The sequence below is a fragment of the Bacillus sp. RSS_NA_20 genome, assembly GCF_020165915.1.
In the GTDB taxonomy this organism is placed as follows: Bacteria; Bacillota; Bacilli; order Bacillales; family Bacillaceae; genus Bacillus; species Bacillus altitudinis.
Map to the genome: position 1 here is coordinate 2533137 of NZ_JAIUKW010000005.1, position 57671 is coordinate 2590807.

The following is a 57671-nucleotide window of genomic DNA, read 5'->3' on the forward strand; positions in this document are numbered from 1 at the left end:
TTCGAATGGGGCTTAATTACAGACATTACCCCGCCAGATCTAGAAACGCGTATTGCGATCTTACGTAAAAAAGCAAAAGCAGAAGGTTTAGACATTCCGAATGAAGTCATGCTTTATATTGCCAATCAAATCGACAGCAACATTCGGGAACTGGAAGGTGCTTTGATTCGTGTTGTTGCTTACTCTTCTTTAATCAATAAAGACATCAATGCAGATCTAGCAGCTGAGGCGCTAAAGGACATCATTCCATCGTCGAAGCCAAGGGTCATTACAATTAAAGATATTCAAAGAATTGTAGGGCAGCAATTTAATATTCGTTTAGAGGATTTCAAAGCGAAGAAACGTACGAAGTCAGTTGCTTATCCAAGACAAATTGCCATGTATCTCTCTAGAGAAATGACCGACTCCTCTCTGCCTAAAATAGGAGAAGAATTTGGAGGTCGTGATCATACGACTGTCATTCATGCTCATGAGAAGATTTCGAAATTAATGGTTGAGGATGAACAGCTTCAGCAGCACGTCAAAGAAATAAAAGAACAATTAAAATAACCTAGCTGATATAATAAGTACGGGAAAATGTGAATAACTAGAGTATAGTCATACACAGTCTGTCCACATGTGGATAGGCTGTCTTTCCTTTCTTTCTACTGACTTATCCACATATTCACAAGCCCTACTAGTACTTCTACGATTTTTATTAAATAAATATATATATGTCATTAAGAAAAATTAGGAGGACCACTATGAAATTCACGATTCAAAAAGATCGTCTTGTTGAAAGTGTCCAAGATGTATTAAAGGCCGTATCCTCTAGAACAACGATTCCTATTTTGACAGGGATTAAAATTGTTGCATCTGATGAAGGGGTTTCTCTCACAGGGAGCGATTCTGATATCTCAATCGAATCTTTTATTCCTCAAAGAGATGGAGATTTAGAAGTCATTACAATTGATCGACCGGGAAGTATTGTGCTGCAAGCCCGCTTCTTTAGCGAAATCGTTAAGAAACTGCCTATGTCTACTGTCGAAATTGAGGTAGAACAAAATCATCTGACCATCATCCGCTCTGGTTCAGCAGAATTTAATTTAAACGGCTTAGATGCTGAAGAATATCCGCATCTGCCACAAATTGAAGAGCATCATGCTTTTCAAATTCCAACAGATTTGCTTAAAAACCTTATCCGTCAAACGGTTTTCGCAGTGTCCACCTCAGAAACACGACCTATCTTGACAGGTGTAAACTGGAAGGTTGAAAAAGGTGAATTAATATGCACAGCAACGGATAGCCATCGTCTTGCTTTAAGAAAAGCGAAGTTGGATATTAACGAGGAAAGCTCGTACAATGTGGTCATTCCAGGAAAGAGTTTAACAGAGCTAAGTAAAATTCTTGATGATGGACAAGATCTTGTGAGCATCGTCATTACGGAGACACAGGTTCTCTTTAAAGCACAGAACGTGCTATTCTTCTCAAGATTGCTGGATGGTAATTACCCAGATACAGCTCGCCTCATTCCGCAAGAAAGTAAAACGGATGTAGTGGTGAATACGAAAGAATTCCTTCAAGCGATTGATCGCGCGTCACTTTTAGCAAGAGAAGGGCGTAACAACGTTGTGAAGCTTTCTGCTGATCCTGCGCAAAGCCTTGAAATCTCTTCTAATTCGCCTGAAATCGGTAAAGTAGTTGAAACGGTGCAAGCAGATGACATTAAAGGGGAGGATCTCAAAATCTCTTTCAGCCCGAAATATATGCTTGATGCTTTAAAAGTATTAGAGGGAACAGAGATTCATGTCAGTTTCACTGGCGCAATGAGACCATTCCTATTACGCACGCCAAATGATGATTCCATTTTGCAATTGATTCTTCCAGTTAGAACGTATTAATTTGGTCTAAAATGGCTGCTGTGTGAGCGCACAGCAGCTTTTTTCCTCGTTTCCTCAGCTTTCTTTCATCCCAGTTCGCTTTCCCCCTTTCCTTCTTGTCTTGTTTTTTAGTACAATTAGATATTAGTGATATTGAAAGAGGTCGATACAATGCCTAATCTGATAACGATTGAAACAGAAATGATTACATTAGGGCAGTTTTTGAAATTAGCCGAAGTCATTCAATCTGGTGGAATGGCAAAGTGGTTTTTAAGTGAACATGAGGTGTTCATCAATCAAGAGCCAGATAATAGACGGGGACGCAAATTATACCCAGGTGATGTTGTCGAGATAGAAGGTCACGGCACATTTCAAGTTGTGAATTAGAAACGGGTGACAATACATGTACATTCAAAGTCTGGCGTTAACTTCATACCGAAACTATGAACACACCGAGCTTCAATTCGACAATAAGGTGAATGTGATGATTGGTGAGAACGCCCAAGGTAAAACGAACCTGATGGAAGCGATCTATGTATTGTCGATGGCAAAGTCTCATCGTACGTCAAATGATAAAGAACTTATCCGATGGGACGAAGACTATGCTAAAATAGAAGGTAGAGTCATCAAAAAAAATGGTCCACTCCCCATGCAGCTCGTGATCTCAAAAAAAGGAAAAAAGGGTAAGGTCAATCACATTGAACAACAGAAACTCAGTCATTATGTTGGTGCCTTGAACACCATCATGTTTGCACCAGAGGATCTCAGCCTTGTGAAAGGTAGCCCGCAAATCCGCAGAAGATTCCTCGACATGGAGATTGGACAAGTGTCTGCTGTCTACTTGCATGATTTATCGCTCTATCAAAAAATCCTCACTCAGCGAAATCATTACTTGAAACAATTGCAAACAAGAAAGCAAACGGATCAAGCGATGCTGGAGATTTTAACAGAGCAGTTGATTGATGCGGCAGCGAAGGTTGTCAAAAGACGACTGACTTTTACGAAACAGCTCGAAAAATGGGCGCAGCCGCTGCATTTTGGGATTTCAAGAGAGCTGGAAACGCTCACGCTCCAATACCAGACGGCCATAGAGGTATCAGAAGCGTCAGACTTGTCGAAAATAAAAAATAGCTATGAAGAATCGTTTCAGAAACTAAGAGACAGAGAAATAGACCGAGGGGTGACGCTATGGGGGCCTCACAGAGATGATCTTCTTTTCTTTGTGAATGGTCGGGATGTTCAGACATATGGCTCTCAAGGGCAGCAAAGAACAACAGCTCTTTCACTAAAGCTGGCAGAAATTGATCTGATTCATGAAGAAATCGGTGAATACCCAATTCTTCTACTCGATGATGTTTTATCTGAACTTGATGATTACAGACAGTCTCATTTGCTCCATACCATTCAGGGACGTGTACAGACCTTCGTCACCACAACAAGTGTTGAAGGCATCGATCACGCCACCTTGAAAGAAGCGGAAATTTTCAGAGTAGCCAGTGGAAAAGTAATTGACTGATAAATGAGGTGTGGGTCTTGTATATTCATTTAGGTGATGATTGTGTTGTTTCTACACGAGAGATTGTCGCAATTGTTGATTACAAAATGAGGTCATCTTCTGTTGTAGAGGAATTTCTTCAAAAACAAGAAGAACAAATCATTTCGTTGTCACAAGGGACACCCAAATCCATCGTCGTCACAACTAAATCTGTTTATTACTCTCCTCTTTCCTCAAGCACGCTCAAAAAACGTGCTTCATTTGTGATTGAAATTGAAGTCTAAAAGCTCAATTCATATAAATATATCGTTTAAGAAAAGTGTAGGTGAATGTACGTGGCAATGGAACAGCAACATAATAGTTATGATGAAAATCAGATACAGGTGCTCGAAGGACTAGAAGCGGTTAGAAAACGTCCAGGAATGTACATTGGGTCAACCAGTGCAAAAGGACTTCACCATCTTGTATGGGAAATTGTCGACAACAGTATTGATGAGGCTTTAGCTGGTTATTGTACAGACATTACAGTGCAAATTGAAAAAGATAATAGCATCACAGTGAAAGATAACGGCCGCGGAATTCCTGTTGGGATTCATGAGAAAATGGGACGTCCTGCTGTAGAAGTGATTATGACGGTTCTTCACGCTGGTGGTAAATTTGACGGCAGCGGTTATAAAGTATCTGGCGGTTTGCATGGCGTAGGGGCATCTGTTGTTAATGCGTTATCTACGACCTTAGACGTGACTGTATACCGTGATGGGAAAATTCATTATCAACAATTCAAACGCGGTGTTCCAGTTGGAGATTTAGAGATCATTGGTGAAACAGATGTTACAGGAACAACCACTCATTTTGTGCCAGATCCAGAAATTTTTACTGAAACCATTGAATTTGATTACGACACACTTGCTAACCGTGTACGTGAGTTAGCTTTCTTAACAAAAGGCGTCAACATCATCATTGAAGACTTACGCGAAGGTAAAGAGCGAAGAAACGAATACTGCTATGAAGGCGGTATTAAGAGCTATGTAGAACATTTGAATCGCTCGAAGGAAGTCGTTCATGAAGAACCAGTTTACATCGAGGGTGAAAAAGACGGAATCACCGTTGAAGTTGCACTGCAATACAACGATTCCTATACAAGCAATATTTATTCTTTCGCCAACAACATCAACACATATGAAGGCGGAACACACGAAGCAGGCTTTAAAACCGGTCTGACGCGTGTGATCAATGATTATGCTCGTAAAAATGGCGTATTCAAAGATGGTGACTCGAATTTGAGCGGTGAAGATGTACGAGAAGGCTTAACAGCCATTATCTCTATCAAACATCCAGACCCTCAATTCGAAGGACAAACGAAGACAAAGCTCGGTAACTCAGAAGCAAGAACCATTACCGACTCCCTCTTCTCCGAAGCACTTGAGAAATTCCTTCTAGAGAACCCTGATGCTGCAAAGAAAATTGTGGAGAAAGGTGTGATGGCAGCTCGTGCAAGAATGGCTGCCAAAAAGGCACGTGAGCTGACAAGACGTAAAAGCGCACTGGAAGTCTCCAGCTTACCGGGGAAACTGGCGGATTGCTCTTCTAAAGACCCTTCCATCTCTGAGCTTTATATCGTAGAGGGAGATTCTGCGGGCGGATCTGCTAAGCAAGGTCGTGATCGACATTTCCAAGCGATCTTACCGTTAAGAGGGAAGATCCTAAACGTTGAAAAAGCACGACTAGATAAAATTTTATCTAACAACGAGGTTCGTTCAATGATTACAGCGCTAGGGACTGGAATCGGAGAAGACTTCACTTTAGAGAAAGCACGTTATCACAAAATTGTGATCATGACTGATGCTGATGTTGATGGAGCGCATATTCGGACGCTACTCCTAACATTCTTCTATCGCTACATGCGTGAAATCATTGAAAACGGTTATGTGTATATTGCACAGCCGCCTTTATATAAAGTGCAGCAAGGAAAGCGTGTTGAATACGTGTATAACGATAAACAGCTAGATGAACTGTTAAAAACACTGCCTCAAACACCGAAACCTGGACTTCAGCGTTATAAAGGTCTTGGAGAGATGAATGCTACTCAGCTTTGGGAAACAACAATGGATCCTGATGCGAGAACACTTCTTCAAGTGACACTTGAGGATGCAATCGATGCTGATGAGACTTTTGAAATGCTAATGGGAGATAAAGTAGAGCCGAGACGTAACTTTATCGAAGAAAATGCACAATACGTAAAAAATCTTGATATTTAGATAGGTATCCCCCCTTGAGAGCAACCTTATTTCTTGTTTGGAATAAGGTTGTTTTTCAAGAAACAGGGGCGTGAAACGAATGTCCTGGTTTTCTGCGTTTCGTTGATTTTCTAGTAAATAAATGTGTATAAAGGCAAGATTATTGATATAATGGAGAATAGTCTTGTGAAGATAAATACATATTTACTCCCACATAATTTATTTCATGTGATACGTAAAGGGAGGTTCTTATAGTGAGTGAACAACATACACCAAATGTACGCGAAGTGAATATTAGCCATGAAATGCGTACGTCCTTTTTAGATTATGCAATGAGTGTTATTGTTTCGCGTGCATTACCAGATGTGCGAGACGGATTGAAGCCCGTGCATCGAAGAATTTTGTATGCGATGAATGACCTAGGTATGACAAGTGATAAACCATTTAAGAAATCTGCACGTATCGTTGGGGAAGTTATCGGTAAGTACCACCCTCACGGTGATAGCGCTGTATATGAAGCGATGGTTCGGATGGCGCAAGATTTCAACTATCGTAATATGCTGGTTGAAGGGCACGGGAACTTTGGTTCTGTCGATGGAGACGGTGCAGCAGCCATGCGTTATACCGAGGCACGTCTTTCTAAAATTTCGATGGAGATCCTGCGTGATATCACAAAGGACACCATTGATTATCAAGATAACTACGATGGCAGTGAAAGAGAGCCAGTCGTTATGCCTGCTAGGTTCCCGAACTTATTAGTGAACGGGGCAACTGGAATCGCTGTAGGGATGGCAACGAATATCCCGCCTCACCAACTAGGTGAAGTGATTGATGGGGTATTGGCAATTAGTCAAAATCCTGAAATGACGACACAGGAACTAATGGACATCATTCCAGGTCCAGACTTCCCAACTGCTGGACAAATCATTGGCCGAAGCGGTATTCGTAAAGCGTATGAAACAGGACGCGGCTCTATTACATTACGTGCAAAGTCAAATATCGAAGAAACATCTAGTGGTAAGCAGCGCATTATCATTAACGAGATTCCTTACCAGGTTAATAAAGCTCGTTTGATCGAAAAAATCGCTGATCTTGTCCGTGATAAAAAGATTGATGGCATTACAGATCTTCGTGATGAATCTGACCGTAATGGAATGAGAATTGTCATTGAACTACGAAGAGACGCAAACGTCCATGTTCTATTAAACAATCTTTATAAACAAACGACACTTCAAACGTCCTTCGGTATTAACTTGCTTGCACTTGTTGATGGACAGCCGAAAGTGTTGTCTCTCAAACAATGTCTTGAATATTACCTTGAGCATCAGAAAGTGATCATTCGTCGAAGAACGGCGTATGAATTGCGTAAAGCGGAAGCAAGAGCTCATATTTTAGAAGGCTTAAGAATTGCGCTTGATCACTTAGATGAGGTCATTGCCTTAATTAGAGGCTCTCAAACTGCTGAAATTGCAAGAAATGGTTTGATGGAAAACTATAGCTTGTCTGAAAAACAAGCACAGGCCATTCTCGATATGCGACTCCAGCGTTTGACTGGTTTAGAAAGAGAGAAAATAGAAGATGAATACAAAGGGCTTGTTGAATTGATTGCTGAATTGAAAGCCATTCTAGCAGACAATGAGAAAGTTCTAGAAATCATTAGAGAAGAATTAACAGAAATCAAAGAACGCTTCAATGATACGCGCCGCACAGAAATTGTGACAGCGGGTATAGAAACAATCGAAGACGAAGATTTGATTCCTGTTGAAAATATTGTGATCACACTGACTCATAATGGTTATATTAAGCGCCTGCCTGCATCAACATACCGCAGTCAAAAAAGAGGCGGTAAAGGTGTACAAGGAATGGGAACCAACGAAGATGATTTCGTTGAACAGCTGATCTCAACATCTACGCACGATACGATTCTCTTCTTCTCTAATAAAGGGAAGGTCTATCGAGCGAAGGGCTATGAGATCCCTGAATTCGGACGAACAGCGAAAGGGATTCCGATTATTAACCTTCTTGAAGTAGAAAAGGGAGAGTGGATAAACGCCATTATTCCAGTCAGCGAATTTGATGAAGATTCGTATCTCTTCTTTACAACAAGACACGGTGTATCAAAACGAACGTCATTGTCTCAATTTGCAAACATCCGTAACAACGGTTTGATTGCACTCAGCCTGCGTGATGAAGATGAATTGATGGCTGTTCGTTTAACCAATGGTGAAAAACAAATCATCATCGGAACGAAAAAAGGAATGCTCATTCGTTTCGACGAGACAGATGTTCGTGAAATGGGACGTACAGCAGCTGGAGTTAAAGGGATCACACTTTCTGAGGATGACATCGTCGTTGGAATGGAAATCCTTGAGCCAGATGCAAATGTATTGATCGTAACTGAAAAAGGTTATGGTAAATTAACGCCTGAAAAAGAATATCGTGTCCAAAGCCGTGGTGGTAAAGGTCTGAAAACGTGCAAGATCACTGACAACAACGGTCCGCTTGTTGCAGTGAAGGCGACTAACGCTGAAGCTGAAGAAGACTTGATGATTATCACAGGCAGTGGTGTCATCATCCGTATGGCTGTTTCAGATATCTCCACAACAGGCCGAGTCACTCAAGGTGTCCGCCTGATCCGTCTAGGTGATGATGAACATGTCGCTACAGTGGCATTAGTAGAACAATCACCAGAAGACGATGAAGAGAATAGTGAAGAAAACGTAGAAAATGTAGAGTCAGATCAAGAGCAATCTGAGTAAAAATAAAGCCGGTTTTTCACCGGCTCTATTTTTTTTTGAAAAAACATGATTTTTTTTGAAGTTTATAATGCTTTTTTCATAGATATGTGTTAATCTTTCAAAGGAGCAAAAAGAGGCTCTATTTTTTATCTCTTTCATAACAAAAACTTCTTAAAAAAATAAAATGTTTTTCAAGAAAAATGTTGACTATTGATAGAGATATATGATATATTTAAGTGGTCGCTTTGAGAGAGTGACAAACAAGTTCTTTGAAAACTAAACAAGACAAAACGTACCTGTTAATTCGAGTTTTTATAAAAAAATCCTATGATACATCATAGGTAGTCAGTCAAACTGGCGAAAAGCAAAACTTCGGTTTTGTACTTTTTCGGAGAGTTTGATCCTGGCTCAGGACGAACGCTGGCGGCGTGCCTAATACATGCAAGTCGAGCGGACAGAAGGGAGCTTGCTCCCGGATGTTAGCGGCGGACGGGTGAGTAACACGTGGGTAACCTGCCTGTAAGACTGGGATAACTCCGGGAAACCGGAGCTAATACCGGATAGTTCCTTGAACCGCATGGTTCAAGGATGAAAGACGGTTTCGGCTGTCACTTACAGATGGACCCGCGGCGCATTAGCTAGTTGGTGAGGTAACGGCTCACCAAGGCGACGATGCGTAGCCGACCTGAGAGGGTGATCGGCCACACTGGGACTGAGACACGGCCCAGACTCCTACGGGAGGCAGCAGTAGGGAATCTTCCGCAATGGACGAAAGTCTGACGGAGCAACGCCGCGTGAGTGATGAAGGTTTTCGGATCGTAAAGCTCTGTTGTTAGGGAAGAACAAGTGCAAGAGTAACTGCTTGCACCTTGACGGTACCTAACCAGAAAGCCACGGCTAACTACGTGCCAGCAGCCGCGGTAATACGTAGGTGGCAAGCGTTGTCCGGAATTATTGGGCGTAAAGGGCTCGCAGGCGGTTTCTTAAGTCTGATGTGAAAGCCCCCGGCTCAACCGGGGAGGGTCATTGGAAACTGGGAAACTTGAGTGCAGAAGAGGAGAGTGGAATTCCACGTGTAGCGGTGAAATGCGTAGAGATGTGGAGGAACACCAGTGGCGAAGGCGACTCTCTGGTCTGTAACTGACGCTGAGGAGCGAAAGCGTGGGGAGCGAACAGGATTAGATACCCTGGTAGTCCACGCCGTAAACGATGAGTGCTAAGTGTTAGGGGGTTTCCGCCCCTTAGTGCTGCAGCTAACGCATTAAGCACTCCGCCTGGGGAGTACGGTCGCAAGACTGAAACTCAAAGGAATTGACGGGGGCCCGCACAAGCGGTGGAGCATGTGGTTTAATTCGAAGCAACGCGAAGAACCTTACCAGGTCTTGACATCCTCTGACAACCCTAGAGATAGGGCTTTCCCTTCGGGGACAGAGTGACAGGTGGTGCATGGTTGTCGTCAGCTCGTGTCGTGAGATGTTGGGTTAAGTCCCGCAACGAGCGCAACCCTTGATCTTAGTTGCCAGCATTCAGTTGGGCACTCTAAGGTGACTGCCGGTGACAAACCGGAGGAAGGTGGGGATGACGTCAAATCATCATGCCCCTTATGACCTGGGCTACACACGTGCTACAATGGACAGAACAAAGGGCTGCGAGACCGCAAGGTTTAGCCAATCCCACAAATCTGTTCTCAGTTCGGATCGCAGTCTGCAACTCGACTGCGTGAAGCTGGAATCGCTAGTAATCGCGGATCAGCATGCCGCGGTGAATACGTTCCCGGGCCTTGTACACACCGCCCGTCACACCACGAGAGTTTGCAACACCCGAAGTCGGTGAGGTAACCTTTATGGAGCCAGCCGCCGAAGGTGGGGCAGATGATTGGGGTGAAGTCGTAACAAGGTAGCCGTATCGGAAGGTGCGGCTGGATCACCTCCTTTCTAAGGATATATGGAGCAGCGTGCGTTTTTCGTCTTGTTTAGTTTTGAAGGAACTTGCAAAAGATCCTACAACATCATATCTTCGATATGAAAGATGGGCCTGTAGCTCAGCTGGTTAGAGCGCACGCCTGATAAGCGTGAGGTCGGTGGTTCGAGTCCACTCAGGCCCACCATCTTCTATTAAATCGGGGCCTTAGCTCAGCTGGGAGAGCGCCTGCCTTGCACGCAGGAGGTCAGCGGTTCGATCCCGCTAGGCTCCACCAACGTGTTCTTTGAAAACTAGATAACAATAAGTAATACATTCACATTGAATGCAATGCAAAGTTCATCACACATAGTGATTCTTTCTAAAGTAAGAAATGGTTAAGTTAGAAAGGGCGCACGGTGGATGCCTTGGCACTAGGAGCCGATGAAGGACGGGACGAACACCGATATGCTTCGGGGAGCTGTAAGCAAGCTTTGATCCGGAGATTTCCGAATGGGGAAACCCACTGCTCGTAATGGAGTAGTATCCATACTTGAATACATAGAGTATGAGAAGGCATACCCGGGGAACTGAAACATCTAAGTACCCGGAGGAAGAGAAAGCAAATGCGATTCCCTGAGTAGCGGCGAGCGAAACGGGAACAGCCCAAACCAAGAGGCTTGCCTCTTGGGGTTGTAGGACACTCTATACGGAGTTACAAAGGAACGATATAAGCGAAGAGGTCTGGAAAGGCCCGCCAAAGAAGGTAACAGCCCTGTAACTGAAATGTTGTTCTCTCCAGAGTGGATCCTGAGTACGGCGGAACACGTGAAATTCCGTCGGAATCCGGGAGGACCATCTCCCAAGGCTAAATACTCCCTAGTGACCGATAGTGAACCAGTACCGTGAGGGAAAGGTGAAAAGCACCCCGGAAGGGGAGTGAAATAGATCCTGAAACCGTGTGCCTACAAGTAGTCAGAGCCCGTTAACGGGTGATGGCGTGCCTTTTGTAGAATGAACCGGCGAGTTACGATCCCGTGCAAGGTTAAGCAGAAGATGCGGAGCCGCAGCGAAAGCGAGTCTGAATAGGGCGCATGAGTACGTGGTCGTAGACCCGAAACCAGGTGATCTACCCATGTCCAGGGTGAAGTTCAGGTAACACTGAATGGAGGCCCGAACCCACGCACGTTGAAAAGTGCGGGGATGAGGTGTGGGTAGGGGTGAAATGCCAATCGAACCTGGAGATAGCTGGTTCTCTCCGAAATAGCTTTAGGGCTAGCCTCAAGGTAAGAGTCTCGGAGGTAGAGCACTGATTGGACTAGGGGCCCCTACCGGGTTACCGAATTCAGTCAAACTCCGAATGCCGATGACTTATCCTTGGGAGTCAGACTGCGAGTGATAAGATCCGTAGTCGAAAGGGAAACAGCCCAGACCGCCAGCTAAGGTCCCAAAGTATACGTTAAGTGGAAAAGGATGTGGAGTTGCTTAGACAACCAGGATGTTGGCTTAGAAGCAGCCACCATTTAAAGAGTGCGTAATAGCTCACTGGTCGAGTGACTCTGCGCCGAAAATGTACCGGGGCTAAACGTATCACCGAAGCTGCGGACTGTTCTTACGAACAGTGGTAGGAGAGCGTTCTAAGTGCAGTGAAGTCAGACCGGAAGGACTGGTGGAGCGCTTAGAAGTGAGAATGCCGGTATGAGTAGCGAAAGACGGGTGAGAATCCCGTCCACCGAATGCCTAAGGTTTCCTGAGGAAGGCTCGTCCGCTCAGGGTTAGTCGGGACCTAAGCCGAGGCCGAAAGGCGTAGGCGATGGACAACAGGTTGATATTCCTGTACCACCTCCTCACCATTTGAGCAATGGGGGGACGCAGGAGGATAGGGTAAGCGCGGTATTGGATATCCGCGTCCAAGCAGTTAGGCTGGGAAATAGGCAAATCCGTTTCCCGTGAAGGCTGAGCTGTGATGGCGAGCGAAATTTAGTAGCGAAGTTCCTGATTCCACACTGCCAAGAAAAGCCTCTAGCGAGGTGAGAGGTGCCCGTACCGCAAACCGACACAGGTAGGCGAGGAGAGAATCCTAAGGTGATCGAGAGAACTCTCGTTAAGGAACTCGGCAAAATGACCCCGTAACTTCGGGAGAAGGGGTGCTTCTTAGGGTGTTAAAGCCCCGAGAAGCCGCAGTGAATAGGCCCAGGCGACTGTTTAGCAAAAACACAGGTCTCTGCGAAGCCGTAAGGCGAAGTATAGGGGCTGACGCCTGCCCGGTGCTGGAAGGTTAAGAGGAGCGCTTAGCGTAAGCGAAGGTGCGAATTGAAGCCCCAGTAAACGGCGGCCGTAACTATAACGGTCCTAAGGTAGCGAAATTCCTTGTCGGGTAAGTTCCGACCCGCACGAAAGGCGCAACGATCTGGGCACTGTCTCAACGAGAGACTCGGTGAAATTATAGTACCTGTGAAGATGCAGGTTACCCGCGACAGGACGGAAAGACCCCGTGGAGCTTTACTGCAGCCTGATATTGAATGTTGGTACAGCTTGTACAGGATAGGTAGGAGCCTTGGAAACCGGAGCGCTAGCTTCGGTGGAGGCATCGGTGGGATACTACCCTGGCTGTATTGACCTTCTAACCCGCTGCCCTTATCGGGCAGGGAGACAGTGTCAGGTGGGCAGTTTGACTGGGGCGGTCGCCTCCTAAAATGTAACGGAGGCGCCCAAAGGTTCCCTCAGAATGGTTGGAAATCATTCGCAGAGTGTAAAGGCACAAGGGAGCTTGACTGCGAGACCTACAAGTCGAGCAGGGACGAAAGTCGGGCTTAGTGATCCGGTGGTTCCGCATGGAAGGGCCATCGCTCAACGGATAAAAGCTACCCCGGGGATAACAGGCTTATCTCCCCCAAGAGTCCACATCGACGGGGAGGTTTGGCACCTCGATGTCGGCTCATCGCATCCTGGGGCTGTAGTCGGTCCCAAGGGTTGGGCTGTTCGCCCATTAAAGCGGTACGCGAGCTGGGTTCAGAACGTCGTGAGACAGTTCGGTCCCTATCCGTCGCGGGCGCAGGAAATTTGAGAGGAGCTGTCCTTAGTACGAGAGGACCGGGATGGACGCACCGCTGGTGTACCAGTTGTTCTGCCAAGGGCATCGCTGGGTAGCTATGTGCGGACGGGATAAGTGCTGAAAGCATCTAAGCATGAAGCCCCCCTCAAGATGAGATTTCCCATTCCGCAAGGAAGTAAGATCCCTGAAAGATGATCAGGTTGATAGGTCTGAGGTGGAAGCGTGGTGACACGTGGAGCTGACAGATACTAATAGATCGAGGACTTAACCTATATTCTAATGTGAAAAATGAACATTGTTATCTAGTTTTGAGAGAACATTCTCTCCATCAGGTTTGGTGGCGATAGCGAAGAGGTCACACCCGTTCCCATACCGAACACGGAAGTTAAGCTCTTCAGCGCCGATGGTAGTTGGGGGTTTCCCCCTGTGAGAGTAGGACGCCGCCAAGCCTTTCAAAGGATCAGTTCCAGTCGGAACTGGTCTTTTTTGTGTTTTCTTCTAGCAGCATCATGATATAAGCCGGAAACTTGTCCTCTGCAATCTCCATATAACGTTCAATCATGACATAATCATCACTAATGTATTGAGATAAAAGCTCGTACCACCATTCTGTTTCGTAGCGGGCAATCATACTGAGATTATACATTAACAAGTAATGGCTGATGATCTCAGGAATCCCTAAAAAGGCATCTCGCGTTGATGGAATGAACCATTGATTCATTTCTAAATCATAATGAAGATGAGTAGCAAGAGCAGGGTTTTCTTCTGAAAATACATCAAATGTTAGTTTTTTAGCTTCTCGTTGCTTAAGCTTCCAAGTTGTATGGAACTCAAAATATTCAATAAAACGTTCGGCAGACATGTTATAGAGCAAGGGAATATGATCTTGAATCAACATGCCATTTGCTTGTTCTATTTTCACTAAAGTCGCGGGTTGTTTTTGAAACTCCAGAATATGACCCATTTCAGGTATTTTTGAAAGGAGATTGATCATCGTAAATCGTTCATCTTCAAGACCATTTAAATGAAATAAGTGCTTTAATACATGCATACATAATCCGTTTCGCTGAATCTTGACTTCATCCTCACTAAAACGATAATGTTGCTTCTTTCTTTTTCTTGAGGTGACACCATGAGCTAAGACAGAGGTTTGAGAAGGATAGTCGGGATCCACTGTCAGCAAACATGCCTTTAACAGCTGTGCCATTCCATAAAACAATAAAATCGGTTTTAGTTCAAGCGGAGCTGATGCGGCTTGGTCATAAAATGTATGACCGTGCTTTAAAAAGTAAATAAATCGTTCACAGTTTTTATAGGCTTGCTGGTTTGCCTCCTGAATGTTCCGTTTCTCGTACTGTTGAAATAGAAACTTTTGGGAAGTTTCAAGTGAGTAAAAACGTTTTAAATCCTTCCATCCTGAACTTTTCATCTTCTTCCTCAACTCTCTTTATATTTTCTAAAAATTGCAACTGTTTGTTGCTTCCTTGACATGCTGTTTCCTAGTTGATAATCTACATATAATATTTTGCCGAAAAGAGGGGGATTTACTAATGTGGGAAAGTAAATTTTCAAAAGAAGGTTTGACGTTTGACGATGTGTTGCTTGTTCCAGCAAAGTCTGAGGTGCTTCCGCGTGATGTCAATTTATCAGTTGAGTTAACAAGCACTTTAAAGCTGAACATTCCAATTATTAGTGCAGGAATGGATACTGTGACGGAATCACAAATGGCGATTGCAATGGCACGTCAAGGTGGTCTTGGAATCATCCATAAGAACATGTCTATTGAGCAGCAAGCTGAACAAGTGGACAAAGTAAAACGTTCAGAGCGTGGTGTTATTACAAATCCATTTTTCTTAACACCGGATCATCAAGTATTCGATGCAGAACATTTAATGGGTAAATATCGTATTTCTGGTGTACCGATTGTTAATAACGAACAAGATCAAAAGCTTGTTGGGATTATTACGAACCGTGACCTTCGTTTTATTTCGGATTATTCAATGAAGATTAGCGACGTGATGACAAAAGAGGAACTTGTGACAGCTTCTGTTGGAACAACATTAGAAGAAGCTGAAAAAATCCTTCAGCAATATAAAATTGAAAAATTACCTCTTTTAGATGACGAAGGAACATTAAAAGGTCTCATCACCATCAAAGATATTGAAAAAGTGATTGAATTCCCTAACTCCTCTAAAGATGCACATGGCCGTTTAATTGTTGGTGCCGCTGTAGGTGTCACTGGCGATACAATGACTCGTGTGAAAAAATTAGTAGAAGCCAATGTTGATGTGATCGTCATTGATACAGCACACGGTCATTCTCAAGGTGTTCTAGACACTGTATCGAAAATCCGTGAAACGTATCCTTCTCTTAACATCATTGCTGGTAACGTTGCAACAGCTGAAGCAACAAAAGCATTGTTTGAAGCTGGAGCAGATATTGTAAAAGTGGGTATTGGACCAGGATCGATTTGTACAACACGTGTTGTTGCAGGGGTCGGTGTACCACAAATCACAGCGATTTATGACTGTGCAACAGAAGCAAGAAAACATGGTAAATCTATTATTGCAGATGGTGGAATTAAATATTCAGGTGATATCGTGAAAGCATTAGCTTCTGGTGGACATGCTGTTATGCTGGGAAGCCTTCTTGCTGGTACATCTGAAAGCCCAGGAGAAACAGAAATTTTCCAAGGTAGACGTTTCAAAGTATATCGTGGTATGGGTTCTGTTGCTGCAATGGAAAAAGGAAGTAAAGATCGTTACTTCCAAGAAGATAATAAAAAATTCGTTCCAGAAGGTATCGAAGGACGTACACCGTATAAAGGACCAGTTGTTGACACTGTTTACCAACTTGTTGGCGGTATTCGCTCTGGTATGGGCTACTGTGGAACACAGGACTTACGTACTCTTAGAGAAGAAGCACAATTCATTCGCATGACAGGTGCAGGTCTTCGTGAGAGCCATCCACATGATGTACAAATTACAAAAGAATCACCAAACTACACAATTTCTTGATAAATTGTGACAATCAAATTACATTTGACAGGGTCTATGACTCTGTCTATTTTTTTTGTCTTTATTGTGATAAAATTTATACTGTTGTGTCGAAATAAGCCCTTGTGGATTAAATATATATGAAAAACGTCGAAAAAAGATGAATACGGAGGTATGACGATTGAACAGCAAGATGTTGAAACAGCTTATGGTCTCTATCCTTGCATTGGCATTGATTGTTACTGCATTTACCCCAATGTCCAAAGCAAAAGCGGCTGAAGATCCATTCAATGTGAATGCGAAAGCAGCCATCCTTATTGAAGCTTCTACAGGTAAAATTCTTTATAGTAAAAACGCAGAACAAAGACTGCCTATTGCAAGTATGGCAAAGATGATGACAGAGTATCTATTACTAGAGGCAATTGCTGAAGGCAAAGTGAAATGGGATCAAACATATACGCCAGATGATTACGTGTACGAAATTTCTCAGGACCGCAGTTTATCCAATGTTCCATTGAGGAAAGATGGTTCGTATACTGTCAAAGAACTTTATCAAGCAACGGCTATTTATTCAGCAAATGCAGCAGCAATTGGTCTAGCAGAGGTAATCGCTGGATCAGAATCAAAGTTTGTTGAAAAAATGAATGCAAAAGCAAAAGAACTTGGTTTAACCAATTACAAATTCGTGAATGCAACTGGATTAGAAAATAAAGACTTACATGGCAAACAGCCAAAAGGTACGGGACCTGATGAAGAAAGCGAAGTTTCCGCAAAGGATATGGCTTTGCTTGCACAGCATCTCATCAAAGATCATCCAGAAATTCTTGAAACAGCAAGCATCGCGAAAACAAAGTTCAGAGAAGGCACAGATGACGAAATGGACATGCCAAACTGGAACTTTATGCTTAAAGGACTTGTGAAAGAATATGAAGGCGTAGACGGTCTGAAAACGGGCTCTACTGATTCAGCTGGTTCTAGCTTCACAGGTACAGCAAAACGTGGTGACATGCGTGTGATCGCAGTTGTCCTGAATGCTAAAGGAAATCTTCATACAGCTCGATTTGATGTGGCGAAAAAATTGTTCGATTATGCCTTTAAAAACTTCACGATGAAAGAAATGTACAAAAAAGGCCAACAAATCAAGGGACATGAAAACATCGAAGTCGATAAAGGGAAAGATAAAGAAGTACCCGTCGTGACGAAAGAAGCTTTCTCTGTACCGGTTAAAAATGGTGACGAGAAGAGCTATAAAGCGAAAGTAAATATTGATAAAAAGAACCTAGAAGCTCCTATTAAAAAAGGAACGAAGGTTGGCATGCTGACGACTTCTTATTCTGGTGATGAGAAGGACTACGGCTATTTGAGTAAAGACCAATCAGGTGTTGAGCTTGTGACGAAAACAGGTGATGAAAAAGCAAACTGGTTCATCCTTGCAATGCGTGGTGTAGGTGGATTCTTCGCTGGCATTTGGGGCGGAATCGTCGACACAGTAAAAGGTTGGTTCTAATAAAAAAACTGCTCTCTATATGTGAGAGCAGTTTTTTTATCGTTAAAAGAAAAGAGATTGTTTGTGGTTTTGAGGTGTAGACAAGGCCTGCTGAAAAATACCACATAACTTTTCCATACCTTCCGTCAGTGCCTTTTCATTCACATAAGAAAAGCTAAGGCGTATATAATTCTGCTTCGGCTCCCCAGGATAGCAGACAGAGCCAGGCAGGAAGGTGATTTGCTGCTTCCGTGCCTCATGTAATAGGGCACGTGTATCGACCCAGGAAGGAAAGCTAAGCCACAAATTGAGCCCGCCCTGTGGGATTTGCCACGTGACGTCCTTTGGCGCATGCTTTGTCAACACATCCATCATCAAATCGCGTCTCACCTTCAAGGCAGTTCTTAATTTTTTCGTATGATCGATCATTTTCTTGGAAGTGAGAAACGGTAAGATCGCCTTTTGGGTGAGAAGCGGGCTCCCTAAATCATTATTGGCTTTTGCAGCTAATAAACGGTTAAATATAGAGCCTGACGCTGTAATAATTCCAATTCTGCATCCTGGAGCCAGTGTCTTGCTTAATCCTCGTAAATAAATGACGTGTCCATCGTGATCTAGGCTTTTAATGGGTGCCGGCGGCTTCTTTTCAAAATAAAGCTCACGATAAGGATCATCCTCTACAATGAGACAATCAATGCTTTGTGCCAGTAAAAGCAGCTGTTTTCTTCGTTTCATCGACATACTAGCACCTGTAGGACTGTGAAAAGTAGGAATGGTATAGATGAGCTTTGGTTTATATTTATCACAAATGCTTTGAAGCTGTTTCATGTTCATTCCTTCATGATCGACAGGAACCGTAATAATTCGTGCCCCCCTCCCCATAAAGACATCAATTGCGCCTGGATAAGTGGGCGCCTCCATGACAACTACATCATCCGGCCCGATAAATGTACGTGCTACTAAATCAAGCCCTTGCTGAGAACCGCTAGTGACAAGGATATTTTCAGGAGTAGAAGGAACATCTAATTTTTCTAGAAATGATTGAATGACCTGACGAAGCTGAAGGTCACCTTGTATTTCACCGTATTTTGACATGATTTGAGGATGCCGGGCTAGGACATGCTGCATTTCTTTTTCTAAATACCGGTTAGGTAAAAGACCAGGATCAATCATAGAGGAAGAAAGATTAATGGCTTCTTCGACATAGTGATACTGAGCGAATTGAGACCTTGGTAAATAATCAGGGATCGATAACTGCCAATCGAAAGAAGTAGATGACTGAACCGGGATGTCGGTTTGCTCATGCTGCTCATTCACAAACGTACCTTTCCCTTGTACAGTCGTTAAAAATCCGTCGTCCTTAAGCCGTGTATAGGCTTTTGCCGCTGTGACAAGACTTACATTTAGCTGTTTCGCTAGATCACGTACAGTCGGCAGCTTATCGCCTTGCTGAAGCAGACCTGATTGAATGTGATCAACGATGGAAAAATAAATCTGATTTGAAAGAGATGTATCTGAATGTCGATGGATATCAATATGCATGAAAATCCTCCAATGGGTGTGGAATTGTTATAGATGGTTTCGAATTGTTATAGATGCATTATAACATGTTAATAACACTTAAAAGAGGGAATGATGCCTTTTTAACTATGAAACCTTGATATATAAGGGTTTCTTCTTTTTTATGAGCTAATTGAATTGTTATACTATTCTCTTTATTGTTATACTCTATCGCTTGTATGATAAAGGTGTTGAATCAATCGAATAGACAAATGGGAGGAAACAATTGTGAGCAATAAGGGAACTGAACGAGTAAAACGTGGAATGGCAGAAATGCAAAAAGGTGGCGTCATTATGGATGTCGTCAATGCTGAGCAGGCAAAAATCGCAGAAGAAGCAGGCGCAGTGGCAGTAATGGCACTAGAACGGGTACCAGCTGATATCCGTGCAGCAGGCGGTGTTGCCCGTATGGCAGATCCAAGAATCGTAGAAGAAGTACAAAATGCAGTAACGATTCCAGTCATGGCAAAAGCACGTATCGGCCACATCGTGGAAGCTCGTGTTCTTGAAGCACTTGGTGTTGATTATATTGATGAGAGTGAAGTGCTGACGCCCGCAGATGAGGAATTCCATTTAAATAAAAATGAATACACGGTTCCTTTCGTATGTGGCTGCCGTGATCTAGGTGAAGCGACTCGTCGTATTGCAGAAGGTGCATCTATGTTGCGTACAAAAGGTGAGCCTGGTACAGGAAATATTGTAGAAGCTGTTCGTCATATGAGAAAGGTCAATGCTCAAATTCGTAAAGTGGCGGCAATGAGTGAAGATGAATTGATGACAGAAGCCAAAAATTTAGGCGCACCTTATGAATTATTGCTTCAAATTAAAAAAGAAGGCAAATTACCGGTTGTAAACTTTGCTGCTGGAGGTGTTGCGACACCAGCAGATGCAGCATTAATGATGCAGCTTGGAGCAGATGGTGTATTTGTCGGCTCTGGTATCTTCAAATCAGACAATCCAGCTAAATTTGCAAAAGCGATTGTAGAAGCAACGACTCATTTCACAGATTACCGTCTAATTGCCGAGCTTTCTAAAGAGCTTGGAACAGCGATGAAAGGAATTGAAATTTCAAATCTATTGCCAGAAGAGCGTATGCAAGAGCGTGGCTGGTAATTAAGGGAGCGCAAACGAACATGCTAACAATTGGTGTACTAGGGCTTCAAGGAGCGGTGAGAGAGCATATTCAATCGATTGAAGCTTGTGGCGCAGCGGGAAAGATCATCAAGCGGGTAGAGGAGTTAGAAATTGTTGACGGTCTCATTATCCCTGGTGGTGAAAGTACGACGATGAGAAGACTCATGGATACGTACCAATTCATTGAACCGATTAAAGCGTTCGCTGCTCAAGGTAAACCGATATTTGGGACTTGTGCCGGTTTGATTATGCTGGCAAAGCATATAGAAGATCGAGAAGATGCTCATCTTGGACTGTTAAATGTATCTGTTGCACGTAATTCGTTTGGCAGACAGGTAGACAGCTTTGAAGCAGATGTAGAAGTGAAAGGACTGGATGCGCCGTTTACAGGAGTGTTCATCCGTGCGCCTCATATCATCAGCGCAGATGAGAGCGTAGAGGTCATGGCTGAGTATGACGACAGGATTGTGATGGCGAAAGAAAACAATATCTTAGGTTGTTCTTTTCATCCAGAGCTGACAGACGACCATCGGTTAACACAGCTGTTTGTTGAGATGGTGGAGTCCTATAAAACGAAGCTTGCTGTATAAAACGGTTGAAAAGAGATAAAACTTATAGTACATTAAAATCACAATCAAAGATCGAAAAAGCGTTGACGGGAAATAGTAAGAAGCCCCTCTTTCTCAGAGAGCCGATGGTTGGTGAGAATCGGTGAAAGATGCATTCTGAATCCATCCTTGAGCGAAATGCTGAAACACGAAGTAAGCATTTACGGTGATGCCGTTACAGAGGAAAGAGGAAAGCATGCTTTTGGCGTGTTTTCAATCAGGGTGGCAACGCGAGAGCTCTCGTCCCTTTCATGGGATGAGGGCTCTTTTTATTTTTCGATAAAAAAGGAGTGTTACACATGCTGGATATTAAACAACTGCGCACGGATTTTGATCAAATCAAAGAAAAATTAGCCCATCGAGGCGAAGATTTAGCGGATTTTGATAAGTTTGGTGAACTGGATCAAAAAAGAAGAGAATTAATCGGCAAAACAGAAGTATTAAAGAGCCGAAGAAATGAAGTATCACAGCAAGTGGCTGTTCTAAAAAGAGAAAAGAAAGACGCCGATCACATTATTCAAGAAATGCGTGAGGTAGGCGATGAGATTAAGAAGTTAGATGATGAATTAAGAACAGTAGAGGAAAGCCTGCAAACCATCCTATTCTCAATTCCAAACATCCCTCATGACTCTGTACCAGTCGGTGAAACAGAAGATGACAACATTGAAGTGAGAAAATGGGGCGAACAGCCAGCCTTCTCATTTGAACCAAAGCCGCATTGGGATGTAGCCGATGAGCTGAAAATTTTGGATTTTGAACGTGCAGGAAAAGTGACAGGAAGCCGTTTCGTTTTTTATAAAGGGCTAGGCGCACGGTTAGAGCGTGCACTTTATAACTTTATGCTGGATTTACACGTAGATGAATTTGGTTTTACTGAAGTACTACCACCTTATATGGTCAACAGAGCAAGTATGACAGGAACTGGACAGCTTCCAAAGTTTGAAGAGGATGCTTTTAAAATTCGAGAAGAAGATTATTTCCTCATTCCAACGGCTGAAGTGCCAATTACGAACATGCACCGTGACGAAATTCTTGAAGGAGAGCAGCTGCCAATCAACTATGCAGCATTTAGTGCTTGCTTTAGATCAGAAGCTGGTTCTGCTGGCAGAGATACGCGCGGACTCATCCGTCAGCACCAATTTAACAAAGTAGAGCTTGTGAAATTTGTCAGACCAGAAGATTCTTATGAAGAATTAGAAAAACTAACAAACCAAGCAGAAAAAGTTCTTCAATTATTGAACCTGCCATACCGTGTCATGAGCATGTGTACAGGAGATTTAGGCTTTACGGCTGCGAAGAAATACGATATCGAAGTATGGATTCCAAGCCAAAATACGTATCGTGAAATTTCTTCTTGCAGTAACTTTGAAGCGTTCCAAGCGAGACGAGCAAACATTCGTTTCCGCCCTGAGCCTAAAGCAAAGCCAGAACACGTCCACACATTAAATGGATCTGGTTTAGCAGTAGGAAGAACTGTTGCAGCCATTTTAGAAAACTATCAACAAGAAGATGGAACAGTGATCATTCCTGAGGTGTTACGTCCTTATATGGGAAATAAAGAAGTGATAAAATAAGATGCCGTCATGGCATCTTATTCTTTTTACCTAAACTTCTACAGCTTTTCTAAAATAAGCCGATAAAAGAACTAAAAGCATCTAGGAAAGAAGGAATAACCTTGAATAGGCTTGACTATTATGTTGAAATGGCTCAATTACTCAGAAAAGTTCTAGATGAAAGTGTTCTTTTCGGCATCACTGATACAGAAAAGGTACTTTGCTATTATCCATCGACCACAGTAGATTTTGGCATTAAAGTAGGGGACGCTTTAAACCCAGAGGACCAAAACGTGGCGACGACATTAAGAGGACAAGAATATGATGGGCATTTGCCAGAGTCTTTATATGGTTATGAAATTGCTGTAAAAGGTTATCCGATTTTTGATGAAGATAGAAAAGTGATTGGCTCTTTTTTAGTGGCTTTTTCACATCATCGTGAGAAGAAATTAAGCGGCTATATGGAACATATCAATAAAGTAGCGAAAGAGTTACAAGGTGGAATTGAGCAAATTGCTGCTCATTCTCAAGAACTGGCTGCGACAAGCTTAGAAATTAGTGAGCAGGCCGGAAGAGCAGAAGAGAAATCCGCAAACATTGAAGAAGTCGTCAAAACCATTGGCGGTATTGCGAGACAAACAAACCTGTTAGGACTCAATGCTGCAATTGAAGCGGCAAGAGCAGGTGAAAATGGAAAAGGCTTTGCTGTTGTTGCAGACGAGGTACGTAAGTTATCAGATGGATCAAAGGAAGCAGCTGAAACCATTAATGCATTTTTAAAAGAAATCCAAGACAGCATTGGCACTTTATCTGAAAATATCTCACAAATCAGCAGTTCAACAAACGAACAAGCTAAACAAGTGACAGACTTTACAAAGATAATTGAGTCATTAAATGATTTTAAAGAAGAGATGAATCTTTTTATAGAAGACATTAGACAGGATACGTAAGAGATGAAGAGCAGCCGATAATCGGCTGCTTTTTATAGGCTAAACATCATACCAAAATCAAATGTTGAAATTTTTTTCGAAAAGATGTTGACTTAAAATAAGATGATATGATATATTAATTCTTGTCGATACGGAGGAATACCCAAGTCCGGCTGAAGGGATCGGTCTTGAAAACCGACAGGGGTGTCAAAGCCCGCGGGGGTTCGAATCCCTCTTCCTCCGCCATATTGATTTTACCTTAGTTGAATTGAAACGCATAAAAATTGGAAATTGTCAAACCGCTGCATTCGAGAAATGCAGCGGTTTTTTTTATTTTGTGTTAGAGCGATTTTTTTGAATAACAGAAGCAATTTCATGAAGAATTGGATCAAGTGAGCTTTCATCATGAAGTAAGTCGTAATCTTCAATATTAATTTTAATCACAGGGCACAGATCAAATTGTTCAATCCATTCCGTATATCGAGTGTACATTTCTTCCCAATATGCTCGATCGGTTTGAGTTTCCATCTCTCTCCCGCGCTCTTCAATACGATGTAATATATGATCTAAATCCCCATGTAAGTAAATGAGGACATCTGGGTGAGGGAAGTAAGGTGTCATCACCATCGCCTCAAATAGACTTGTATACGTTTCATAGTCTACCTCTGACATGGTACCTTTGTCTGCGTGCATTTTAGCAAAAATACCAGTGTCCTCATAAATTGACCGATCTTGTACATAACCTCCACCAGACTCGAAGATTCGTTTCTGCTCCTTAAAACGTTCAGCTAGAAAATAGACCTGTAAATGAAAGCTCCATCTTTGGAAATCTGAATAAAAAGGCTCTAAGTATGGATTATCATCTACTTTTTCGAGAGAAGTTTGAAACCCTAGCTTGTCCGCTATTGTTTTCGTCATGGTCGATTTTCCGACACCAACTGTCCCTGCAATTGTAATGACAGCATCCTTTGGTATTTCAATATTTTTCATAGTACTTGCTCCTTTATGTTCTGTACAATTTGCTGGTAATCTTGCTGTGAGGAAACGAAGTCTGTATGATCGCCTTCAATTGTAATGATAGGAAGACCTGGGTCAGTTTGTTTTAAATGCTCGATGGCCAACTCATAATCTTCAATCAGGGTTTTTAAATAAGCTGGATCAATGTCTTCTTCAAAAGATCGGCCTCTCATCTTTATTCTATCAAGTAAGGTGGGAAGGCTGGCTTTTATATAGATCATGGCATTTGGTTTAGGAAGATCATCTGTCAGCAAGTGATAGATCTTTCTGTATTTATCCATGTGCTTTTTGGATAAGGTTCTTTCTGCAAATATCATATTTTTATAGACATGATAATCAGTGACAATCGGCTGCTGTTTTTTGACATAGTTCTCTTCAATAGATTCTAACTGTTTAAACCGATTGCATAGAAAAAACATCTCAAGCTGAAAGCTCCATTGTTCCATATCTTCATAAAATTTATCTAAGAATGGATTTTCTTCTACAATTTCTTTTACTAAAGGAAATTGAAATTCCTTTGAAAGCATTGTAGCCAAGGTTGTTTTTCCGGCTCCAATTGGGCCTTCCACTGCAATAAAAGGGGCAGGATACATAGGCGTTCTCCTCTAACTATAAAGTTGTCAAACCAATGTATATTGTACCATACCCCTTCTGAGAGATAGAGCGAATGAATTACGATGTCGTTCTTTTTTCAATATTAAATTGATCTGATAACAACAACCAGTTTTGTGGGAAGGATAGACCTAATTTCCAGTAAGCAATTCCATTTAGGTTTAACTCTTTAATGAGATTAAATTTGGCTTGAATGGATCTCGCATCTTCAAACCAAACCTCGTGTTCTTTGTTGTTAGCATCTGTATAACGGAAATAAGGTGCTTGTGCTGTTTCGTCATATAAAATGGATACATTATTCTCTCTAGCAATGGCAATCGCTTGTTGAGGGCTGACGGCTTTGGCGATAGGGCCTCCTTGAACATAAGGAAGCGTCCAATCATAACCATATAAATTCTGCCCCATCACAATTTTATTGGCAGGTATGACAGTCAGTGCATATTCAATGACTTGGCGGACAGGGCCGATCGGAGAGACGGCTTGTGCAGGCCCGCCGCTGTAGCCCCACTCATAAGTCATCAGTACAACATGATCAACAATCTTACCAATTGCTTCATAGTCATGCGCCTCATACCACTTTCCTTTCTGTTCACTGCTTGTTTTAGGAGCGAGTGCCACAGAAATAGTCCAACCCTGTTGATGAAAACGAGTTGTTGCCTCTCTTAAAAATTGAAGGTAAGCTTCTTTATCAACAGGGCGTAAATATTCAAAGTCAAAATGGATTTCTTTTAATTGATACTTTTGAGCAACGCGGACGATTTCATTTAATAATGTCGTTTTGACAGATTGATTTGTTAAAAGGATTCGCCCGAGTTCATCACTAAATTTATCATTCTCTAGATTTGTGACTACCATGGTTAAAACCGTTCTGCTTTGAGCGGCAATCTGAGGTAATTGATCTAAAGGTGGCTCGCGAAGTGTGCCGTCTCTTTGTGCTTGAAAACTAAAGGCACCGAGATGTGTTAAGTATGGAGATGCCTCTCTGGCTGCTTGCTTTAAATTTTCGCTGACTTGGTTTCCGCGAGGTTCTATATAAGCATTAGAATTAATATTTCTTTTCGGTCTTTGTGGAATATAAAGCAAAAAACGAATAGGCAATATGGCTTCAGGCCGAATCCGATTCACACGTGCCAATTCTTCTACCGAAATTTGAAATCTTCTTCCAATTTGATAAAGTGTATCATTTTGTTTGACCTCATAAAATTGACCTCTAATAGGGATGACAATTGTTTGTCCAACGACTAGTTGATTTGGTGTTTCGATGTCGTTGGTCCGAATGATTTCATTTGCCGTTGTTTTAAAACGCATGGCAATTTCATTTAATGTATCTCCTCTTTTGACAACATAAATTTGAATGGTCAACGCCCCCTTTGTTATTGCTAACAATTTATGAGGGTGATGGATAAATCATGTTTGATTTTCATCCGTGATCTCTTTAGTTGTTGTGATTTTGGCAAGAAGAACGTTCTCCATCATCGTTAAAGCGTACTCGTTGTCCCTATCATCATTTGAAGCAATACAATCTTTAGGTACAGTAAGGTTGTACTCTCGCATGTAAGCGTCATTTGCAGTGAACAGGACACAGATGTTTCCGGCAATTCCAGTTAAAATAAGATCTTGCACACCTAATTCATTTAGGAGTGTCTCTAGTGCTGTTCCGTAAAAGGCAGAGTGCTTAGGTTTAATTAAGAAGTAATCATCTTTAGATGGTGCCATTTGCTCTAAAATAGGGGCACTTCTTTCGTTTTTGCATGTTTCCATAACAGCTTTGATATCAGCCTTCCAGAGTCCATAGTGGTCGTTGATATAGATAATTGGCCAATTTTTCTTGAAAGCGTGTCGTTTAAGGGCTAAAATTTTATTGGTCATTTGCTCTGTTTTTTCAGCGAGCACATGTCCCATTTCGAAATCAAAATTATTGATCATGTCAATAATAAGTAGTGCCTTTTGTTGTTTTGGCAAATCAAGACCCCCTTTAAAAGATTGTGATAATATGTTAACCTCAATATCCTTTAAAAAAACATGAAAAGAGAGCCGTGCTATGACGAAAGATGAACAGTTTATGCAAGAAGCTATTTCTGAAGCTTTGAAAGCAAAACAAATAGGAGAAGTTCCAATCGGTGCCGTCATCGTTGTTGATGATCAAATTGTAAGCCGTGCTCACAATTTAAGGGAAAGTGAACAGCGATCAATTGCTCATGCGGAATTACTTGCTATTGATGAAGCTTGTAAAATGACTGGTAGCTGGCGTTTAGAAGATGCTGTACTTTATGTTACACTCGAACCGTGCCCAATGTGTGCAGGCGCTATTGTACTTTCAAGAGTGAAAAAGGTCGTTTTTGGTGCCTATGATCCTAAAGGTGGATGTGCTGGTACTTTAATGAATTTATTGGACGATGAGCGGTTCAATCATCAGTCTGAAGTCATTGGCGGTGTGCTTGAAAATGAGTGTGGTGAGCTGTTAAGTCAGTTCTTTCGAGACCTCCGTCAGCGTAAGAAGCAGGCGAAAAGTAAATGAATGGATGTCGTTTGCAATTTTATCACTTAGAAGGTATACTTATGTCTGCGTCACCAACAATTTAATATTCATTTTGCCGTGCTAAGCGGGGAGGTAGCGGTGCCCTGTACTCGCAATCCGCTCTAGCGAGGCCGAATCCCTTCTCAAGGTTCGTTTACTTCAAGGTCTGCCTTAAATAAGTGGTGTTGACGTCTGGGTCCTGCGCAATGGGAATTCATGAACCATGTCAGGTCCGGAAGGAAGCAGCATTAAGTGAAACCTCTCATGTGCCGCAGGGTTGCCTGGGCCGAGCTAACTGTTTAAGTAACGCTTGGGGTAGCGAATCGACAGAAGGTGCACGGTAAATCAATATTAAATGTAACTCATCTAGTTTATCTAGGTGAGTTTTTTGTTGCTATTGAAAGAATATATCAGTTGTTTTGTTTATACAAATAGCAAAAAAGCCATTTTCGGGGTGAGGTATTTTTGAAGTAATTTATAAGTGGAACAAATGTTCTTATTGATCTGGCAGACATTTTCAGAAAGCAGGAAAACACGTTTTTTAATCAAGAAAAGTAAAAAGTCTTTAAAGGAAATGCTCTTTTTCGTTTATTAGAAAATAAAGGTGTACTTTTGAATTGATCGTTGCATCATGTATAATGAACATGATGATAAATGGAGGAGGGCGTATTTGTGAGTTATCAAGCTTTATACCGAGTGTTCAGACCTCAAGTTTTTGAGGATGTTGTTGGACAAGAACACATCACAAAAACGTTGCAAAATGCCCTTTTGCAGAAAAAGTTTTCTCATGCTTACTTATTTTCAGGTCCTAGAGGAACAGGTAAAACAAGTGCTGCCAAGATTTTTGCGAAAGCAGTGAACTGTGAAAAGTCACCTGTTAGTGAGCCGTGTAATGAGTGTGATGCCTGTAGAGGGATTACGACCGGTTCGATTTCAGACGTGATTGAAATAGATGCTGCCTCAAATAACGGGGTAGATGAAATTCGGGATATACGTGATAAAGTGAAATTTGCTCCTTCAGCGGTTACATATAAGGTTTATATTATAGATGAGGTACATATGCTCTCTATCGGGGCATTTAATGCACTTCTTAAAACGCTAGAGGAACCACCTGCTCATTGTATCTTTATTTTGGCTACCACAGAGCCTCATAAGATTCCTCTTACCATCATATCAAGATGTCAGAGATTTGATTTTAAACGGATCACGACAAAAGATATTGTTGGACGAATGGAGAAAATTGTAGATGCAGAAAGCCTAAATATACAAGAGGGTTCACTCGAGATTATTGCTAGTGCGGCAGATGGAGGCATGCGTGACGCACTTAGTCTCCTTGACCAAGCGATCTCATTTAGTGGTGAACAGCTAACAATTGATGATGCACTGCTCATTACAGGTGCTGTATCTCAGCATTTCATTAGTCAGCTTGCTGAAGCCATTTTTGAGCAAAATATTGCGATAGCGCTGGATACGTTAAATGAATTGCTTCAACAGGGGAAAGATGCTGCGAAATTAATAGAGGATATGATCTTCTACTTTAGAGATATGCTTCTATTCAAAACAGCACCGGATCTTGAAGGTGTCCTTGAAAAAGTCAAAGTCGACGATAAGTTTGTGGCTCTTTCAGAACGTGTGGCACCTCAGTTTCTTTATGAAACGATTGAAGTGCTGAATAAAAGCCATCAGGAAATGAAATGGACAAACCATCCTAGAATTTTCTTTGAAGTAGCTGTGGTTAAGCTCTGTCAGTCAACGGCTGGTGCTGTATCATCTCCGGCTGATTCCGACCTAACAGCGTTAACGAATAAAATAGACAGGCTGGAACAGGAGCTATCTAGGCTAAAAGCTGAGGGTGTTCCAATGACTCAGTCTCAGAGTCCTCAAGCAAAAACGGAAGCACCTCGACCTCAAACGAGTAATAAAAATGGCTATCGTGCACCTGTCGGTCGAATTCATGAGATTTTAAAAGAAGCGAAGCGACCGGAACTAGAAAAAATAAAAGGCAAATGGGGAGAGCTTCTTGCCCAATTAAAACAGCAAAATAAGGTATCTCACGCTGCGCTATTAACAGATAGTGAACCAGTTGCGGCGGCAACTCATGCCTTTGTTTTAAAATTCAAATTTGAAATACATTGTAAGATGGTGGCCGAAGATAAAAGTGGTGTTCGAACCAATCTTGAGCAACTGCTAGAATCTATGCTAGGAAAAAGAGTGGAATTAGTTGGCGTTCCTGACGCTCAATGGGGTAAAATAAGAGAAGAATTTTTAAGAGATCATCAGCCTGAAGAACAAGCAGATGGTCAGGCAGCTTCTGCTGAAGAAGATCCATTAATTGCAGAAGCAAAGAAGTTAGTAGGAACCGATTTAATTGAAATTAAAGATTAACAATTTGAAAGAGAGTGGTGTTCATATGCGCGGTGGAATGGGAAATATGCAAAAAATGATGAAACAAATGCAAAAAATGCAGAAGGATATGGCTAAGGCTCAAGAAGAGCTTGCAGAAAAAGTCCTTGAAGGTACTGCGGGTGGCGGTATGGTCACTGTAAAAGTAAATGGACAAAAAGAAGTCATTGATGTGGCGATTAATGAAGAAGTTGTTGATCCTGAAGACATCGATATGCTTCAAGACCTTGTACTTGCAGCAACAAATGATGCATTGAAAAAAGTTGATGAACTAACGAATGAAACAATGGGTCAATTCACAAAAGGAATGAACATGCCAGGTTTATTCTAGGAGGAATAACTGAAGATGCAATATCCTGAACCAATATCAAAGCTGATTGATAGCTTTATGAAATTGCCAGGAATCGGACCTAAAACTGCGGTCCGTCTGGCTTTTTTTGTTCTTAGTATGCAGGAAGACGTCGTGCTGGATTTTGCGAAGGCACTTGTTAATGCAAAGCGTAATTTAACTTATTGTTCTGTTTGCGGACATATCACCGACCAGGATCCTTGCTATATTTGTGAAGATACAAGAAGAGATCAATCTGTGATCTGTGTCGTGCAGGATCCAAAAGATGTGATCGCAATGGAAAAAATGAAAGAATACAACGGCTTATATCATGTGCTTCATGGTGCTATTTCACCAATGGACGGAATTGGACCAGAGGATATTAAAATTCCTGACCTATTAAAAAGATTGCAAGACGATCAAGTCACAGAGGTCATTCTTGCAACCAACCCAAACATTGAGGGTGAAGCGACAGCTATGTATATCTCTAGATTGTTGAAACCATCAGGAATTAAACTCTCTCGCATTGCTCACGGACTCCCAGTAGGTGGAGACTTAGAGTATGCGGATGAAGTCACACTTTCTAAGGCTCTAGAAGGCAGACGTGAGATGTAGGAAGGAGAAGTACGGTACATGGGTTTTCTTCGCAGAAAATCAATTCGAAAAGAATTCGATGAGATATTAATTCAACAGCTTTTTAAGCAAAAGGAAGAATGGAACAGACAAAAAAAGCTTGTCGCAAATAGCGTTGAGCCTTCACCGGACATTCTATTCGAATTAAAGCTTGCTCAAGCGAAGTACTTTTTCTATCTGAGAGAAGCGAAAAAGAGAAATTTACGTTTAAACAACTGGAGATAGCAGGTCTATTTTACATAATCCTCTCATATGCTTGTACTATTCATATGAAGAGGAGATGAGAGGATTATGGAACCTGTTATTGTGATTGGTTCAATTTTGTTAGCTGTTTTATTGTTGTTTATGTCAGGTGTTCAAGCGAATCCATTCAAATGGTTAGGGCTTATTGGAGTTAAGTTTGTCGCAGGTGCTCTTTTTTTATTTTGTCTCAATTTATTCGGTGAGAGTTTAGGGCTTCATGTTTCCATTAACCCTGTAACGAGTGGAATTAGTGGTTTGTTGGGCATTCCAGGTGTAGCAGCTTTAGTCGTAATTGAAAAGTTTATTATTTAATGCAAAATATTGTTGACTTTGATTATATATGGTGGTAAATTAATATACGTCGCTGATGACGAAGAAACGAAAAAACATAATAACAAAAAAGTTGTTGACACTAACAACTTGGACGTGATAAGATGTTCTAGTCGCTTCTGAAGCGGTAAACAAGTTCTTTGAAAACTAAACAAGACAAAACGTACCTGTTAATTCGAGTTTTTATAAAAAAATCCTATGATACATCATAGGTAGTCAGTCAAACGCTGACGAAAAACAAAACTTCGGTTTTGTACTTTTTCGGAGAGTTTGATCCTGGCTCAGGACGAACGCTGGCGGCGTGCCTAATACATGCAAGTCGAGCGGACAGAAGGGAGCTTGCTCCCGGATGTTAGCGGCGGACGGGTGAGTAACACGTGGGTAACCTGCCTGTAAGACTGGGATAACTCCGGGAAACCGGAGCTAATACCGGATAGTTCCTTGAACCGCATGGTTCAAGGATGAAAGACGGTTTCGGCTGTCACTTACAGATGGACCCGCGGCGCATTAGCTAGTTGGTGAGGTAACGGCTCACCAAGGCGACGATGCGTAGCCGACCTGAGAGGGTGATCGGCCACACTGGGACTGAGACACGGCCCAGACTCCTACGGGAGGCAGCAGTAGGGAATCTTCCGCAATGGACGAAAGTCTGACGGAGCAACGCCGCGTGAGTGATGAAGGTTTTCGGATCGTAAAGCTCTGTTGTTAGGGAAGAACAAGTGCAAGAGTAACTGCTTGCACCTTGACGGTACCTAACCAGAAAGCCACGGCTAACTACGTGCCAGCAGCCGCGGTAATACGTAGGTGGCAAGCGTTGTCCGGAATTATTGGGCGTAAAGGGCTCGCAGGCGGTTTCTTAAGTCTGATGTGAAAGCCCCCGGCTCAACCGGGGAGGGTCATTGGAAACTGGGAAACTTGAGTGCAGAAGAGGAGAGTGGAATTCCACGTGTAGCGGTGAAATGCGTAGAGATGTGGAGGAACACCAGTGGCGAAGGCGACTCTCTGGTCTGTAACTGACGCTGAGGAGCGAAAGCGTGGGGAGCGAACAGGATTAGATACCCTGGTAGTCCACGCCGTAAACGATGAGTGCTAAGTGTTAGGGGGTTTCCGCCCCTTAGTGCTGCAGCTAACGCATTAAGCACTCCGCCTGGGGAGTACGGTCGCAAGACTGAAACTCAAAGGAATTGACGGGGGCCCGCACAAGCGGTGGAGCATGTGGTTTAATTCGAAGCAACGCGAAGAACCTTACCAGGTCTTGACATCCTCTGACAACCCTAGAGATAGGGCTTTCCCTTCGGGGACAGAGTGACAGGTGGTGCATGGTTGTCGTCAGCTCGTGTCGTGAGATGTTGGGTTAAGTCCCGCAACGAGCGCAACCCTTGATCTTAGTTGCCAGCATTCAGTTGGGCACTCTAAGGTGACTGCCGGTGACAAACCGGAGGAAGGTGGGGATGACGTCAAATCATCATGCCCCTTATGACCTGGGCTACACACGTGCTACAATGGACAGAACAAAGGGCTGCGAGACCGCAAGGTTTAGCCAATCCCACAAATCTGTTCTCAGTTCGGATCGCAGTCTGCAACTCGACTGCGTGAAGCTGGAATCGCTAGTAATCGCGGATCAGCATGCCGCGGTGAATACGTTCCCGGGCCTTGTACACACCGCCCGTCACACCACGAGAGTTTGCAACACCCGAAGTCGGTGAGGTAACCTTTATGGAGCCAGCCGCCGAAGGTGGGGCAGATGATTGGGGTGAAGTCGTAACAAGGTAGCCGTATCGGAAGGTGCGGCTGGATCACCTCCTTTCTAAGGATATATGGAGCAGCGTACGTTTTTCGTCTTGTTTAGTTTTGAAGGAACTTGCAAAAGATCCTACAACATCATATCTTCGATATGAAAGATGGGCCTGTAGCTCAGCTGGTTAGAGCGCACGCCTGATAAGCGTGAGGTCGGTGGTTCGAGTCCACTCAGGCCCACCATCTTCTATTAAATCGGGGCCTTAGCTCAGCTGGGAGAGCGCCTGCCTTGCACGCAGGAGGTCAGCGGTTCGATCCCGCTAGGCTCCACCAACGTGTTCTTTGAAAACTAGATAACAATAAGTAATACATTCACATTGAATGCAATGCAAAGTTCATCACACATAGTGATTCTTTCTAAAGTAAGAAATGGTTAAGTTAGAAAGGGCGCACGGTGGATGCCTTGGCACTAGGAGCCGATGAAGGACGGGACGAACACCGATATGCTTCGGGGAGCTGTAAGCAAGCTTTGATCCGGAGATTTCCGAATGGGGAAACCCACTGCTCGTAATGGAGTAGTATCCATACTTGAATACATAGAGTATGAGAAGGCATACCCGGGGAACTGAAACATCTAAGTACCCGGAGGAAGAGAAAGCAAATGCGATTCCCTGAGTAGCGGCGAGCGAAACGGGAACAGCCCAAACCAAGAGGCTTGCCTCTTGGGGTTGTAGGACACTCTATACGGAGTTACAAAGGAACGATATAAGCGAAGAGGTCTGGAAAGGCCCGCCAAAGAAGGTAACAGCCCTGTAACTGAAATGTTGTTCTCTCCAGAGTGGATCCTGAGTACGGCGGAACACGTGAAATTCCGTCGGAATCCGGGAGGACCATCTCCCAAGGCTAAATACTCCCTAGTGACCGATAGTGAACCAGTACCGTGAGGGAAAGGTGAAAAGCACCCCGGAAGGGGAGTGAAATAGATCCTGAAACCGTGTGCCTACAAGTAGTCAGAGCCCGTTAACGGGTGATGGCGTGCCTTTTGTAGAATGAACCGGCGAGTTACGATCCCGTGCAAGGTTAAGCAGAAGATGCGGAGCCGCAGCGAAAGCGAGTCTGAATAGGGCGCATGAGTACGTGGTCGTAGACCCGAAACCAGGTGATCTACCCATGTCCAGGGTGAAGTTCAGGTAACACTGAATGGAGGCCCGAACCCACGCACGTTGAAAAGTGCGGGGATGAGGTGTGGGTAGGGGTGAAATGCCAATCGAACCTGGAGATAGCTGGTTCTCTCCGAAATAGCTTTAGGGCTAGCCTCAAGGTAAGAGTCTCGGAGGTAGAGCACTGATTGGACTAGGGGCCCCTACCGGGTTACCGAATTCAGTCAAACTCCGAATGCCGATGACTTATCCTTGGGAGTCAGACTGCGAGTGATAAGATCCGTAGTCGAAAGGGAAACAGCCCAGACCGCCAGCTAAGGTCCCAAAGTATACGTTAAGTGGAAAAGGATGTGGAGTTGCTTAGACAACCAGGATGTTGGCTTAGAAGCAGCCACCATTTAAAGAGTGCGTAATAGCTCACTGGTCGAGTGACTCTGCGCCGAAAATGTACCGGGGCTAAACGTATCACCGAAGCTGCGGACTGTTCTTACGAACAGTGGTAGGAGAGCGTTCTAAGTGCAGTGAAGTCAGACCGGAAGGACTGGTGGAGCGCTTAGAAGTGAGAATGCCGGTATGAGTAGCGAAAGACGGGTGAGAATCCCGTCCACCGAATGCCTAAGGTTTCCTGAGGAAGGCTCGTCCGCTCAGGGTTAGTCGGGACCTAAGCCGAGGCCGAAAGGCGTAGGCGATGGACAACAGGTTGATATTCCTGTACCACCTCCTCACCATTTGAGCAATGGGGGGACGCAGGAGGATAGGGTAAGCGCGGTATTGGATATCCGCGTCCAAGCAGTTAGGCTGGGAAATAGGCAAATCCGTTTCCCGTGAAGGCTGAGCTGTGATGGCGAGCGAAATTTAGTAGCGAAGTTCCTGATTCCACACTGCCAAGAAAAGCCTCTAGCGAGGTGAGAGGTGCCCGTACCGCAAACCGACACAGGTAGGCGAGGAGAGAATCCTAAGGTGATCGAGAGAACTCTCGTTAAGGAACTCGGCAAAATGACCCCGTAACTTCGGGAGAAGGGGTGCTTCTTAGGGTGTTAAAGCCCCGAGAAGCCGCAGTGAATAGGCCCAGGCGACTGTTTAGCAAAAACACAGGTCTCTGCGAAGCCGTAAGGCGAAGTATAGGGGCTGACGCCTGCCCGGTGCTGGAAGGTTAAGAGGAGCGCTTAGCGTAAGCGAAGGTGCGAATTGAAGCCCCAGTAAACGGCGGCCGTAACTATAACGGTCCTAAGGTAGCGAAATTCCTTGTCGGGTAAGTTCCGACCCGCACGAAAGGCGCAACGATCTGGGCACTGTCTCAACGAGAGACTCGGTGAAATTATAGTACCTGTGAAGATGCAGGTTACCCGCGACAGGACGGAAAGACCCCGTGGAGCTTTACTGCAGCCTGATATTGAATGTTGGTACAGCTTGTACAGGATAGGTAGGAGCCTTGGAAACCGGAGCGCTAGCTTCGGTGGAGGCATCGGTGGGATACTACCCTGGCTGTATTGACCTTCTAACCCGCTGCCCTTATCGGGCAGGGAGACAGTGTCAGGTGGGCAGTTTGACTGGGGCGGTCGCCTCCTAAAATGTAACGGAGGCGCCCAAAGGTTCCCTCAGAATGGTTGGAAATCATTCGCAGAGTGTAAAGGCACAAGGGAGCTTGACTGCGAGACCTACAAGTCGAGCAGGGACGAAAGTCGGGCTTAGTGATCCGGTGGTTCCGCATGGAAGGGCCATCGCTCAACGGATAAAAGCTACCCCGGGGATAACAGGCTTATCTCCCCCAAGAGTCCACATCGACGGGGAGGTTTGGCACCTCGATGTCGGCTCATCGCATCCTGGGGCTGTAGTCGGTCCCAAGGGTTGGGCTGTTCGCCCATTAAAGCGGTACGCGAGCTGGGTTCAGAACGTCGTGAGACAGTTCGGTCCCTATCCGTCGCGGGCGCAGGAAATTTGAGAGGAGCTGTCCTTAGTACGAGAGGACCGGGATGGACGCACCGCTGGTGTACCAGTTGTTCTGCCAAGGGCATCGCTGGGTAGCTATGTGCGGACGGGATAAGTGCTGAAAGCATCTAAGCATGAAGCCCCCCTCAAGATGAGATTTCCCATTCCGCAAGGAAGTAAGATCCCTGAAAGATGATCAGGTTGATAGGTCTGAGGTGGAAGCGTGGTGACACGTGGAGCTGACAGATACTAATAGATCGAGGACTTAACCTATATTCTAATGTGAAAAATGAACATTGTTATCTAGTTTTGAGAGAACATTCTCTCCATCAGGTTTGGTGGCGATAGCGAAGAGGTCACACCCGTTCCCATACCGAACACGGAAGTTAAGCTCTTCAGCGCCGATGGTAGTTGGGGGTTTCCCCCTGTGAGAGTAGGACGCCGCCAAGCTTTTCAAAGGATCAGTTCCAATCGGAACTGGTCTTTTTTGTATTTTAAAAAAGGAACAAACACTCGATCTGGCATGGATACATATACTAAACTATCATCTAAAACATTCTTAATTTTGTATACAATTGAAAGCGCTAGGGCATACTGAAGCTATAAGTGGAGGTGTCACAATGAGCAAAAAAGAGCGAGAAGCAATTTGTTTGATTTGTGAAGAGAAAAAAACAAAGGGAATTTATTTATATCATCAGTTTTTATGCCGAGATTGTGAACGGAAGTTAATTTCTACATCAACCTCGGATCCTAGTTATGCTGATTATGTAAGAAAGCTTAAAAATCTTCATACGCCGCCTTTGTATTCATAGACCATTAGATGGTCTTTTTTTATGGGCAATCGGGGATTGGGCCTGTTTTTTGGAACTTAGTTTGGACATCAACCGTAATAAATAATAAGATAAACAGAGAGCCTGATTATTCATAGGAGTCGATGAACATGAAATCAATTTTTTACACATTTGTATGGGCCGTTCTCTCTACTCTTTTTTCGCTGGTGATTTTAACTGTCAGTATTGGTGTTTTCCATCATCATGTTGGATTGTCGATACTGTATGCGATGATTGGGTGGGGTGTGATGTTTGCAGGAAGCCGATGGGCTGCCTTCCAGTTGTTTTTGAAGAAACACGGACTGTCTCGCAGTGATTATGTATATATTAAACAGCACTTAAAAGAAGCTGGGCAAAAGCTGGTTCGTTTGAAAAAAGCTTTATTTGCTGTGAAGAACGTACAGACGATCAAGCATAATTATGAAATTCTTCGGCTTGCACGACGCATCTATACGATAACAAAAAAGGAACCGAACCGGTTTTATGATGCACAGCGGTTTTATTTTGAGAGTTTGGATTCTGTTGTTGAATTAACTGAGAAATATGCACTGCTGTATAATCAGCCGAATCGTAGCCATGAGCTTGAAATGACATTAAGCCAAACTCGAGTTACGCTGACTGAACTGCAAAAGCAATTGACGAATGATTTACAGCAAGTTTTAGGAAGAGATATAGAAGCACTTCATATTGAACTTGAAGTGGCCGATAAAATGATTAAAAAATAGATATGAAAGGAGTCAAACTCGATGAAACCAGAAGATCCAGTCATACCACCAGCCCCATCTACTACAGATCTTCCGTTTCGGGTGTTTGATACCTTATCTGATGAGGAAAAGCAGGAGGCGCTACAGCGAGCTGAGAAGATCCCTGACCATCCACAAAAACTGCTTTTCTATGGCACACGTGTGCAGGAACGATTGTTAGAACAATCAAAACAAATGATGCAATATGTGGAGAAAAAAGATATTGACCAAATCGGAGACGTTCTAGAAGCTTTTTTACAGCAACTGCATTTAGTGGAGCCAGAGGATTTATTGCCAAAGAAGCGAGGCTTTTTTTTAAGGTTATTTCAGCGAGAAAAGCGTTCTACTCAGGAGATCATATCTCGTTTTAAACAAGCAGAAGCACAGATAGAGAGATTGTCAGCAAGGCTTCGTTACGCCAGAGGTGTGTTAATTTCGGACCATAAGTTATTGGAGCGTTTATTTGAAGAAAATCAATCATACTTTCAAGAGATGACGTTACAGGTTGCAGCAGTTGAAGCAAAATTGACGCTGTTAGAGCAACATGCCCTAACAGAATCACAGTCACATGATCGGACATTTGAGGAACAATTGATGAGTCGGGAAGTCGATGAAGAAGAATATATGGAGAGATTAAAAGAACGGAAGTATGATTTGCTGTTGAGCCGTCAAATCGCACTGCAATGTAATGCCCAAATTCGAATGATTCAGCATACAAACCATACATTAGCCAATCATATTCAATCAACTGTTTCCGCATCAATTCCTTTATGGATCAACCAAATGTCGATTGCGTTCAATCATATTCAGCAGCGAGCCAATTCAGCACTTGAACAGCGTATCCAGCAAACATATGAACAGATATCGAAGCAGCAAGGACAGCTTCTTGAAGATGCATCCTTAACGCCTATAGATACGTTGAAAAAGGTTCAGCGCCAATTGGCCGAAACATTGCAGGAAACGTTGCAGGTAAAAGAACATGGGAGCCAAGAACGAGCTCAATTAAAAAGCAGCATGCATGAGGCAGAGCAGAAGCTGGTGAATCATAAACCAATAAAGGAATGAGAATCCATCTTTCAGTTCACTTGTTTGAACGTTATAATAGATATAAGATATCGTTTAAGTGAAAAGGGTCGATTTGTTTGAAAACACCTTTATATACAGCATTATCACAACATGCGGAAAAGAAGCCCTATTCTTTTCACGTTCCGGGACATCACAATGGAGATGTCTTTTTTGATGAGGCACGGTCCTATTATGCACCCATTCTTCAGCTGGATGTGACAGAACTTGAAGGTCTAGATGATCTTCACCATCCGACTGGGGTGATTCAAGAGGCAGAGGATTTATTGGCAAAGCTATATGGAGCTAAACAAAGTTTTTTCCTTGTGAATGGCACAACCGTTGGCAATTTGGCGATGGTGATGTCTGCGTGTCAGGCTGGGGAGGGCATTTTCGTTCAGCGAAATTGTCATAAGTCTGTGTTCCATGCGATTGAGCTTGCGGGAGCGACGCCTATTATGTTAGAAACTGAGAGTGATCCGTACTTGCACGTCCCAACCCATGTGACGGAGGAAACAGTCAAACAAGCTATGGCGACACATCCTAACTGCCGGGCAATTGTTTTGACATATCCGAACTACTACGGACATGCAGCTGATTTATCAAGACTCATTCAAATGTGTCATGAAGCTGGCATCATTGTATTAGTTGATGAGGCACATGGTGCTCATTTTGTATTAGGCGGTGCCTTTCCTCCATCTGCCCTTTCCTATGGAGCAGACGTGGTGGTACAATCAGCACATAAAACCCTTCCGGCAATGACGATGGGGTCTTATCTCCATCTTCAAGGAGACCGAATGGATGTGAAGCGGATAAAGACGTTATTAACGATGCTTCAAAGCAGTTCACCTTCTTATCCAATTATGGCTTCGTTAGATTTGGCGAGAGCTTATGTGGAGGAGTTGAAGGGAAAAGGGTTAATGGATGAAATCATGAGAGACTTGGCAAAGCTGAAAGCACAGTTCAATATGATCTCCAATCTCGAAGTGGTTGAGTCTGACTCTTTACCTATGGATCCATTAAAATGTGTCATTCGTTCAACAAAAGGGCTGACAGGCTATGAACTCAAAAAGGTGCTTGAGTCGGTGGATGTTCACCCAGAACTTGCGGATGAACATCAAGTGTTACTCGTTTTTGGTCTAAGACATACAAAGGACATTCCTTTTACAGCTATAGAGCAGGCTCTTCAGCAAAGTGATTCATTGCTTGTAAAAAAAGAGCTTCAAACGGGATCGCTCTTCTTAGAGGACGATCAGCAAAAGCGAGATGTAGAAGCTGTTCCATTCGAAAAAGCAGCTGGCCGGATTAGTGCAGAATCGGTCATTCCCTATCCGCCTGGTATTCCTTTGATGATTAAAGGAGAACCGATTGAATCAGATCAAATTGCGACGTTAAGCCGTTTGCTTGGGCATCAAGTTCATGTGCAAGCAAGTCAGGTGATTCACCAGAGAAAATTATATGTTTATATAGAAGAGGAGACACTATGAGCGGTATGTTTATTACGTTTGAAGGACCGGAGGGTGCTGGAAAAACGACAGTGATTCGAAAAGTGTACGAAGAAATGGAACGTCAAGGCTATGCAGTGATGGCGACACGTGAGCCCGGAGGCATTGACATTGCAGAGCAAATTCGTGAAGTCATTTTAAATGAAAAAAATACAAAAATGGACGCAAAAACAGAGGCATTGCTTTATGCAGCAGCTAGAAGGCAGCATTTGGCTGAAAAAGTAGAACCGGCATTGAAGCGGGGGGAAACTGTTTTATGTGATCGTTTTGTCGACAGCTCCCTTGCTTATCAGGGCTATGCGAGAGGGCTTGGGATTGAAGAAGTCAAATCCATTAATGATTTCGCCATTGATGGCACGATGCCACAAATGACCATTTACTTTTCCATTACACCAGAGGAAGGTCTAAAGCGAATTGATGCCAATCAAGGAAGAGAAAAAAATCGATTAGACATGGAAACACTGAATTTTCATCAAATGGTCAGAGAAGGATATGAGCTTCTGATTGCGCAATCACCAGAACGATTCCGTGTAGTAGATGCGTCTCAGCCTGTTCAGGATGTCTTTAATGAAGTGTTTCAGCTGATTCAGGACACATTAAAGAAAAATCAAATATGACCTCATTCCCAATCGTTGTTATAATATAGAGGAAGACATCGGCATGTCACCTGTGCCTAAAATGAAGGAGGCCATTCAAATGAAATTAATTGTTGCCGTTGTACAGGATCAAGATAGCAGCAAGTTATTGAAAATATTGACTGAACATCAATTCGGCGTGACAAAATTAGCTTCGACTGGTGGATTTCTAAAGTCTGGGAATACGACTTTTATCATTGGTTGTGATGATGTCCGAGTGGATAAAGCGTTACAGCTAATCAAGGAAAATTGCCGTAAACGTGATCAAATGATCGCGCCTGTATCACCAATGGGTGGAAATGCAGATTCATATGTACCATACCCTGTTGAGGTTGAAGTTGGTGGAGCTACCGTCTTTATTCTGCCAGTTGAACAATTTCATCAATTTTAAGGATGGGTTGCTGTGAAAATTAATCAAGATATGCGGCTGCTTTTAGAAAAGCGTGAACTTCAAGCGATGAAAGGAAGCCAAACTTCAGCATCGTTTAAATCATCGATGGAGACACAAAGTGGTAAAATGCGTTTAGAGCAGCTGACAGTCATGCTGAGCGATATCGAAGTCTTCGGCAAGAAACTGACAAAGTCACGAAACCTTAAAGATTTGGCTAGGTTTAAAGGACTTGTGAAACGCTTTGTAAAAGAAACAGTCGATAATGGATTAAATATAGAGACATCAAGGAGCTTTGACATTTATGGCAACACACGAACACTCGCTTTAGTCAAAGCATTAGATGAAAAGCTGATTGAGTTAACAGAGGATATGATGAATCAGGAGAAACCCTCGATTGATTTACTTGAACGTATTGGAGAAATAAAAGGTTTATTGATTAACCTTTACACATAGAGAGTGATAACATGGCAATTAGCTGGAATGACATGAATGAGTTGCAGCCGCGCGTCATGCGGCTGATTTTTAATAGTATTGATAAAGACCGACTGGCTCATGCTTACTTATTTGAAGGAAAAAAAGGGACCGGAAAGCTAGATGCTGCGATGCTTTTAGCGAAGAGCTTTTTTTGTTTGGAAGCAGGAGTGAAACCATGTGAGTCCTGTCAAAACTGCAAAAGAATTCAGTCTGGCAACCATCCAGATTTACATCTAGTGCAGCCTGACGGTCAATCAATTAAGAAGGCGCAAGTGCAGGCTTTGCAGGAGGAATTTACAAAAGCAGGCGTAGAATCGCATCGGAAAATGTATATCATTCTCCATGCGGACAAAATGACGGTCAATGCTGCGAACAGTTTATTAAAGTTCCTAGAGGAGCCCAACCGGGAAACGATGGCAGTTTTAATCACTGAACAATCGCATAAAATGCTGGATACGATTATTTCAAGATGTCAGATGCTTAGCTTTAAGCCGCTGCAGCCGCAATCTTTGGAGCAGCAGCTTTTACAAGAAGGCGTGTCTCAGGATCTTGCAAGGCTTTTGTCGAATTTAACCAATAATTTAGCAGAAGCACTCGAATTAAGTCGAAATGATCAGTTTGCAGAGTCTAGAGCGAAAGTGATAAAATTGTATGAAGTCTTACACCAGCGAAAAGAACATGCATTTTTTTATATACAAGATCAATGGATGCCTTTTTTCAAAGAGAAAGACCTTCAAGAAACTGGTCTTGATATGCTTTTATTTATATATCGTGATGTATTGTCGATTCAAATAGGAAATGAAGATAAAGTCATTTATCAAGACTTATTCCAGACAATGAAGCAGCACGCGCTGCATTCCACACAGCAGATGGTGACGAATCAGATCCTTGCTGTATTAGAAGCGAAAAAGAGACTTCAATCCAACGTGAATGCCCAAGGGCTAATGGAGCAATTGGTGTTGATGTTGCAGGAGGGATAAGCTTGTACAACGTAATTGGTGTTCGCTTTAAAAAAGCGGGCAAAATCTATTATTTCGATCCTAATGGATTTCATATAGAAAATGATAGTTGTGTCATTGTAGAAACAGTCAGAGGTGTTGAGTACGGGCAAGTGGTCATCGCCAATAAAAAAGTAGATGAACACGATGTGGTTCTTCCTTTGCGTAAGGTGATTCGCGTCGCAGACGAACGAGACCGGCTCATCGTTGAGGAGAACAAAGAAGCAGCGATGGCAGCCTTTGACACATGTCTTCAGAAAGTAAGTGAACACGGCCTGGAAATGAAGCTGGTCGATGTCGAATTTACATTCGACCGCAACAAGGTCATCTTCTATTTTACAGCGGATGGCAGAGTAGATTTCCGTGAGCTGGTCAAGGATCTTGCATCTATTTTTAAGACGAGAATTGAACTTCGTCAAATCGGTGTAAGAGACGAGGCAAAAATGCTAGGCGGCATTGGTCCGTGTGGACGTATGCTTTGCTGTTCAACTTTCTTAGGAGATTTTGAACCTGTGTCCATTAAAATGGCAAAAGATCAAAACCTCTCGTTAAACCCTACCAAAATTTCAGGGCTTTGCGGCCGTTTAATGTGCTGCTTGAAATATGAGAATGATGAGTACGAAACAGCAAAAGAACAATTACCGGACATCGGTGAAACGATTCAGACGTCTAATGGCTCTGCAAAGGTAGTAGGGCTTAATATTTTAGAACGAATTTTGCAAGTTGAATTAACCGGGCAAGAAAAAGTGATAGAATATACTTGGGAAGAATTATTACAAGAAGGCGTTGTATCTGCACAAACAACTGAGTAACGAGGTGTGCCACCTTGGATAAAAAGGAACTATTTGATACGGTGATTAATTTAGAAGAACAAATCGGTTCTCTTTATCGCCAGCTAGGTGATTTGAAAAATCATATCGGTGAAGTGATTGAAGAAAATCATCAGCTGCAGATGGAGAATCAGCACTTGCGTGAACGTCTGGATCAATCCGATCGAGATAAATCGTCTGAGGCAGAGCATGATTCTGCCCAGAAGCCAAGTCATTCTGATATAGGAGAAGGTCATGATAACCTAGCTCGTTTATATCAGGAGGGCTTCCATATTTGTAATGTACATTATGGGAGCATTCGGAAAGAGGGAGACTGTTTGTTCTGTCTGTCATTTTTAAATAAAAAATGAGAAAAGGCTTCCGCTGAATCGGGAGCCTTTTTCACAGGAAAAGAAAGGATACATCATGGTTTCGTTAAGAGAAGATGAACGTTTAGACTACTTGCTTGCAGAAGATATGAAAATTATTCAAAGTAAAACGGTGTTCGCCTTTTCATTGGATGCAGTGTTATTAGCAAAATTTGCGTATGTGCCGATTCAAAAAGGGGAGATTATTGATCTTTGTACGGGAAATGGCATCGTTCCATTGCTGCTTTCGACGAGATCTAAAGCCTCTATTACAGGGGTTGAAATTCAAGAACGCCTGTTTGATATGGCAAAGAGAAGTGTGGCGCATAATCAACTGGAGCAGCAGATTGAGTTGATCCATGGTGATTTAAATGATATGCCTAAACGGTACGGAAACCACAAAGTAGACGTGATTACTTGTAATCCGCCATATTTTAAGACTCCTTCTAAGGATGAAATCAATGAAAATGAGTATTTGGCGATCGCACGTCATGAGATTCATTGTACATTAGAAGATGTCATTCGTGTTTCTTCCACTTTGCTAAAGCAAGGAGGCAAACTGGCAATGGTTCACCGTCCTGGACGGCTGCTTGAGATTGTTGAAATGATGAAGAAATACCGAATTGAGCCAAAACGAATTCAATTTGTATATCCGAAACAAGGAAAAGAAGCGAATACCATTTTAGTGGAAGGCATGAAAGATGGAAAGCCGGATTTGAAAATTCTCCCGCCGCTTTTTGTTTATGGAGAAGACCAAGAGTATACAAAAGAAATCAGGACGATACTGTATGGAGAAGCATAGTCATTATTTCTATGTATTGAAATGTGCAGATGGTAGTTTGTACGCTGGGTATACAAATGATTTACAAAAAAGGCTGACTGCCCATAATAGTGGGAAGGGTGCAAAGTATACGAGAGCCAGACGACCGGTGGAACTTTATTATCACGAATGTTTTTCAACCAAAAGAGAAGCCATGCAACAGGAATATCGTTTCAAAACGTGGACACGTCGAAAAAAGGACATGTATATAGAAGAAAAGCGAATCAAAAAGGAGGCGGCACATGAAAAAGACACAGAAAAGCTTTGATGGTCAATCAGAAATGGGTATTCTTTATCTCGTACCAACCCCGATTGGAAACTTAGAAGATATGACGTTTCGAGCGATACAAACGTTAAAAGATGTAGACTATATTGCCGCAGAAGATACGAGACAAACGAAAAAGCTTTGTCATGTCTATGAAATTGATACCCCATTAACGAGTTATCATGAACATAACAAAGATAGCAGTGGTCATAAGTTAATCGAATGGTTAAAAGAAGGAAAGAACATTGCACTCGTGAGCGATGCCGGTTTACCGACGATCTCTGATCCAGGAGCCGAAGTGGTTCGCGACTTTACGAACATCGGAGGCTATGTCATTCCGTTACCTGGTGCAAATGCAGCACTTACGGCACTCATTGCGTCAGGAATCGCACCACAGCCATTTTTCTTTTACGGTTTTCTTGATCGTCAAAAAAAGGAAAAGAAAAAACAGCTGGAAGCATTGAAGAAACGCCAAGAAACAATTATTTTCTATGAAGCGCCCCATCGGTTAAAAGAAACGCTGACTGTGATGAAAGAAGTGTGGGGGAACCGGAATATTGCCATTACGAGAGAACTGACAAAGAAATTTGAAGAGTTTATTCGTGGAGATTTAGAATATGCGCTGACTTGGGTGACAGAACAACAAATCCGTGGTGAGTTCTGTCTCGTCGTAAAAGGAAATGATCAGGATGAAGAAGAACTGAATGAAGAAGCTTGGTGGAATTCTTTATCTGAAAAAGAGCACGTGATCCATTACATAGAGGAAGGGTTAACGTCAAAAGAGGCTATTAAACGTACTGCGGTCGAACGTGGTGTGCCAAAGCGGACGATCTATGATGCGTATCATATTGAACAATAAAGAAAGGTTCTTGCAAACGGTGCAAGAACCTTTTTATATAAAACTTATTTTTGTGATTGAAGTTGGTTTTGGATTTCGTTAATGATTTGCTCTGCACCTTCACGGCTAAGAACTAATTTACCATTAGCAAGTTTAAGGTTATCGTCTGATACTTCACCTGTTACTTGGCAAGTCATGTTTGGTTTATATTTTTTTAGGATAATTTTTTCATCATCAACATAAATTTCCAAAGCGTCTTTTTCTGCGATTCCTAACGTACGGCGAAGCTCGATTGGAATCACCACGCGTCCTAATTCGTCAACTTTACGTACAATACCTGTAGATTTCATCTTCATTCTCCTCCCAAAAAGTTCTTATTCTTAATATAATATTATCTTCGTCATTATTCGACAAATTCCTTACATTCCTAGCATAACAAGGTTTCCATAAATCGTCAATCATTTTGTTTACTATTGTTTGTAAAATATGACTCTTAAAGTCAAAGGACCTTGAAACTACCGGTGTATAAGGATTTTTCAGAATTTATCTATAAAAATATGAAAAATGACGATAACAGATTAACAAGACTTTTGCCCTAATTTAGCCAATTGTAAATCTGGAAATAGATTTCATACGACAATATTCGACAAAATGTCGAGCGGTTTGTCGTTTTTTTCGAAAAACTCATCTTTTTCGTTCATTTCAATCTGTTCTATGTATATATGCTTGATCTTAAAGGCTAAGATGGTATCATAGAGAAAGCACAAGTGCAAAACATAATGAAATGATCTGACACATTTTAATGAAGTATGATGACCGCTCTCGTCCATTGGGCGGGAGTTTTTGACATTTACACACAAGCAGGAGGTTCCGACATGCCGGAAAAGAAAAAAACGTTTTATCTGACTACACCAATTTACTATCCGAGCGGAAAATTACATATTGGACATGCTTATACGACAGTGGCAGGGGATGCCATGGCTCGATATAAACGTCTGCAAGGCTATGATGTGATGTATTTAACGGGTACAGATGAGCACGGACAAAAAATTCAGCAAAAAGCTGAAGAACAAAATATTACACCGATTGAGTATTTAGATCCGGTCGTTGCTGACATTAAATCATTATGGAAGAAACTCGACATTTCAAACGATGATTTCATTCGTACAACGGAAAAAAGACATACGAAAATCATTGAGCAAGTCTTCCAAAAGTTGCTTGATCAAGGAGATATTTATTTAGATCAATATGAGGGCTGGTACAGTATTCCTGATGAAACATTCTATACGGAAACACAGCTTGTTGATGTTGAGCGAAATGAGAAAGGGGAAGTTATTGGAGGGAAAAGCCCAGACAGTGGACACCCTGTTGAATTGATTAAAGAGGAATCATATTTCTTCCGTATGAGTAAGTATGCAGATCGCTTACTAGACTATTACAAAAAGAACCCGTCGTTCATTCAGCCTGAATCAAGAAAGAATGAAATGATTAATAACTTTATTAAACCGGGGTTAGAGGATTTAGCTGTATCAAGAACAACCTTTGATTGGGGCATTAAAGTACCTAATAATCCGAAGCACGTCATCTATGTATGGATTGATGCGTTATTCAACTACTTAACAGCGATTGGCTACGGAACCGATCAAGATGAAAAATATAAAAAATATTGGCCTGCCAACGTACACCTAGTCGGGAAAGAAATTGTACGATTCCATACAATTTACTGGCCAATTATGCTGATGGCACTTGATCTGCCGCTGCCAAAACAAATTTTTGCACATGGCTGGCTGCTCATGAAAGATGGCAAAATGTCTAAATCAAAAGGGAACGTAGTAGATCCTGTTACGTTAATTGATCGCTATGGTCTTGATGCTCTTCGTTATTACCTGCTACGCGAAGTACCATTTGGTGCAGACGGTGTGTTTACACCAGAAGGATTCGTGGAACGTGTAAACTATGACCTTGCCAATGATTTAGGGAACTTACTTAACCGTACAGTGGCGATGGTGCAAAAATACTTCGACGGTACATTAAGCAGCTATAAGGGACCAGTCAATGAGTTTGATGAGGAACTAAAAGCTGTAGCTGAACAAACGGTGAAAGCCTATGAAGAAGCGATGGAAAACCTCGAATTCTCAGTGGCTCTTTCAAATGTTTGGACATTAATCAGCAGAACGAATAAATATATTGATCAAACAGCTCCTTGGGTATTAGCGAAGGATGAAACAAAACGAAAAGAACTGCATTCTGTGATGTACCATTTAGCAGAATCACTTCGAATCACAGCTGTATTGTTAACACCATTCTTAACAAAAACACCTGAGAAAATCTTCTTCCAGCTTGGAATTGAAGAAGAGAAACTCAAAAGCTGGGAAAGCATTCTTTCTTTCGGTGCGATTCAAAAAGCGACGGTACAAAAAGGTGAGCCGTTGTTCCCTCGTTTAGAGGTTGAAGAAGAAGTGGCATACATTAAAGAGAAGATGCAAGGAAGTGCGCCTAAGGTAGAAGAAGAGTCAGTTGAAATAGAAGAAACTGAATTACCTGAACTGGGTGCCGAAATTGCCTTCGATGATTTTTCGAAAGTTGACCTTCGTGTAGCACAAGTATTGGAAGCAGCACCAGTGAAAAAAGCTGACCGTCTCTTAAAGCTTCAGCTTGATTTTGGATTTGAAAAGAGACAAATTGTCTCAGGGATTGCCAAGCATTATCAACCAGAAGAATTGGTAGGGAAGAAGCTCGTCTGCGTAGCGAATCTCACACCAGTTAAACTAAGAGGGGAAATTTCCCAGGGAATGATTTTAACTGGAGAAACTGGTGGTAAATTGCAGGTTCTTGAAGTAGATCAATCTCTAGCAAATGGAACGAAAATTTTATAATTTAACAAAGGTGTTCCACGTGTAACATTTCGTCGAACACCTTTTGTTTTTCAGAAGAATTGTCGAAAGGAGCCATCAACCATGTTATTTGATACACATGCCCACTTAAATGCTGAACAATATAATGAAGACTTAGAGCAGGTGATTGAAAGAGCAAAAAGTGAAAAGGTAGAGAAGATTGTGGTGGTCGGGTTTGATCGTCCAACCATTACGAGAGCGATGGAGCTAATTGAAGCATATGATTTTATGTATGCAGCCATCGGCTGGCATCCTGTTGATGCCATTGATATGACAGATGAAGATTTGGCTTGGATCAAAGAATTATCTCAGCATGAAAAGGTTGTTGCCATTGGAGAAATGGGTCTAGATTACTATTGGGACAAGTCGCCAAAAGATGTGCAAAAAGAAGTCTTTAGACGTCAAATTGCTCTTGCAAAAGAAGTGAATCTGCCAATTATCATTCATAACCGTGACGCTACGGAAGATGTAGTGACGATCTTAAAAGAAGAAGGAGCGGCAGAAGTCGGAGGAATTATGCACTGCTTTACTGGCAGCCTCGAAATTGCAAAAGCGTGTATGGAAATGAACTTTTATATCTCATTCGGTGGACCTGTGACATTTAAAAATGCGAAAAAACCGAAAGAAGTTGTAAAGGATATTCCAAGCGATCGTCTTCTGATTGAGACAGACTGCCCGTATTTAACTCCAGCGCCATTTAGAGGGAAACGAAATGAGCCGAGCTATGTGAAATATATCGCAGAACAAATTGCTGAATTGCGTGAAATGAGCTTTGAAGAGCTTGCTGCATTGACAACAGAAAATGCGAAAAAAGTTTTCCGTATAAACTGACAGTATATGATGTCAATCCTTGTTTAAGCTTGTCCAATTGTGAAACATAACGAAAAAGTTCTACACGTTCGCGCCTCCTCATAGGATAAGTTGTCGATAAGTCTTTCTTCCCTTCCTTCCAAAAATCTCCCATAATAGGTTTACAATCGAGCATTTTTGTACAGTGGGTGGAAGGGTTGACAGGTTTTGAGATACTCTATATAATCTCTCCGAGGAGAAGGAGGCGTTTTTCATCGTACAAAAAATGAAAAATCTGTTTTCTGTCAAGCTAGGAAAAGGCAAGGTTTTATTTCTAGTCACTTGCTTGCTTTTAGCTGGAACTGGGACGGCTTACGGTGCGCATGAGCTCACTAAGCAGTCTATTACCATTTCAATCAATGGCAAAGAGAAGACAATTCGTACACATGAAGAGACAGTAGCACAGCTGCTTTCAGACCTTGGAATAAGGACCAGGGCGGAGGATCATATCTCTCCAAGTCTAAATACAAAGATTCAAGACAACATGAACATTGTGTATGATGCGGCTATACCGGTTCATCTCACCCTAGATGGGGAAGAGAAAACGATATGGACAACAGATCAGACGGTTGGAGCATTATTGAAGAATGAGAAGATAGATATTGGGAAGCACGATCAAGTAACTCCAGGAAAGAATGACAAGATTAAAAAGAATATGGATCTTGTGGTTCAGCAGGCCTTCCAGGTCAGCTTAAACGATGGAGGAAAGGATAAGAAAGTGTGGACCACTTCGACTACGGTCGCTGACTTTTTAAAGCAACAAGAGCTGAAGCTCAAGAAGCACGATAAGATCAAACCTGCGTTACATAGTCACCTTTCTAAAAAAAGCGCAGATGTGAAGATCACTCGGGTGGAAAAAGTCACCGATGTAGTGGAAGAGAAAATTGCTTTTGATACCAAACATAAAAAGGATCGATCTCTTGAAAAAGGAAAAGAGAAGGTGCTTGAAAAAGGTGAAGAAGGTAAATTGAAGAAGCACTATGCCATTGTGAAAGAAAACGGCAAAGTGGTTTCTAAAGAATTAATTAAAGAGGTTACTGCAAAAGACAGTAAGGATCGTTTAGTGGCCGTTGGTACACAAGTGTCCAAGAAAGAACCTAAAGCGTCCCCTGCGGTTTCAAGAAGTAATGAATCGTCAGGAAAAGAGTTCTATGTGACGTCCACAGCTTATACAGCGGGCTGTGCTGGATGTACGGGTAGAACGTCTACAGGCTTTAATTTAAAAGCAAATCCGGGTGCAAAGGTCATAGCAGTTGATCCGAGTGTCATTCCGCTGGGCTCTAAAGTGTATGTGGAAGGCTATGGGTATGCCGTTGCATCAGACACTGGATCTGCTATAAAAGGGAATAAAATTGATGTGTTCGTCCCAAGTAAGTCGGCAGCTTATCAATGGGGAAATAAACGAGTGAAAATTAGAGTGCTCAAATAAACACATCAAATCATTTATATGAACAGAGGGCTTTGCGCACCCTCTGTTTTTTTGGTTATAATAGAAGCACTGTTTTCTAATTAATTAGACGCAAAAACAGCATGGAAGGTTTCATTTTTTGACAAAAAAATGTAGATTGTTTTTGCAAGCGGAGGAATACATGAAAATCAAAGAAATCATTGTGGTGGAGGGTCGTGACGACACTGCTAGAGTAAAGATGGCAGTTGATGCAGATACGATTGAAACGAATGGATCTGCCATTGGCGATACAGTCATTCAACAAGTGCGTCTTGCTCAGGAGACGAGAGGGGTTATCATTTTAACTGATCCTGATTTCCCTGGGGAAAAGATCCGTAAAACCATCGCAGAGGCTGTCCCTGGCTGTAAGCACGCCTTTTTACCAAAACACCTTGCGAAAGCGAAGCGGGACAAAGGAATTGGTGTCGAGCATGCTTCCTTGGACAGTATTCGAGCATGCCTTGCACATGTCCATGAGGAAATGGAAGAATCAGAAAGCGAGATTACGTTAGACGATTTATTTGACGCAGGCCTTATCGGAGGCGAAGCATCAAAACGCCGCCGCGAACGATTAGGTGTGCTTTTAAATATAGGATATACAAATGCGAAGCAGCTGCAAAAGCGTCTTCACATGTTCCAAATAACGAAAGAGGATTTTATTGCGGCCTTAAAGACCGTCATGCAGGAGGAAGCCGATGAATAAAGATATTGCGACGCCTATCAGAACGAAGGAAATACTGAAGAAGTACGGTTTCTCTTTTAAAAAGAGCTTAGGGCAAAACTTTTTAATTGATACGAATATTTTAGATCGCATTGTCGATCATGCAGAGATAACGGATGAGACCGGTGTGATTGAAATTGGCCCTGGTATCGGTGCGTTGACTGAACAGCTCGCCAAACGGGCAAAGAAAGTCACGGCTTTTGAAATCGACCGGCGCCTATTGCCGATTTTAAACGATACGCTTTCTCCATATGATAATGTCACCATTATTCATCAAGACGTATTGAAGGCAGATGTAAGAAAGGTGATTGAAGAACAATTTGCTGACTGTAAAGAAGTAATGGTCGTAGCAAACCTTCCTTATTATGTGACGACACCAATTATTATGAAATTGCTTGAAGAAAACCTTCCATTGAAAGGAATCGTTGTCATGCTGCAAAAAGAAGTAGCAGATCGCATGGCTGCTGTTCCTTCATCAAAAGAATATAACTCTTTGTCGATTGCAGTGCAATTTTATACAAAAGCGAAGACGGTCATGGTTGTGCCGAAAACGGTTTTCGTCCCACAACCAAATGTGGATTCAGCGGTGATCAAACTAACTGTTCGTGAAACGCCTGCGGTCTCAGTAGACAATGATACGTTTTTCTTTCAACTGATTCGTGCGAGTTTTGGCCAGCGCCGGAAGACATTGATGAATAATTTGATGAACAATCTGCCAGATGGCAAGAAACATAAAGCCATCATTGAAGAAGCCCTTGTAACAGCTGAGGTTGATGGGAAACGCCGCGGTGAATCATTGTCAATCGATGAATTTGCCCGTTTGTCCAATGTTTTACACAAAGCCCTTTCATAAGGGCTTTTCAGCGTGTAGCCAAACCCTCGCATTCGTTGTCAGTCCTGCGCGCTGGTGCTCACGAATGTCAAATTCGCTCCGCGCCAGTACTCGTCCTTCCTAGACTGCAAAGGTTTTCTATCACGCTGAAAAGAAGACAAAGCCCTTTCATAAGGGCTTTTTTCTTTTGGTTTTCACCACTTCACCTGTTCAGGCATAGGCTAGAAAGAACAACACACCTGAAAGAAGAACAAGTGTAGCGTAAGACGATACCAACAGGATAAGAGCCTGATTGTGGAGTGAAAAGCATGCAATTTCAAATAGGAGATATGGTGACGAGGGCATCCTATCAGATGGATATTATGTTTCGTATCATTCGAATTGATGAGACAGACCAGCACGAAGCCACCGCCATTTTGCATGGGAATGAAGTGAGGCTGATCGCCGATGCGAAGATGTCAGATTTGGTCTTGATTCAAAAAGAGGAGCAACTGACAAGAGAGAAAGACGATGAACGGAAAATTAACGAATCGCTCGACTTACTCAGGCAAGATTATCAGCTGCTTCGTGAAAAACAAGAGTATTATACGTCTGGACAATATCAGCATCAGGAGCAGTATTTTCATATGCCCGGAAAGGTTCTGCATTTAGATGGAGATGCTTCATACTTAAAGAAATGCTTAGATGTATATGAAAGAATTGGTGTACCTGTGTATGGTGTGCATTGCCACGAGAAGAAAATGCCAAGCATGATTGATTCATTAATTGATCAATACCGGCCTGATATTTTGGTCATCACAGGACATGATGCGTATTCTAAACAAAAGGGCGGTGTACACGATATCGGTGCATATCGTCATTCTCGTCATTTCGTTGAAACGGTTCAAAAGGCAAGAAGGAAGGTTCCGCATTTAGATCAGCTCGTGATCTTTGCAGGTGCCTGCCAATCTCATTTTGAATCATTAATTCAAGCAGGTGCTAATTTTGCAAGCTCACCCTCACGTGTCAACATTCATGCACTTGACCCCGTCTATATTGTTGCCAAGATCAGCTTCACTCCATTTGTAGATCGAATCAACGTGTGGGATGTGCTCCGAAATACACTGACGAGAGAAAAAGGTCTCGGAGGGATTGAAACAAGGGGTGTTTTAAGGGTAGGTATGCCATATAAAAGAGACCATGAATCGACATAACCCGACTGATTTCAGTCTGGTTTTTTTTATGCTCAAAAAGAAATTTCATATGAATACATAATTCACCGGAATTTGAGAAAAATAGGGAGGAGAAAAGGTAGAAGTTTGTCAAAATTATTTTGTTGACAATGGCTCGTGTTGGTTGATATAATTTAATTTTTATTTGACAAAAATGGGCCGTTGTTGTATAATTATCTCAGTGAGGTGGATGCAATGGCGAAGACTTTGTCCGACATCAAAAGATCGCTTGATGGTAACTTAGGTAAACGTTTGACGTTAAAGGCTAACGGAGGCCGCCGAAAAACAATTGAGCGTTCGGGCATTTTAGCTGAAACGTACCCTTCTGTTTTTGTGATTCAATTAGATCAAGATGAGAATTCGTTTGAAAGAGTTTCTTACAGTTATGCAGATATACTGACTGAGACGGTCGAATTAACGTTCGATGATACCGCTAGCTCAGTCGCCTATTAATGGGCAGTGAACTTTTTGTTTACTGCTTTTTGTTTTGCCTTTTTTTCTGTATGGGAGGCTGTCCATTATTTGAAAGGGGTAAAAGGCAGGAATCGATGCAAAATAAGAAAGCCACAAAGGAGTGGCGATGATTCGAATTCTCGACCAAAGGGGCTGTTTCGTTTGGGTAGACGCCGAGGCATTATGTCAGATGAGTTCAAATACGAGCTGGCGAAGGATCTTGGATTTTATGATACCGTCAAAAATGGAGGCTGGGGAGAGATTCGTGCGCGTGACGCAGGAAATATGGTCAAACGTGCCATTGAATTAGCTCAACAGCACATGGCTCAAGAAGAGAATCAACGATAAAGAAATGATCAGGGATACCTCGGGTGTCTCTGGTCTTTTTTGCTTGAAAAAGTGAGTGTGCTGGGGGCAAAAGCCAATATTCATCAGATCCATCAAATGTGATACAATATTGATACTTATGTTTAGATGGAGAAGTAGGTGAAATGTTTGCGTATTTTAGAAAAAGCACCGGCAAAAATTAATCTCTCACTTGATGTTCATGGAAAAAGACCGGATGGATATCACGAAGTGGAGATGGTGATGACAACAATAGATCTTGCAGATCGACTAGAGCTGACGGAGCTGGACAAAGACGAAATCCGTGTATCATCTCATAATCGTTTTGTGCCAGATGATCAACGGAATTTGGCTTATCAGGCAGCTAAATTATTAAAAACAAGATTCGGTATTCAAAAAGGCGTATCGATTGTCATCACAAAAGCAATTCCCGTCGCAGCAGGTTTAGCTGGAGGCAGCAGTGATGCCGCAGCAGCGCTTCGCGGCTTAAACCGTTTGTGGAAGTTAAATCTCACGTTAGATGAACTAGCTGAGCTTGGAGCGGAGATCGGCTCAGATGTCTCTTTTTGTGTACACGGAGGGACAGCGCTAGCGACAGGACGTGGAGAGAAACTAAAGCATATTGCGACACCGCCGCATTGCTGGGTGATTTTAGCGAAGCCGGTGATTGGGGTATCTACAGCTGAGGTCTACAGACAATATGACGCAAGCAAAGTAGAACACCCAAATGTACAGCGTATGATTGAAGCAATTGAAGCGAAAGATTATAAAGAGATGTGCGGCTCACTCGGTAACGTGTTGGAATCTGTGACATTAAAGATGTATCCGGAAGTCGATATGATTAAGAGACAGATGAAGCGTTTCGGAGCAGATGCTGTATTAATGAGCGGCAGCGGGCCAACTGTATTTGGCTTGATTCAATATGAATCGAAGGTACAAAGAATATATAACGGACTGAGAGGATTTTGTGATCAGGTTTACGCTGTCCGCATGATCGGCGAACAAAATACCCTTGATTAAATCCGTATATTAAGTTATATTATTCATAAATTATTCGGGTTCTGGGGGTAAGTTCATGAAGTTTCGTCGAAGCGGCAGATTGGTGGACTTAACAAATTATTTGTTAACCCACCCGCACGTACTAGTACCTTTAACTTTTTTTGCAGAGCGATATCAATCTGCGAAGTCCTCTATTAGTGAAGACTTAACGATTATCAAACAGACCTTCGAACAGCAGGGAATAGGGACTTTACTTACTGTACCTGGCGCTGCTGGCGGAGTGAAATATATTCCAAAGATTCATCTAAAAGAAGCAGACGAAGTCGTCAACGATATCGGAGAGGCATTATCAACTCCTGAACGTGTGCTTCCTGGCGGTTATTTATATTTAACTGATGTTTTAGGCAATCCATCGATTCTTGCGAAAATCGGTAAGCTTTTTGCGACCATTTTTTCGGATCGACCGATTGATGTTGTCATGACTGTTGCGACGAAAGGTATTCCGATTGCCTATTCTGTTGCAGGTTATTTAAATGTGCCTGTTGTGATCGTTAGAAAAGATAATAAGGTAACTGAAGGATCAACTGTGAGTATTAATTATGCATCAGGTTCTTCTAACCGAATTCAAACCATGTCACTTGCAAAGCGGAGCTTAGATAAAGGATCCAATGTGTTGATTATTGATGACTTTATGAAAGCAGGCGGAACCATTAATGGCATGATGAATCTTCTAGAGGAATTTAATGCAAATGTTGCAGGGATCGGTGTTTTATTAGAAGATGAAGGCGTAGATGAACGTCTTGTCGATGAATATGTATCACTTTTAAAGCTTTCAACCATTGATATGAAGCAGAAAATCATTGAGATTAATGAAGGTAATTTCCACGAGTTTTTTCATTCGAAAGCTTAAGCTTTGATCAAACATGTATTTGAATGGGAGAGATTGATATGACAAAAGTTGTTCAAACCAAAAACGCGCCAGCAGCCATTGGACCTTACTCTCAAGGGATTATCGTCAATAACATGTTTTACAGCTCAGGGCAGATTCCATTAACGCCAGCTGGAGATTTTGTGAATGGAGATATTAAAGAACAAACACATCAAGTGTTTCATAATCTTAAAGCCGTCCTTGAAGCAGCGGGTGCTTCCTTTGAAACAGTCGTGAAAGCAACGGTTTTCATTAAAGATATGGAACAATTCGCTGAAGTGAATGAAGTGTACGGTGAATACTTCCATACACATAAGCCAGCTCGTTCATGTGTAGAAGTAGCCAGACTTCCAAAAGATGCACTTGTAGAAATTGAAGTTGTGGCATTAGTGAAATAAACAGGCCATCTCTTTGGAGGCCGTTTGGTTTCATTATATGTATGAAAAGGCATCGTCATGATGTCTTTTTTCACGCAACCGATGTAAGCGTCGTCATTAAAATGACAAAAAATGTATAAATATCCCGATATTTCAAAAAAAGTTTAAAAAAAGAGCAGGAGAATCACCACAATCGTTGAATACCTAATTAATGCTTTTATATTGGGAAAAGGTGGTGAACTACTGTGGAAGTTACTGACGTAAGATTACGCCGCGTGAATACCGATGGTCGCATGAGGGCGATTGCATCCATCACGCTGGACCACGAATTTGTTGTTCATGATATTCGTGTGATTGATGGAAACAATGGCTTGTTTGTTGCAATGCCTAGCAAACGTACGCCTGATGGAGAGTTTCG

General features: G+C 42.5%; 50 protein-coding genes, 5 tRNA genes, 6 rRNA genes, 1 other RNA gene, 1 pseudogene and 1 other annotated feature (2 of these 64 cut by a window edge). Of the genes and pseudogenes, 56 read left to right on the top strand and 7 right to left on the bottom strand.

Translation table 11 applies throughout. From position 1 onward, the window contains the following. The 12 genes from dnaA to rrf (LCD32_RS18685) form a co-directional block, all read left to right on the top strand. Positions 1-549, top strand: partial view of a chromosomal replication initiator protein DnaA gene (gene dnaA, locus LCD32_RS18630; RefSeq protein ID WP_041092146.1) — the end only. The gene continues 792 nt to the left of window position 1, outside the view; the window shows 549 of its 1341 coding nt (coding positions 793-1341); its start codon lies beyond the left edge, outside the window; the stop codon is at positions 547-549. Positions 550-743: 194 nt separating this feature from the next. After that, the gene (dnaN, locus tag LCD32_RS18635) at positions 744-1880 is read left to right on the top strand and encodes a DNA polymerase III subunit beta (protein WP_008347596.1); all 1137 of its coding nucleotides are present in this window, start codon (positions 744-746) and stop codon (positions 1878-1880) included. Positions 1881-2030: 150 nt separating this feature from the next. Then, complete coding sequence (yaaA, locus tag LCD32_RS18640; protein ID WP_008347598.1) at positions 2031-2246, top strand: S4 domain-containing protein YaaA; 216 nt, start codon at positions 2031-2033, stop codon at positions 2244-2246. A gap of 16 nt (positions 2247-2262) precedes the next feature. Next, positions 2263-3375, top strand: a complete 1113-nt coding sequence (recF, locus tag LCD32_RS18645; RefSeq protein WP_007497487.1) for a DNA replication/repair protein RecF — start codon at positions 2263-2265, stop codon at positions 3373-3375. A 17-nt stretch (positions 3376-3392) separates the two neighbouring features. Next, on the top strand, positions 3393-3638 hold the full coding sequence (gene remB / locus LCD32_RS18650; RefSeq protein WP_024718423.1) for an extracellular matrix regulator RemB: 246 nt from the start codon (positions 3393-3395) through the stop codon (positions 3636-3638). 57 nt (positions 3639-3695) lie between these two features. Continuing rightward, on the top strand, positions 3696-5612 hold the full coding sequence (gyrB, locus tag LCD32_RS18655; protein ID WP_024718422.1) for a DNA topoisomerase (ATP-hydrolyzing) subunit B: 1917 nt from the start codon (positions 3696-3698) through the stop codon (positions 5610-5612). Positions 5613-5845: 233 nt separating this feature from the next. Continuing rightward, on the top strand, positions 5846-8350 hold the full coding sequence (gene gyrA, locus LCD32_RS18660; protein ID WP_017359864.1) for a DNA gyrase subunit A: 2505 nt from the start codon (positions 5846-5848) through the stop codon (positions 8348-8350). Positions 8351-8714: 364 nt separating this feature from the next. Further along, positions 8715-10263: ribosomal RNA gene (locus LCD32_RS18665) — 16S ribosomal RNA — on the top strand. Positions 10264-10359: 96 nt separating this feature from the next. After that, positions 10360-10436: transfer RNA gene (locus LCD32_RS18670), tRNA-Ile, on the top strand. Positions 10437-10450: 14 nt separating this feature from the next. Beyond that, a tRNA-Ala gene (locus LCD32_RS18675) sits at positions 10451-10526 on the top strand. Positions 10527-10624: 98 nt separating this feature from the next. Then, positions 10625-13555: ribosomal RNA gene (locus tag LCD32_RS18680) — 23S ribosomal RNA — on the top strand. Between the two features lie 61 nt (positions 13556-13616). Then, a 5S ribosomal RNA gene (gene rrf / locus LCD32_RS18685) occupies positions 13617-13732 on the top strand. The 16S, 23S and 5S rRNA genes sit together here with 2 tRNA genes alongside, the layout of an rRNA operon. Positions 13733-13743: 11 nt before the next feature. On the opposite strand, the gene LCD32_RS18690 is transcribed toward rrf (LCD32_RS18685), so the two are convergent. Beyond that, positions 13744-14712, bottom strand: a complete 969-nt coding sequence (locus LCD32_RS18690; RefSeq protein WP_039170451.1) for a YaaC family protein — start codon at positions 14710-14712, stop codon at positions 13744-13746. Between the two features lie 121 nt (positions 14713-14833). Between LCD32_RS18690 and guaB the strand changes: the two genes are divergently transcribed. Both guaB and LCD32_RS18700 read left to right on the top strand, forming a co-directional pair. Beyond that, complete coding sequence (guaB, locus tag LCD32_RS18695) at positions 14834-16300, top strand: IMP dehydrogenase (RefSeq protein WP_008342039.1); 1467 nt, start codon at positions 14834-14836, stop codon at positions 16298-16300. Positions 16301-16460: 160 nt separating this feature from the next. Beyond that, positions 16461-17786: a D-alanyl-D-alanine carboxypeptidase family protein gene (locus LCD32_RS18700; protein ID WP_008342036.1), complete on the top strand. Its 1326-nt coding sequence runs from the start codon at positions 16461-16463 to the stop codon at positions 17784-17786. A 42-nt stretch (positions 17787-17828) separates the two neighbouring features. Here the strand turns inward: LCD32_RS18700 and LCD32_RS18705 are convergent, their stop codons facing one another. Beyond that, complete coding sequence (locus tag LCD32_RS18705; RefSeq protein WP_008342034.1) at positions 17829-19307, bottom strand: PLP-dependent aminotransferase family protein; 1479 nt, start codon at positions 19305-19307, stop codon at positions 17829-17831. A gap of 246 nt (positions 19308-19553) precedes the next feature. Between LCD32_RS18705 and pdxS the strand changes: the two genes are divergently transcribed. The 5 genes and pseudogenes from pdxS (at position 19554) to LCD32_RS18730 (ending at position 23795) form a co-directional block, all read left to right on the top strand. Beyond that, positions 19554-20438, top strand: a complete 885-nt coding sequence (gene pdxS / locus LCD32_RS18710; RefSeq protein ID WP_008342033.1) for a pyridoxal 5'-phosphate synthase lyase subunit PdxS — start codon at positions 19554-19556, stop codon at positions 20436-20438. A gap of 20 nt (positions 20439-20458) precedes the next feature. Then, complete coding sequence (pdxT, locus tag LCD32_RS18715) at positions 20459-21049, top strand: pyridoxal 5'-phosphate synthase glutaminase subunit PdxT (protein WP_224564506.1); 591 nt, start codon at positions 20459-20461, stop codon at positions 21047-21049. Positions 21050-21102: 53 nt separating this feature from the next. After that, positions 21103-21318 (top strand) — a binding site (T-box leader). 48 nt (positions 21319-21366) lie between these two features. Then, positions 21367-22641 (top strand): serine--tRNA ligase, encoded by a 1275-nt coding sequence (gene serS, locus LCD32_RS18720; protein WP_008342028.1) that lies wholly within the window; start codon positions 21367-21369, stop codon positions 22639-22641. Positions 22642-23237: 596 nt separating this feature from the next. Then, positions 23238-23570, top strand: a pseudogene (locus LCD32_RS19420) (methyl-accepting chemotaxis protein); the annotation flags it as partial. Positions 23571-23702: 132 nt separating this feature from the next. Next, a tRNA-Ser gene (locus LCD32_RS18730) sits at positions 23703-23795 on the top strand. Between the two features lie 84 nt (positions 23796-23879). On the opposite strand, the gene LCD32_RS18735 is transcribed toward LCD32_RS18730, so the two are convergent. The 4 genes from LCD32_RS18735 to LCD32_RS18750 all read right to left on the bottom strand — a co-directional run bounded on the left by LCD32_RS18735 (position 23880) and on the right by LCD32_RS18750 (position 27140). Beyond that, positions 23880-24539 (bottom strand): deoxynucleoside kinase, encoded by a 660-nt coding sequence (locus LCD32_RS18735; protein WP_024719578.1) that lies wholly within the window; start codon positions 24537-24539, stop codon positions 23880-23882. Further along, positions 24536-25159: a deoxynucleoside kinase gene (locus LCD32_RS18740; protein ID WP_017366700.1), complete on the bottom strand. Its 624-nt coding sequence runs from the start codon at positions 25157-25159 to the stop codon at positions 24536-24538. Before LCD32_RS18740 ends, LCD32_RS18735 begins: the two co-directional genes overlap by 4 nt. 79 nt (positions 25160-25238) lie before the next feature. Further along, on the bottom strand, positions 25239-26486 hold the full coding sequence (locus LCD32_RS18745; RefSeq protein ID WP_235629394.1) for a glycoside hydrolase family 18 protein: 1248 nt from the start codon (positions 26484-26486) through the stop codon (positions 25239-25241). A gap of 99 nt (positions 26487-26585) precedes the next feature. Next, complete coding sequence (locus LCD32_RS18750) at positions 26586-27140, bottom strand: isochorismatase family cysteine hydrolase (RefSeq protein WP_080987767.1); 555 nt, start codon at positions 27138-27140, stop codon at positions 26586-26588. Positions 27141-27219: 79 nt separating this feature from the next. Here LCD32_RS18750 and tadA point away from each other — a divergent pair, with 79 nt between their 5' ends. The 25 genes from tadA to rsmI all read left to right on the top strand — a co-directional run bounded on the left by tadA (position 27220) and on the right by rsmI (position 46218). Next, entirely contained in the window at positions 27220-27696 is a 477-nt protein-coding gene (gene tadA / locus LCD32_RS18755) for a tRNA adenosine(34) deaminase TadA (RefSeq protein WP_008342015.1), read from the top strand. Between the two features lie 76 nt (positions 27697-27772). Further along, an RNA gene (ffs, locus tag LCD32_RS18760) (signal recognition particle sRNA large type) lies at positions 27773-28037 on the top strand. A 331-nt stretch (positions 28038-28368) separates the two neighbouring features. Next, positions 28369-30081 carry a DNA polymerase III subunit gamma/tau gene (gene dnaX / locus LCD32_RS18765; protein WP_017359011.1) on the top strand — a complete coding sequence of 571 codons (1713 nt, stop codon included), beginning with the start codon at positions 28369-28371 and terminating at the stop codon, positions 30079-30081. Positions 30082-30106: 25 nt separating this feature from the next. Further along, positions 30107-30430, top strand: a complete 324-nt coding sequence (locus LCD32_RS18770) for a YbaB/EbfC family nucleoid-associated protein (RefSeq protein WP_025206594.1) — start codon at positions 30107-30109, stop codon at positions 30428-30430. 15 nt (positions 30431-30445) lie between these two features. Beyond that, on the top strand, positions 30446-31042 hold the full coding sequence (gene recR, locus LCD32_RS18775) for a recombination protein RecR (RefSeq protein WP_003218094.1): 597 nt from the start codon (positions 30446-30448) through the stop codon (positions 31040-31042). A gap of 18 nt (positions 31043-31060) precedes the next feature. Then, positions 31061-31285 (top strand): YaaL family protein, encoded by a 225-nt coding sequence (locus tag LCD32_RS18780; protein ID WP_008342008.1) that lies wholly within the window; start codon positions 31061-31063, stop codon positions 31283-31285. Positions 31286-31351: 66 nt separating this feature from the next. Continuing rightward, positions 31352-31615, top strand: coding sequence for a pro-sigmaK processing inhibitor BofA family protein (locus tag LCD32_RS18785; protein WP_008342006.1), 264 nt, complete (start codon positions 31352-31354; stop codon positions 31613-31615). Between the two features lie 276 nt (positions 31616-31891). Next, a 16S ribosomal RNA gene (locus LCD32_RS18790) occupies positions 31892-33440 on the top strand. Between the two features lie 96 nt (positions 33441-33536). After that, a tRNA-Ile gene (locus LCD32_RS18795) sits at positions 33537-33613 on the top strand. Between the two features lie 14 nt (positions 33614-33627). Next, a tRNA-Ala gene (locus tag LCD32_RS18800) sits at positions 33628-33703 on the top strand. A 98-nt stretch (positions 33704-33801) separates the two neighbouring features. After that, positions 33802-36732 (top strand): 23S ribosomal RNA (locus LCD32_RS18805). A gap of 61 nt (positions 36733-36793) precedes the next feature. After that, positions 36794-36909 (top strand): 5S ribosomal RNA (rrf, locus tag LCD32_RS18810). A gap of 170 nt (positions 36910-37079) precedes the next feature. After that, positions 37080-37271, top strand: a complete 192-nt coding sequence (locus LCD32_RS18815; RefSeq protein ID WP_017359334.1) for a sigma factor G inhibitor Gin — start codon at positions 37080-37082, stop codon at positions 37269-37271. A gap of 128 nt (positions 37272-37399) precedes the next feature. Then, positions 37400-38014: a 5-bromo-4-chloroindolyl phosphate hydrolysis family protein gene (locus tag LCD32_RS18820; protein ID WP_017359333.1), complete on the top strand. Its 615-nt coding sequence runs from the start codon at positions 37400-37402 to the stop codon at positions 38012-38014. A 21-nt stretch (positions 38015-38035) separates the two neighbouring features. Beyond that, complete coding sequence (locus tag LCD32_RS18825; protein WP_060780661.1) at positions 38036-39097, top strand: toxic anion resistance protein; 1062 nt, start codon at positions 38036-38038, stop codon at positions 39095-39097. 77 nt (positions 39098-39174) lie between these two features. Then, entirely contained in the window at positions 39175-40581 is a 1407-nt protein-coding gene (locus LCD32_RS18830) for an aminotransferase class I/II-fold pyridoxal phosphate-dependent enzyme (RefSeq protein ID WP_060780662.1), read from the top strand. Then, positions 40578-41216: a dTMP kinase gene (gene tmk / locus LCD32_RS18835; RefSeq protein WP_007496237.1), complete on the top strand. Its 639-nt coding sequence runs from the start codon at positions 40578-40580 to the stop codon at positions 41214-41216. Before LCD32_RS18830 ends, tmk begins: the two co-directional genes overlap by 4 nt. Before the next feature lie 79 nt (positions 41217-41295). Beyond that, a complete protein-coding gene (locus LCD32_RS18840) occupies positions 41296-41625 on the top strand; it encodes a cyclic-di-AMP receptor (protein WP_012008640.1) in 330 nt (109 codons plus the stop codon). Between the two features lie 12 nt (positions 41626-41637). Further along, positions 41638-42078 carry a YaaR family protein gene (locus tag LCD32_RS18845; protein WP_008341898.1) on the top strand — a complete coding sequence of 147 codons (441 nt, stop codon included), beginning with the start codon at positions 41638-41640 and terminating at the stop codon, positions 42076-42078. Positions 42079-42089: 11 nt separating this feature from the next. Next, positions 42090-43079: a DNA polymerase III subunit delta' gene (gene holB, locus LCD32_RS18850; protein ID WP_224564523.1), complete on the top strand. Its 990-nt coding sequence runs from the start codon at positions 42090-42092 to the stop codon at positions 43077-43079. A 2-nt stretch (positions 43080-43081) separates the two neighbouring features. Further along, positions 43082-43909 (top strand): stage 0 sporulation family protein, encoded by an 828-nt coding sequence (locus LCD32_RS18855; protein ID WP_007496230.1) that lies wholly within the window; start codon positions 43082-43084, stop codon positions 43907-43909. 14 nt (positions 43910-43923) lie between these two features. After that, positions 43924-44277, top strand: coding sequence for a DNA replication initiation control protein YabA (gene yabA, locus LCD32_RS18860; protein ID WP_007496228.1), 354 nt, complete (start codon positions 43924-43926; stop codon positions 44275-44277). A 55-nt stretch (positions 44278-44332) separates the two neighbouring features. Next, on the top strand, positions 44333-45076 hold the full coding sequence (locus LCD32_RS18865; protein WP_017359328.1) for a tRNA1(Val) (adenine(37)-N6)-methyltransferase: 744 nt from the start codon (positions 44333-44335) through the stop codon (positions 45074-45076). Next, positions 45063-45362 (top strand): GIY-YIG nuclease family protein, encoded by a 300-nt coding sequence (locus LCD32_RS18870; protein ID WP_017359327.1) that lies wholly within the window; start codon positions 45063-45065, stop codon positions 45360-45362. The genes LCD32_RS18865 and LCD32_RS18870 overlap by 14 nt, the downstream gene beginning before the upstream one ends. After that, complete coding sequence (rsmI, locus tag LCD32_RS18875; protein ID WP_060780664.1) at positions 45337-46218, top strand: 16S rRNA (cytidine(1402)-2'-O)-methyltransferase; 882 nt, start codon at positions 45337-45339, stop codon at positions 46216-46218. The genes LCD32_RS18870 and rsmI overlap by 26 nt, the downstream gene beginning before the upstream one ends. 44 nt (positions 46219-46262) lie before the next feature. On the opposite strand, the gene LCD32_RS18880 is transcribed toward rsmI, so the two are convergent. Then, positions 46263-46553: an AbrB/MazE/SpoVT family DNA-binding domain-containing protein gene (locus LCD32_RS18880; protein WP_087975202.1), complete on the bottom strand. Its 291-nt coding sequence runs from the start codon at positions 46551-46553 to the stop codon at positions 46263-46265. Positions 46554-47072: 519 nt separating this feature from the next. On the opposite strand from LCD32_RS18880, the gene metG reads away from it, so the two are divergent. From metG to spoVG, 12 genes are all read left to right on the top strand, one after another. Then, positions 47073-49073 carry a methionine--tRNA ligase gene (gene metG / locus LCD32_RS18885; RefSeq protein ID WP_060780665.1) on the top strand — a complete coding sequence of 667 codons (2001 nt, stop codon included), beginning with the start codon at positions 47073-47075 and terminating at the stop codon, positions 49071-49073. Positions 49074-49154: 81 nt separating this feature from the next. Next, a complete protein-coding gene (locus LCD32_RS18890) occupies positions 49155-49922 on the top strand; it encodes a TatD family hydrolase (protein WP_050826832.1) in 768 nt (255 codons plus the stop codon). Positions 49923-50166: 244 nt separating this feature from the next. Next, on the top strand, positions 50167-51369 hold the full coding sequence (locus LCD32_RS18895; protein ID WP_060780666.1) for a G5 and 3D domain-containing protein: 1203 nt from the start codon (positions 50167-50169) through the stop codon (positions 51367-51369). Between the two features lie 160 nt (positions 51370-51529). Then, positions 51530-52090: a ribonuclease M5 gene (rnmV, locus tag LCD32_RS18900; protein ID WP_041091579.1), complete on the top strand. Its 561-nt coding sequence runs from the start codon at positions 51530-51532 to the stop codon at positions 52088-52090. Further along, a complete protein-coding gene (gene rsmA, locus LCD32_RS18905; RefSeq protein ID WP_060780667.1) occupies positions 52083-52961 on the top strand; it encodes a 16S rRNA (adenine(1518)-N(6)/adenine(1519)-N(6))-dimethyltransferase RsmA in 879 nt (292 codons plus the stop codon). The genes rnmV and rsmA overlap by 8 nt, the downstream gene beginning before the upstream one ends. Before the next feature lie 287 nt (positions 52962-53248). Then, entirely contained in the window at positions 53249-54133 is an 885-nt protein-coding gene (gene yabG, locus LCD32_RS18910; protein ID WP_007496216.1) for a sporulation peptidase YabG, read from the top strand. Positions 54134-54346: 213 nt separating this feature from the next. Continuing rightward, positions 54347-54604 carry a biofilm formation stimulator Veg gene (gene veg, locus LCD32_RS18915; protein ID WP_003217979.1) on the top strand — a complete coding sequence of 86 codons (258 nt, stop codon included), beginning with the start codon at positions 54347-54349 and terminating at the stop codon, positions 54602-54604. A gap of 162 nt (positions 54605-54766) precedes the next feature. After that, a complete protein-coding gene (locus tag LCD32_RS18920) occupies positions 54767-54952 on the top strand; it encodes a small, acid-soluble spore protein, alpha/beta type (RefSeq protein ID WP_017366434.1) in 186 nt (61 codons plus the stop codon). Positions 54953-55099: 147 nt separating this feature from the next. Continuing rightward, complete coding sequence (ispE, locus tag LCD32_RS18925) at positions 55100-55969, top strand: 4-(cytidine 5'-diphospho)-2-C-methyl-D-erythritol kinase (RefSeq protein WP_017359321.1); 870 nt, start codon at positions 55100-55102, stop codon at positions 55967-55969. 55 nt (positions 55970-56024) lie between these two features. Further along, positions 56025-56858: a pur operon repressor gene (gene purR / locus LCD32_RS18930; protein ID WP_007496210.1), complete on the top strand. Its 834-nt coding sequence runs from the start codon at positions 56025-56027 to the stop codon at positions 56856-56858. Between the two features lie 38 nt (positions 56859-56896). Then, positions 56897-57274, top strand: a complete 378-nt coding sequence (gene ridA / locus LCD32_RS18935) for a 2-iminobutanoate/2-iminopropanoate deaminase (RefSeq protein WP_008341860.1) — start codon at positions 56897-56899, stop codon at positions 57272-57274. Positions 57275-57498: 224 nt separating this feature from the next. Further along, positions 57499-57671: the 5' portion of a septation regulator SpoVG gene (spoVG, locus tag LCD32_RS18940; RefSeq protein ID WP_008357439.1), read on the top strand. Its footprint extends 124 nt past the window's final position; the window shows 173 of its 297 coding nt (coding positions 1-173); it begins with the start codon at positions 57499-57501; the stop codon falls past the right edge of the window.

Bases quoted from the DNA above. Each gene is read 5' to 3' on its own strand.
- dnaN (WP_008347596.1), top strand. From the start codon at position 744: ATGAAATTCACGATTCAAAAAGATCGTCTTGTTGAAAGTGTCCAAGAT.
- yaaA (WP_008347598.1), top strand. From the start codon at position 2,031: ATGCCTAATCTGATAACGATTGAAACAGAAATGATTACATTAGGGCAG.
- recF (WP_007497487.1), top strand. From the start codon at position 2,263: ATGTACATTCAAAGTCTGGCGTTAACTTCATACCGAAACTATGAACAC.
- gyrB (WP_024718422.1), top strand. From the start codon at position 3,696: ATGGAACAGCAACATAATAGTTATGATGAAAATCAGATACAGGTGCTC.
- LCD32_RS18690 (WP_039170451.1), bottom strand. From the start codon at position 14,712: ATGAAAAGTTCAGGATGGAAGGATTTAAAACGTTTTTACTCACTTGAA.
- guaB (WP_008342039.1), top strand. From the start codon at position 14,834: ATGTGGGAAAGTAAATTTTCAAAAGAAGGTTTGACGTTTGACGATGTG.
- LCD32_RS18705 (WP_008342034.1), bottom strand. From the start codon at position 19,307: ATGCATATTGATATCCATCGACATTCAGATACATCTCTTTCAAATCAG.
- pdxT (WP_224564506.1), top strand. From the start codon at position 20,459: ATGCTAACAATTGGTGTACTAGGGCTTCAAGGAGCGGTGAGAGAGCAT.
- serS (WP_008342028.1), top strand. From the start codon at position 21,367: ATGCTGGATATTAAACAACTGCGCACGGATTTTGATCAAATCAAAGAA.
- LCD32_RS18735 (WP_024719578.1), bottom strand. From the start codon at position 24,539: ATGAAAAATATTGAAATACCAAAGGATGCTGTCATTACAATTGCAGGG.
- LCD32_RS18740 (WP_017366700.1), bottom strand. From the start codon at position 25,159: ATGTATCCTGCCCCTTTTATTGCAGTGGAAGGCCCAATTGGAGCCGGA.
- LCD32_RS18745 (WP_235629394.1), bottom strand. From the start codon at position 26,486: ATGCGTTTTAAAACAACGGCAAATGAAATCATTCGGACCAACGACATC.
- tadA (WP_008342015.1), top strand. From the start codon at position 27,220: ATGACGAAAGATGAACAGTTTATGCAAGAAGCTATTTCTGAAGCTTTG.
- LCD32_RS18770 (WP_025206594.1), top strand. From the start codon at position 30,107: ATGCGCGGTGGAATGGGAAATATGCAAAAAATGATGAAACAAATGCAA.
- recR (WP_003218094.1), top strand. From the start codon at position 30,446: ATGCAATATCCTGAACCAATATCAAAGCTGATTGATAGCTTTATGAAA.
- LCD32_RS18780 (WP_008342008.1), top strand. From the start codon at position 31,061: ATGGGTTTTCTTCGCAGAAAATCAATTCGAAAAGAATTCGATGAGATA.
- LCD32_RS18785 (WP_008342006.1), top strand. From the start codon at position 31,352: ATGGAACCTGTTATTGTGATTGGTTCAATTTTGTTAGCTGTTTTATTG.
- LCD32_RS18815 (WP_017359334.1), top strand. From the start codon at position 37,080: ATGAGCAAAAAAGAGCGAGAAGCAATTTGTTTGATTTGTGAAGAGAAA.
- LCD32_RS18820 (WP_017359333.1), top strand. From the start codon at position 37,400: ATGAAATCAATTTTTTACACATTTGTATGGGCCGTTCTCTCTACTCTT.
- LCD32_RS18825 (WP_060780661.1), top strand. From the start codon at position 38,036: ATGAAACCAGAAGATCCAGTCATACCACCAGCCCCATCTACTACAGAT.
- tmk (WP_007496237.1), top strand. From the start codon at position 40,578: ATGAGCGGTATGTTTATTACGTTTGAAGGACCGGAGGGTGCTGGAAAA.
- LCD32_RS18840 (WP_012008640.1), top strand. From the start codon at position 41,296: ATGAAATTAATTGTTGCCGTTGTACAGGATCAAGATAGCAGCAAGTTA.
- holB (WP_224564523.1), top strand. From the start codon at position 42,090: ATGGCAATTAGCTGGAATGACATGAATGAGTTGCAGCCGCGCGTCATG.
- LCD32_RS18865 (WP_017359328.1), top strand. From the start codon at position 44,333: ATGGTTTCGTTAAGAGAAGATGAACGTTTAGACTACTTGCTTGCAGAA.
- LCD32_RS18870 (WP_017359327.1), top strand. From the start codon at position 45,063: ATGGAGAAGCATAGTCATTATTTCTATGTATTGAAATGTGCAGATGGT.
- rsmI (WP_060780664.1), top strand. From the start codon at position 45,337: ATGAAAAAGACACAGAAAAGCTTTGATGGTCAATCAGAAATGGGTATT.
- LCD32_RS18880 (WP_087975202.1), bottom strand. From the start codon at position 46,553: ATGAAGATGAAATCTACAGGTATTGTACGTAAAGTTGACGAATTAGGA.
- metG (WP_060780665.1), top strand. From the start codon at position 47,073: ATGCCGGAAAAGAAAAAAACGTTTTATCTGACTACACCAATTTACTAT.
- LCD32_RS18890 (WP_050826832.1), top strand. From the start codon at position 49,155: ATGTTATTTGATACACATGCCCACTTAAATGCTGAACAATATAATGAA.
- LCD32_RS18895 (WP_060780666.1), top strand. From the start codon at position 50,167: ATGAAAAATCTGTTTTCTGTCAAGCTAGGAAAAGGCAAGGTTTTATTT.
- rnmV (WP_041091579.1), top strand. From the start codon at position 51,530: ATGAAAATCAAAGAAATCATTGTGGTGGAGGGTCGTGACGACACTGCT.
- rsmA (WP_060780667.1), top strand. From the start codon at position 52,083: ATGAATAAAGATATTGCGACGCCTATCAGAACGAAGGAAATACTGAAG.
- yabG (WP_007496216.1), top strand. From the start codon at position 53,249: ATGCAATTTCAAATAGGAGATATGGTGACGAGGGCATCCTATCAGATG.
- veg (WP_003217979.1), top strand. From the start codon at position 54,347: ATGGCGAAGACTTTGTCCGACATCAAAAGATCGCTTGATGGTAACTTA.
- purR (WP_007496210.1), top strand. From the start codon at position 56,025: ATGAAGTTTCGTCGAAGCGGCAGATTGGTGGACTTAACAAATTATTTG.
- ridA (WP_008341860.1), top strand. From the start codon at position 56,897: ATGACAAAAGTTGTTCAAACCAAAAACGCGCCAGCAGCCATTGGACCT.